General features: G+C 35.0%; 51 protein-coding genes. 24 read left to right on the top strand and 27 right to left on the bottom strand.

Annotation, left to right across the window (positions count from 1 at the left end; all coding sequences use genetic code 11):
• Nucleotides 1-22: 22 nt before the first annotated feature.
• The 17 genes from paaZ to CW752_RS15930 form a co-directional block, all read right to left on the bottom strand.
• A complete protein-coding gene (gene paaZ, locus CW752_RS16010) occupies nt 23-2518 on the bottom strand; it encodes a phenylacetic acid degradation bifunctional protein PaaZ (RefSeq protein WP_101240703.1) in 2496 nt (831 codons plus the stop codon).
• 116 nt (nt 2519-2634) lie between these two features.
• Nucleotides 2635-3462, bottom strand: a complete 828-nt coding sequence (locus CW752_RS16005; protein ID WP_101240702.1) for an alpha/beta hydrolase — start codon at nt 3460-3462, stop codon at nt 2635-2637.
• Nucleotides 3463-3747: 285 nt separating this feature from the next.
• Entirely contained in the window at nt 3748-4341 is a 594-nt protein-coding gene (locus CW752_RS16000) for a transferase hexapeptide repeat family protein (RefSeq protein WP_101240701.1), read from the bottom strand.
• Between the two features lie 97 nt (nt 4342-4438).
• Nucleotides 4439-5644, bottom strand: coding sequence for a 3-oxoadipyl-CoA thiolase (gene pcaF / locus CW752_RS15995; RefSeq protein ID WP_101240700.1), 1206 nt, complete (start codon nt 5642-5644; stop codon nt 4439-4441).
• Nucleotides 5645-5695: 51 nt separating this feature from the next.
• Nucleotides 5696-6391, bottom strand: a complete 696-nt coding sequence (locus CW752_RS15990; RefSeq protein WP_101240699.1) for a DUF6624 domain-containing protein — start codon at nt 6389-6391, stop codon at nt 5696-5698.
• A gap of 32 nt (nt 6392-6423) precedes the next feature.
• A complete protein-coding gene (locus CW752_RS15985) occupies nt 6424-6837 on the bottom strand; it encodes a PaaI family thioesterase (RefSeq protein WP_101240698.1) in 414 nt (137 codons plus the stop codon).
• Between the two features lie 5 nt (nt 6838-6842).
• Nucleotides 6843-7154, bottom strand: a complete 312-nt coding sequence (locus CW752_RS15980; protein WP_101240697.1) for a hypothetical protein — start codon at nt 7152-7154, stop codon at nt 6843-6845.
• Between the two features lie 6 nt (nt 7155-7160).
• The gene (locus CW752_RS15975; RefSeq protein ID WP_101240696.1) at nt 7161-8291 is read right to left on the bottom strand and encodes a 3-hydroxyacyl-CoA dehydrogenase NAD-binding domain-containing protein; all 1131 of its coding nucleotides are present in this window, start codon (nt 8289-8291) and stop codon (nt 7161-7163) included.
• Between the two features lie 141 nt (nt 8292-8432).
• Nucleotides 8433-8684 carry a four helix bundle protein gene (locus CW752_RS15970; RefSeq protein WP_317044738.1) on the bottom strand — a complete coding sequence of 84 codons (252 nt, stop codon included), beginning with the start codon at nt 8682-8684 and terminating at the stop codon, nt 8433-8435.
• 36 nt (nt 8685-8720) lie between these two features.
• Entirely contained in the window at nt 8721-9521 is an 801-nt protein-coding gene (locus tag CW752_RS15965) for an enoyl-CoA hydratase/isomerase family protein (protein ID WP_101240695.1), read from the bottom strand.
• Nucleotides 9522-9663: 142 nt separating this feature from the next.
• A complete protein-coding gene (gene paaD / locus CW752_RS15960) occupies nt 9664-10128 on the bottom strand; it encodes a 1,2-phenylacetyl-CoA epoxidase subunit PaaD (protein WP_101240694.1) in 465 nt (154 codons plus the stop codon).
• Between the two features lie 98 nt (nt 10129-10226).
• The gene (gene paaC, locus CW752_RS15955; protein WP_101240693.1) at nt 10227-10976 is read right to left on the bottom strand and encodes a 1,2-phenylacetyl-CoA epoxidase subunit PaaC; all 750 of its coding nucleotides are present in this window, start codon (nt 10974-10976) and stop codon (nt 10227-10229) included.
• Between the two features lie 99 nt (nt 10977-11075).
• Nucleotides 11076-11357 carry a 1,2-phenylacetyl-CoA epoxidase subunit PaaB gene (gene paaB / locus CW752_RS15950; protein ID WP_101240692.1) on the bottom strand — a complete coding sequence of 94 codons (282 nt, stop codon included), beginning with the start codon at nt 11355-11357 and terminating at the stop codon, nt 11076-11078.
• A 122-nt stretch (nt 11358-11479) separates the two neighbouring features.
• Nucleotides 11480-12418, bottom strand: coding sequence for a 1,2-phenylacetyl-CoA epoxidase subunit PaaA (gene paaA / locus CW752_RS15945; RefSeq protein ID WP_101240741.1), 939 nt, complete (start codon nt 12416-12418; stop codon nt 11480-11482).
• Nucleotides 12419-12501: 83 nt separating this feature from the next.
• Nucleotides 12502-13587 carry a 2Fe-2S iron-sulfur cluster-binding protein gene (locus tag CW752_RS15940; RefSeq protein ID WP_101240691.1) on the bottom strand — a complete coding sequence of 362 codons (1086 nt, stop codon included), beginning with the start codon at nt 13585-13587 and terminating at the stop codon, nt 12502-12504.
• Entirely contained in the window at nt 13587-14903 is a 1317-nt protein-coding gene (locus tag CW752_RS15935; protein WP_101240690.1) for a phenylacetate--CoA ligase family protein, read from the bottom strand. Before CW752_RS15935 ends, CW752_RS15940 begins: the two co-directional genes overlap by 1 nt.
• Nucleotides 14904-15327: 424 nt before the next feature.
• Nucleotides 15328-15903: a TetR/AcrR family transcriptional regulator gene (locus tag CW752_RS15930; RefSeq protein ID WP_101240689.1), complete on the bottom strand. Its 576-nt coding sequence runs from the start codon at nt 15901-15903 to the stop codon at nt 15328-15330.
• 373 nt (nt 15904-16276) lie between these two features.
• On the opposite strand from CW752_RS15930, the gene clpB reads away from it, so the two are divergent.
• From clpB to CW752_RS15890, 8 genes are all read left to right on the top strand, one after another.
• The gene (gene clpB / locus CW752_RS15925) at nt 16277-18883 is read left to right on the top strand and encodes an ATP-dependent chaperone ClpB (protein ID WP_101240740.1); all 2607 of its coding nucleotides are present in this window, start codon (nt 16277-16279) and stop codon (nt 18881-18883) included.
• A gap of 196 nt (nt 18884-19079) precedes the next feature.
• A complete protein-coding gene (locus CW752_RS16965; RefSeq protein WP_185117650.1) occupies nt 19080-19229 on the top strand; it encodes a hypothetical protein in 150 nt (49 codons plus the stop codon).
• A 204-nt stretch (nt 19230-19433) separates the two neighbouring features.
• On the top strand, nt 19434-19997 hold the full coding sequence (locus tag CW752_RS15920; protein ID WP_101240688.1) for a hypothetical protein: 564 nt from the start codon (nt 19434-19436) through the stop codon (nt 19995-19997).
• A gap of 698 nt (nt 19998-20695) precedes the next feature.
• Nucleotides 20696-21427 (top strand): sensor histidine kinase, encoded by a 732-nt coding sequence (locus CW752_RS15910; protein WP_228401814.1) that lies wholly within the window; start codon nt 20696-20698, stop codon nt 21425-21427.
• Nucleotides 21424-22065: a response regulator transcription factor gene (locus CW752_RS15905; protein WP_101240685.1), complete on the top strand. Its 642-nt coding sequence runs from the start codon at nt 21424-21426 to the stop codon at nt 22063-22065. The genes CW752_RS15910 and CW752_RS15905 overlap by 4 nt, the downstream gene beginning before the upstream one ends.
• Nucleotides 22066-22355: 290 nt before the next feature.
• A complete protein-coding gene (locus CW752_RS15900) occupies nt 22356-23378 on the top strand; it encodes a zinc metalloprotease (RefSeq protein WP_101240684.1) in 1023 nt (340 codons plus the stop codon).
• Between the two features lie 251 nt (nt 23379-23629).
• On the top strand, nt 23630-24616 hold the full coding sequence (locus tag CW752_RS15895; protein WP_101240683.1) for a zinc metalloprotease: 987 nt from the start codon (nt 23630-23632) through the stop codon (nt 24614-24616).
• Nucleotides 24617-24749: 133 nt separating this feature from the next.
• Complete coding sequence (locus CW752_RS15890; protein ID WP_101240682.1) at nt 24750-26135, top strand: phosphatase PAP2 family protein; 1386 nt, start codon at nt 24750-24752, stop codon at nt 26133-26135.
• A gap of 37 nt (nt 26136-26172) precedes the next feature.
• Here CW752_RS15890 and CW752_RS15885 read toward each other — a convergent pair whose 3' ends face one another.
• The 3 genes from CW752_RS15885 to CW752_RS15875 form a co-directional block, all read right to left on the bottom strand.
• A complete protein-coding gene (locus tag CW752_RS15885; protein ID WP_101240681.1) occupies nt 26173-28038 on the bottom strand; it encodes a M1 family metallopeptidase in 1866 nt (621 codons plus the stop codon).
• 106 nt (nt 28039-28144) lie between these two features.
• Nucleotides 28145-30514 (bottom strand): outer membrane beta-barrel family protein, encoded by a 2370-nt coding sequence (locus CW752_RS15880; RefSeq protein ID WP_101240680.1) that lies wholly within the window; start codon nt 30512-30514, stop codon nt 28145-28147.
• Nucleotides 30515-30687: 173 nt separating this feature from the next.
• Entirely contained in the window at nt 30688-31521 is an 834-nt protein-coding gene (locus tag CW752_RS15875) for a GLPGLI family protein (RefSeq protein ID WP_101240679.1), read from the bottom strand.
• A 113-nt stretch (nt 31522-31634) separates the two neighbouring features.
• Here CW752_RS15875 and CW752_RS15870 point away from each other — a divergent pair, with 113 nt between their 5' ends.
• Both CW752_RS15870 and CW752_RS15865 read left to right on the top strand, forming a co-directional pair.
• Nucleotides 31635-32987 (top strand): sensor histidine kinase, encoded by a 1353-nt coding sequence (locus CW752_RS15870; RefSeq protein WP_101240678.1) that lies wholly within the window; start codon nt 31635-31637, stop codon nt 32985-32987.
• Nucleotides 32988-33010: 23 nt separating this feature from the next.
• Nucleotides 33011-33700: a response regulator transcription factor gene (locus CW752_RS15865; protein ID WP_101240677.1), complete on the top strand. Its 690-nt coding sequence runs from the start codon at nt 33011-33013 to the stop codon at nt 33698-33700.
• Here CW752_RS15865 and CW752_RS15860 read toward each other — a convergent pair.
• The 3 genes from CW752_RS15860 to CW752_RS15850 form a co-directional block, all read right to left on the bottom strand.
• Entirely contained in the window at nt 33692-34519 is an 828-nt protein-coding gene (locus CW752_RS15860; RefSeq protein ID WP_101240676.1) for an endonuclease/exonuclease/phosphatase family protein, read from the bottom strand. The two genes, CW752_RS15865 and CW752_RS15860, sit on opposite strands and share 9 nt — an antisense overlap.
• A gap of 86 nt (nt 34520-34605) precedes the next feature.
• Nucleotides 34606-36804, bottom strand: coding sequence for a M1 family metallopeptidase (locus tag CW752_RS15855; protein ID WP_101240675.1), 2199 nt, complete (start codon nt 36802-36804; stop codon nt 34606-34608).
• 79 nt (nt 36805-36883) lie between these two features.
• Nucleotides 36884-37765 (bottom strand): SDR family oxidoreductase, encoded by an 882-nt coding sequence (locus tag CW752_RS15850; protein ID WP_101240674.1) that lies wholly within the window; start codon nt 37763-37765, stop codon nt 36884-36886.
• 128 nt (nt 37766-37893) lie between these two features.
• Between CW752_RS15850 and CW752_RS15845 the strand changes: the two genes are divergently transcribed.
• Nucleotides 37894-40191, top strand: a complete 2298-nt coding sequence (locus CW752_RS15845) for a GH92 family glycosyl hydrolase (RefSeq protein WP_101240673.1) — start codon at nt 37894-37896, stop codon at nt 40189-40191.
• 197 nt (nt 40192-40388) lie between these two features.
• On the opposite strand, the gene CW752_RS15840 is transcribed toward CW752_RS15845, so the two are convergent.
• Nucleotides 40389-41534, bottom strand: a complete 1146-nt coding sequence (locus CW752_RS15840) for a tetratricopeptide repeat protein (RefSeq protein ID WP_133121704.1) — start codon at nt 41532-41534, stop codon at nt 40389-40391.
• A gap of 54 nt (nt 41535-41588) precedes the next feature.
• Nucleotides 41589-42923, bottom strand: a complete 1335-nt coding sequence (locus CW752_RS15835; protein ID WP_101240671.1) for a dihydroorotase — start codon at nt 42921-42923, stop codon at nt 41589-41591.
• Nucleotides 42924-43116: 193 nt separating this feature from the next.
• On the opposite strand from CW752_RS15835, the gene CW752_RS15830 reads away from it, so the two are divergent.
• From CW752_RS15830 to ribA, 8 genes are all read left to right on the top strand, one after another.
• Nucleotides 43117-44544 carry a lipopolysaccharide biosynthesis protein gene (locus tag CW752_RS15830; protein WP_101240670.1) on the top strand — a complete coding sequence of 476 codons (1428 nt, stop codon included), beginning with the start codon at nt 43117-43119 and terminating at the stop codon, nt 44542-44544.
• Between the two features lie 148 nt (nt 44545-44692).
• Nucleotides 44693-45709 (top strand): sugar phosphate nucleotidyltransferase, encoded by a 1017-nt coding sequence (locus CW752_RS15825; RefSeq protein ID WP_101240669.1) that lies wholly within the window; start codon nt 44693-44695, stop codon nt 45707-45709.
• Nucleotides 45710-45820: 111 nt separating this feature from the next.
• Nucleotides 45821-46666 carry a DUF4292 domain-containing protein gene (locus CW752_RS15820; RefSeq protein ID WP_101240668.1) on the top strand — a complete coding sequence of 282 codons (846 nt, stop codon included), beginning with the start codon at nt 45821-45823 and terminating at the stop codon, nt 46664-46666.
• Nucleotides 46663-48222, top strand: a complete 1560-nt coding sequence (locus CW752_RS15815; protein WP_101240667.1) for a peptidoglycan DD-metalloendopeptidase family protein — start codon at nt 46663-46665, stop codon at nt 48220-48222. Before CW752_RS15820 ends, CW752_RS15815 begins: the two co-directional genes overlap by 4 nt.
• A gap of 31 nt (nt 48223-48253) precedes the next feature.
• Nucleotides 48254-48469, top strand: a complete 216-nt coding sequence (locus tag CW752_RS15810; protein WP_101240666.1) for a twin-arginine translocase TatA/TatE family subunit — start codon at nt 48254-48256, stop codon at nt 48467-48469.
• Between the two features lie 15 nt (nt 48470-48484).
• Nucleotides 48485-49099, top strand: coding sequence for a DUF4254 domain-containing protein (locus CW752_RS15805; RefSeq protein ID WP_101240665.1), 615 nt, complete (start codon nt 48485-48487; stop codon nt 49097-49099).
• A complete protein-coding gene (locus CW752_RS15800) occupies nt 49096-49554 on the top strand; it encodes a hypothetical protein (protein ID WP_101240664.1) in 459 nt (152 codons plus the stop codon). Before CW752_RS15805 ends, CW752_RS15800 begins: the two co-directional genes overlap by 4 nt.
• Nucleotides 49555-49572: 18 nt before the next feature.
• A complete protein-coding gene (gene ribA, locus CW752_RS15795; RefSeq protein ID WP_101240663.1) occupies nt 49573-50169 on the top strand; it encodes a GTP cyclohydrolase II in 597 nt (198 codons plus the stop codon).
• A 941-nt stretch (nt 50170-51110) separates the two neighbouring features.
• Here ribA and CW752_RS15790 read toward each other — a convergent pair.
• Complete coding sequence (locus CW752_RS15790; protein ID WP_101240662.1) at nt 51111-51650, bottom strand: hypothetical protein; 540 nt, start codon at nt 51648-51650, stop codon at nt 51111-51113.
• 115 nt (nt 51651-51765) lie between these two features.
• Here CW752_RS15790 and CW752_RS15785 point away from each other — a divergent pair, with 115 nt between their 5' ends.
• The 5 genes from CW752_RS15785 to CW752_RS15765 are packed head-to-tail and all read left to right on the top strand — an operon-like array spanning nt 51766 to nt 56674.
• Nucleotides 51766-53469, top strand: a complete 1704-nt coding sequence (locus tag CW752_RS15785) for a glycoside hydrolase family 3 protein (RefSeq protein ID WP_101240661.1) — start codon at nt 51766-51768, stop codon at nt 53467-53469.
• Nucleotides 53470-53496: 27 nt separating this feature from the next.
• Nucleotides 53497-54645, top strand: a complete 1149-nt coding sequence (bshA, locus tag CW752_RS15780; protein ID WP_101240660.1) for an N-acetyl-alpha-D-glucosaminyl L-malate synthase BshA — start codon at nt 53497-53499, stop codon at nt 54643-54645.
• 28 nt (nt 54646-54673) lie between these two features.
• Nucleotides 54674-55936, top strand: a complete 1263-nt coding sequence (locus CW752_RS15775) for a DUF2851 family protein (protein ID WP_101240659.1) — start codon at nt 54674-54676, stop codon at nt 55934-55936.
• Between the two features lies 1 nt (nt 55937).
• Complete coding sequence (locus CW752_RS15770; protein ID WP_101240658.1) at nt 55938-56159, top strand: PspC family transcriptional regulator; 222 nt, start codon at nt 55938-55940, stop codon at nt 56157-56159.
• A gap of 2 nt (nt 56160-56161) precedes the next feature.
• Nucleotides 56162-56674 (top strand): GNAT family N-acetyltransferase, encoded by a 513-nt coding sequence (locus tag CW752_RS15765; protein ID WP_101240657.1) that lies wholly within the window; start codon nt 56162-56164, stop codon nt 56672-56674.
• 109 nt (nt 56675-56783) lie between these two features.
• Here CW752_RS15765 and CW752_RS15760 read toward each other — a convergent pair whose 3' ends face one another.
• Nucleotides 56784-57524 (bottom strand): SIMPL domain-containing protein, encoded by a 741-nt coding sequence (locus CW752_RS15760; protein WP_101240656.1) that lies wholly within the window; start codon nt 57522-57524, stop codon nt 56784-56786.
• Nucleotides 57525-57671: the final 147 nt, after the last annotated feature.

The raw sequence follows: 57671 nt of genomic DNA, 5'->3' as shown, positions 1-57671 counted from the left end.
TAAATTTATATCTTATTTTGAATTAAATCAATCCAAACTGTTCGAAATGATGGGTAAAATGTTTTTTATGCATTAATTCCCACATCTCTTTATTTAGTTTTCCGAATACAAAATTCATATGCTCCGCCTGCGGATTTTCTTTATAGTAAATCACAAATCTCTTCAAGTTCTCAATGAATGATTGTTTTGCAGCTTCCAAATTTTTATGAGTCAATTCCGGAAGTGAACCATCCTGAGGCAGGAACGGCGCAGTAAACTCTTTTGGCATGGCTCTGTGACTGTAAAGGGAATCTTGCCATTTTTCAAGATGCTCTTCTGGTGTATAACATTTCTCTGCTTCAGGCTCTCCCAAACTTACCAGTACTCCTTGCTCTAAATGTTCAATCATTTGTTGTGGAGACATTTTCCCCCAAAGTGCAGGTGTACTTTCTGTTATTCCACTCAGAATCTTTTGAATGTTTTTCACGTTCAGATCAATAAAAGGAGATTGTTTAGCTACCAATGTTAAAATCGTTGCTACACAAACTACCTCATCTCTTTGATTCACAACTTCAACTAACCATTTCACCACTCCTGAAGGAATATTTCTTCCTTTTACCCCTCTATTGATTTTTTCTTTTGCCGTTAAATATACGGTAATGGTATCACCGGCATATACAGGTTTAAAGAAACTACATTCTTCTAATCCGTAATTGGCAATAACAGGTCCTTTTTTACCGGAAACAAATAATCCTGCAGCAGCTGAAAGAATAAAATACCCATGAGCTACGGTTTTATCGAAGATGGTTCCGGTTAAACTTGTAGCATCAGTATGTGCATAGAAATGATCCCATGAAACATTAGAGAAGTTTACAATATCTGCTTCTGTAACGGTTCTTCCTGCTGTTTCTAAAGAATCTCCTACCTCAACTTCTTCAAAGTATTTCTGGAAAGGGTGTTTATCTGAGAATTTTTTCTCTGCCCCTTGTTGATAAATTTTAGTAATAGCCTTCAAAACATCCGGAGATCCCTGAATGGCTGTTTTTTGTAAGAAGAAATGAAGGCCGTTCAGTCCGCCCATTTCTTCTCCACCACCTGCTCTACCAGGACCTCCGTGCATCAATGTCGGAAGCGGTGAACCATGACCTGTACTTTCTTTAGCATTATCTCTGTTCAAAACAAAAATTCTTCCGTGTTGGGAAGCCATTTTCCATGAAGTTTCTGCAATAAAGTTTTCGTCATGAGAAATAATGGATCCCACCAAACTTCCTTTTCCTCTTTTTGCCAAAGCAGCTGCTTCTTCTGCATCTTTGTACGGCATTAATGTGGATACCGGTCCAAAGGCTTCTACATCATGGGAGATATTTTTTTCGAAAGGTTTATCGTTCAGGAATAACTTTGGACTCATAAATGCTCCATTTTCATAGCTTGCATCTACCAGTTCATGCTTTCCGTCATAAACAAGTTCCGTTTCTGATTTTAAAATATTGACTTTCCTAAGAACCTCCTCATACTGCTGTCTTCCTACCAAAGATCCCATTCTGGTTTCTCTGCTTAATGGGTTTCCAATTTTTGTTTGGTCTAAAGCCTTTGATAAAGCATTCTGAACGTCACCAATTAAATGCTCAGGAACAATGATTCTTCTGATGGCTGTACATTTCTGACCTGCTTTTGTGGTCATTTCGTTACGAACTTCTTTGATGAATAAATCAAATTCCGGTGTTCCGGGTTTTGCTTCCAGCCCAAGGATTGAACAGTTTAAAGAATCGGCTTCCATATTGAAACGAACTGCATTTCCGGCAATTGATGGAAGTGATTTAAGCTTTCTTCCTGTCGTGGCAGATCCTGTAAATAATACGGAATCGCCATCCTGAACGTAATCCAGAATATTTCCAGGTTCTCCACAGACTAATTGCACAGCTCCTTCAGGTAATACTCCGCTTTCGATCATATCCTGAAAAACTGCATTGGTAAGATACGATCCAAAAGGAGATGGTTTCACGATAGATGGTACCCCTGCCAACAATGATGTAGATAACTTTTCCAACATTCCCCAAACTGGAAAGTTGTAGGCATTGATCTGTATAGAAACGCCTTCACTTGGTGTCAAAATATGAGTTCCCAAATGGGTTCCATTCGCTGAAATCTTCTGAGTATCCCCATCCACCCAGAAGGGAGTATTAGGAAGCATCCTTTTCGCCAATCCGGAATAGGTAAAGAAGGTTCCGAAACCTCCTTCAATATCTACCCATGAATCAACATGTGTAGCTCCTGTTTTATATGATAATTCGTAATATTTTTTCTTTCTTTCCAGTAGGTACAGTGCTACTTTTTTCAACATTTCTCCGCGATCATAGAACGTCATTGAAGAAAGGTTTTTATATCCTACTGTTCTGCCGTAATCAAGAGCTTGTTCAAAGTTAAGCCCTTCTGTATCGGAAACAGCAACCTGCTCTCCCGTAACGGCATTGTATAAAGGAGTTCCGTTTCCGGTACCTTCTACCCATTGTCCGTAGATATAGTTTTTTAATTTTTCCATATAATATTTAATTTAACAATGCATCAATCTAACAGTTTACCAATAGATGCTTTGAGCTCGCTCAGCATGACAGTGCTTGTTACATTTTTACATTGGTATATTGTTACATTTATAATTTATTTTGGTTCCTGATATGGAAACTTTTTTACCAATCCTTCATATAAACTTCTGTGAAGAATCGTAGCATGATTGTCCGTTTCCATCATTTTATATTCCACTGTCCAATTTTTCTTATTAGCCTTTTTCAGAACATCGTACCAATCTTCTGCATCTTTTACCATTACCGGGTGTTCACCTTTTCCCACTGAAACGTAAACAAACTTTTTAGTATCCTGGGATTTGGCAAGTAACTGTCCGGCTTGCTTTAATAAGCTTTCATCATCCCACCATAAACTCGGGCTAATGATGAAATAATTATCAAACATCTCCGGCTTTTTCAAAAGAATTTCTGTTGCTAAAAGCCCTCCTAAAGATTGTCCAAACAAATATTTGTCTGTCGTTTTAAATTGACTTTCTATATATGGTTTTAATTCTTTTTCCAAAAACGCAATAAACTTATCGGAATGTCCGGTTGTAGGATAGTCTTTCTGAAGATCCTTTATATCTGTATGGAAAGTAAAGTCTCTTTTTCTATCCACGTTGGCAATTCCCACTACAATGGTTTCCGGCATAGAATACATTTCATTAAAGAATTGTACTAGTCCTGAAACGTGGATAAAGTCTTCATTTATACTTCCATCCAAAAGATAGATCACCGGATATGATTTTGCTTTATCAAATCCTTGAGGCAGATAAATATTCAGCGTTCTGTCTTCATTTAATGTTTTAGACTTAATGGTCCTCACTTCTCCTATTGTAAGCGGTTTTGTAGTAACGGTCTGTGCTGATAACGTACAACCCACCGCAAACATTATGCTGCATGCAAGCACAATTTTTTTAATCATATTTAATTTTATTAAACCTAACGGGTTTTAAAAACCCGTTAGGTTTGATTATTAGCAATTATTCAAAATTTAAAAAGTCATACTCAATAGTAGATTGATGATAATTTCTAAAAACTTCTACCGAATCAAAATACTGCATGATTTCCTTTCTATTCAATTTACTTTCTTTTTCAGGATTTACCTTCAAATTCAAAATTTTCTGTGTTAATCATCTTTTAAATATAGTGTTCACATTTAAACCTAACAGATTTCGAAAACCTGTTAGGTTTGGTTTGTGTATTATCCTTATTTCACATCATCCCAAATACTGTAATCTACAATCTTTGTAGGAGTCTGCTGAACATACTCTGTAAATGGTTCACAAGGAAGAATAGCTTCTTTACCTTCTCTTGCCAATTCCTGGTATAATTTGGTTCCTTCTGTTTTCCAATGGATCATCTCATCAGAAACATCGCGGATAATTTTTGCGGGACTTCCTACAATCAATTTTCTGGGTTCACATCTAAAATTGGCAGGTACAAAAGCTAAGGCTCCGACAATACTTTCGGCACCTATATAAGCTTTATCCATTACCACAGAATTCATTCCGATCAAACAGTTTTTTCCGATATGTCCGGAATGAATAATTGCTCCATGTCCGATATGAGCAGATTCTTCTAAAATTGTTTCTATATTGGGGAAAACATGAAGAGTACAATTTTCCTGTACATTGGCTCCATCTTTAATGATAATTTTCCCCCAGTCTCCACGGATCACCGCGTTGGGACCAATATATACTTCTTCACCAATTTCCACATTCCCAATAATCACTGCCTGTGGATGGATATAAGCAGAAGGTTTGATAATAGGACGAATACCATGATATGAGTAGATGTTCATGTATTTTTAATTTGAAAATTTGAGAATGAACCAATTTGAAAATCAATAATCTTATTAAATATTTTCAAATTATCAAATTGACTCATTTTAAAATTGATTATACTTTTTCAATAACCATTGCATAGCCTTGTCCGACACCGATACAAAGGGTACACAATGCATATTTTTTATCTTGTTTCTGAAGTTCCATTGCTGCGGAACCAATAATTCTCGCACCTGAAACTCCCAGTGGATGACCAATAGCAATAGCTCCTCCGTTCGGATTTATTCTTGTGTCATCATCTTTTAATCCTAAGCTTCTCGTTACAGCTAAAGCTTGTGCTGCAAATGCTTCGTTTAATTCGATAATATCCATATCATCCAAAGAAAGATTTAATCTTTTCAATACTTTTTGAGTTGCTTCTACAGGTCCGATTCCCATAATTCTCGGCTCTACACCTGCTACGGATGAGCCTAAAATTTTGGCTTTTGGTTTTAATCCGTATTTTTTCACAGCTTCTTCACTGGCTAAGATTAAAGCTGCTGCTCCATCATTCATTCCAGATGCATTTCCGGCAGTTACTGTTCCTTCTTTTCTGAATGCCGGACGAAGTTTTCCTAAACCTTCCATAGAGGATGTTGGCTTAATGAATTCATCTTTTTCAAAAACAATTGGGTCTCCTTTTCTTTGTGGGATTTCAACTTTTACAATTTCTTCTGCCAGCCTTCCGCTTTCTTGTGCTTTTGTAGCTTTTTGTTGGGACCAAAGGGCAAATTTATCCTGATCTTCTCTGCTGATCTGGTGGATGTCTGCCAAATTCTCTGCAGTCTCACCCATTCCATCAACCCCATACATTTCCTTCATTTTCGGATTAATAAAACGCCATCCGAAAGTAGTATCATACATTTGACTGTCTCTTCCAAAAGCTGCACTTGGTTTTGACATTACATATGGAGAACGTGTCATATGCTCTACTCCACCTGCAATATAAATTTCTCCTTCTCCTGCGGCTATCGAACGAAACGCATTAGCTACTGCAGACATTCCCGATGCACAAAGCCTGTTTACTGTTTCTCCTCCGATTTTGTAAGGGAGCCCTGCCAATAAAAGCCCCATTCTTGCAACATTTCTATTATCTTCACCTGCCTGATTAGCACATCCGAAAATAACATCTTCAATTTCCTCCACAGGAACTTCAGGGTTTCTTGCTACGACTTCTTTGATAACAATAGCAGCCAGATCATCGGCTCTTACTTCTGATAATCCTCCCTGCAGTTTTGAGATGGGAGTTCTGACATAGTCTATAATGTATACGTTGTTCATAATTATTTTAATATACCAATCTGGTAATGTAACAGTGTATCAATACCGGATTTATTTGTTTTTATTTCTTAATTCTAAAACCTGTTTTAGAGTGTAGGGTTCATATTTGAAGTCCTTTCCGAACATTCTTTTGGCATTTTCTTCAACGGTGGAATCGAAGCCTGCTTCTTTTCTTATTTTATCCACATTTTTAAGGTCTTTTACAGGCCATACAAAACTCACAAAAACTTGTTTTCCGTCTTTATCTTTTGTCATTTCGCCTCTTCCCTGTGTTCCATAGATCTGTTCTTTGTTTTCATCCATCAGATACCGATCTTCCATCATAGCCACCAATGTAAACGGAATTTCTTTGTTTTTTCCGGCTTCCTTAATGAGAGGCAGATATTTTCCAATCTTGGTTGAATGTTGAATCACATACCAGGCTGCCTTATTGGTAGGTTCACCCACAAGCGTTTTTCCCGGATAACCATATTTTGAAATAATATTTTCAATCTTATGCAGATTTATACTATCATGCTCAGCTACCATTTGCCATCCCTTCTTTTTAAACTCTTCCTGATTGATATTTAAATCCTTTAAGGTTTTTTCTTTTTGTTCAGGAGTTGTTTCGGAGGTAAACAGCATTCTATAGCCCTGGTCCACACTCATGATCTCATCAAGTTCCTTTTTCAGCTCTTCGTTCAGTTTATTCTGAGCATTTATTAAAAGTGCTAAAGTCCCAAATAACAGTAAAAGTATTTTTTTCATTTTTGTTTAACTTGGTTATGATTGGTTAGTTTTTATAGTTCTGTTACTTTTTTGCCGATCTTATAAACTGTTCCAACAAATTTGGCAATCAATTCATTATTTTGATTGGTTATTTTAATATCATAAACAGCCGTTTTCCGGGTATCGGTTACCAAAATACTTTCTGCTCTGAATAGGTCTCCTTCTTTTCCGGCTTTGGTAAAATTAATTACACAGTTCAAAGCAACAGCAGCATCTCCACTATTGTTTGAAGAAAATGCCAGTGCTGAATCGGCAAAAGCAAATGTGACCCCTCCGTGAACTGTTTTTAACCCATTCAACATATCCTTCTTGATGGGCATTTCTATTAAACAATAATTTTCTTTGATCTCAATCATTTTGATATTCATCCATTGGGAAAAATAATCCTGATTGAACATATAATCTACTACTTGTCTTGGATTCATTTCTACTATATGTTTGTTATTTCCTCATACAATTCATCAGATAATCTATCGTAAACACTCATTGTTTTACCCAGAATAATCTGCTCGTATGTAAGGTTCTCAGAGTCTGATGAATTTACAACTTGATAAGAGGCAGTTAAATCAATCCCATTTTCATTGGATAATCTTTTGATCAACTCCTTATATTTTTCATTGAATTTCCCCAACAATTCAAGCCGTTCCATATCATTCTCAATGGAAGAAGCTTCCTGTATCAAATACTGTTTTTCAATGAAGAGCCTTGTTTCCAACTCAGCTCTAAATTCATCTATATTCATTAATTTTTATAATTTTCTCAGCAAAGGGCTCTGTCTATATCTTTCTTCTTGATATTCCTCGTAAAGACTCTGCAACGTTTCTGATATTCTTGAGTATCCAATTTCTTTTCCCCAACTTAATAAACCTTTTGGATAGTTGACTCCTTTTTGCATAGCCAATTCGATATCTTCATCATTGGCAACACCTAACCTTTTTGCTTCCACGGCTTCATTAATGAGCATAGAGATAATTCTTAAAAAGATTTGTTGATAAAGAGCCTCATCTTTCTGAGCTTCCGGCTTTAAAACACCCTCGGTATAATCATAAAATCCTTTTCCGGTTTTCCTTCCATGAAGTTTTGCTTCAGACATTCTCTGTTGCAATAATGACGGCTTATATTTTGGATCATAGAAGTAATCTTTATAAACCGTTGTCGTTACGGCAAAATTGACATCCACCCCAATTAAATCCATTAATTCAAAAGGTCCCATTTTGAAGTTCCCTAATGTTTTCATGGCATCATCCACCTGTTCCGGTGTTGCGATATTTTCTTCAACGATTCTTAATGCTTCTCCATAGTATGGGCGGGCAATTCTGTTGACAATGAATCCCGGAATGTCTTTTGCAATAACAGGAGTCTTCCCCCAGGTTTTCATGAGGTTGTATATTTTTTCTGCTAATGTTTTTTCTGTTAATAAGGATGGAATAACTTCCACTAAAGGCATCAATGGAGCCGGATTAAAAAAGTGAATTCCGATGAAACGCTCCGGTTTCTTTAACTCTGCTCCAAGAGAGGTGATGGAAATAGATGATGTATTGGAACCGATAACACAGGTTTCTGAAACATAATTTTCAAGTTCTGTGAAAACTTTGGTTTTGATATCTTTATTTTCAATGATTGCTTCGATAACTAAATCAGAATCTTTTAAATCCTGTAAGGTCTCACCTTTTGCAATATTGCTTCTGATTTCTGTAGCTTTTTCCTGGGAAATTTTTCCTTTTTCAGCAAGCTTTTGAAGCGTTTTTTCTAAGCCTGAAAGTGCTTTATCTATTTGTGGAGCATTAGCATCGAATAATACGACTTTGCATCCTGCAGTGGCAGCCACCTGGGCAATTCCTACTCCCATAGTTCCTGCACCGATAATTCCAATATTCATAGTTTTAATTTGAAAATTTGAGAATGAGTTAATTTGAAAATCATTTAATTTTTGACGTTGAAATAACTTTAGACAGAATTAATACTATTTCTTTTAAGTCTAAAAGCAATTTTTCTTCGGGTGAATTCAAATGTGGAGCTTTTAACACAATAAAAGCCAGCGCTCAGTTTCATCTGCTTCTTTAGCAGCAATTTTTATTTTATGAATAAAATCTGCCTTACTTTCAGCATTTTGAGCTTCTCGTACATTGGCACCAATAGATGTTCTCGATTTAAAAATCTGATTTGCTAATGAAAATCTATTAATCTTATATAGCTCTTCTGAAAACTCTATAATGTTTAATGCAAAGTCAAATGTCTTATTTACAATACTATTTTCTTTATCATTTCTCATTCTCAAATTTTCAAATTAGCTCATTCTCAAATTGATTTATTTTCCTTTATAATTAGGTTTTCTTTTTTGTAAAAAGGCATTCACACCTTCAATGAAATCTTCTGTTTCCGCTGCTTCCTGTTGTAAATCGCCCTCTAATTCAAGTTGGTCTTTTAATGAACTGGTGTAAGAATGAGCAAAAGCTTTTTTCGTCAATTTAATAGCGGCTGTTGGCATATTCGACATTCTTTCAAGAATCTCCATTGATTTCGGAACAAATTCTTCTTCGTTGAAAACTTCTGCAACAAGACCATAAGACTTAGATTCTTCTGCCGATAATTTTTTTCCTGTAAAAGCTAAATAATTGGCCAGCTGTCTTCCTAAAAGTTTTGGTAAGAAATAGGTTCCTCCTGTATCCGGAATTAAACCGATATTTGAAAAGGCCTGTGAAAAATACGCTTTATTATTGGCCAATACGAAATCACAGATCAATGCCAACATAGCACCAGCTCCCACTGCAGGACCATTTACCAATGCAATAACGGGCTTTTTGCAACGGGTAACTTCTGTTACCAACGGGTTGTAATAATCTACCACAATCTTTCTGATAATATCCTGATCATGGTGTTCTTTTCCTACTGCAAAAGCTTCTTCCAGATTCTGACCGGAACAAAAAGCTCTTCCTCTCCCGGAAATGGCAACACATCTTACTGTATCGTCTTCGCTACATTCTTTAACAAAGTCTTTCAGGTCTGATAAAGCCGGTTTTGTAAGGGCATTCATCGTTTCAGGCTGATTAAGATAAGCGATTTTGAGCTTCCCGTCAAAATGTGTTTCAATATCGAGTTGTGTATACATAGTTTTTTAAATTTATATTTTAACAATGCACTAATTTAATAATATAAATTTATGTAGCAGCCTAACTATTTAACAATCTAGCAATACCATCGTTATGTTTTGCATAGTCCATAAATTTATTGGTAAACTGTTACATTAAATATCAATGGCATTTAAAATAATCAAATGGTTCTAAACAGTCTAAGCATTGATAAGAGGCTTTACACAAAGTTGACCCGAATCTGCTAATCTGTTTGGTATGCTCAGAGCCACAACGTGGACATTTTTTCGGTTTTCCGATATGATGCTCATCTGCTCCTTTTTCAGGAGGTGTGATTCCGTACGCACGAAGTTTTTCTCTGGCTTCATCTGTCAACCAATCTGTAGTCCATATTGGAAACATTTTGGTAACTACTTTTGCTTCCCATCCGTTTTCCTTCATGATTTTCATGATGTCTTCTTCAATGGTAAACATAGCAGGACAAGCAGAGTAAGTAGGTGTAATGGTTACTTCACAAGAATTCTCGCTGGTAACTTTAGCATCTCTTACAATACCCAGCTCCACAATGTTGATTACCGGAATTTCCGGATCGGGAACTAATTCTAATATTTCTAAAGGGGTTTTCATTTATTAATTTGAGAATTAAAAAAAATTGAAAATTTGAAAATAAAATACGTTGCAAGCCATTTTCAAATTAACTCATTTTCAAATTAACTCATTATGTTCTACCAGGTACATCCAGGATATGCTCTCTGCATATACTGAAGTTCACAAAGGATATATCCGAAATATTCTGTATGATATCCTGTTCTTGATTTTGGCTGCATGAAAGGGTTTGTTGGATATTCTAATCCGAAACTCTGGAAATCTTTCTCTGTAATGGTAATAAACTCTTTGTATAGTTCATCAACATTCGGAACAATATTCAATACAGCAAGGTCATCTTCTCCTTCTGACTTTGCAAACAAACCTTTTGTATATTCCCAGATATTTTCGATGGCATTCACCAAACGTTCACGGCTTTCTTCTGTTCCCTGAGCAAAAATTTTCATCCAGGAAGAAGTGTGTGTATAGTGATATTTTACTTCCTTCAAGGATTTTTGGGCAATAGCAGAAAGTTCTTCATCTACAGAATTTGATAATGCTTCATACATTAATTTCTGATATACAGAGAGAACATACACCTTAAGAATAGTCTGCGCATAGTCTCCATTGGGAAGCTCTGTCCAGTGTGCATTTACATACTCATGTTCATATCTTAGGAATGCGATATCATCTTCACTTTTACCATTGTCAGCCACTCTTGAAGCATATTGGTAAAAATTATTAGCCTGACCAAGTTCATCCAAAGCAATGTTTGTTAATGCAATATCTTCCTCTAAATAAGGACCTTCACCGCACCATGCAGACAGACGCTGCCCCATGATGAAACTGTCATCTGCTAATTTTAATAAATAATTATATAATGGGTTCATTGTTTAATAGATTTGAAGACCAATAGATAATAGACGAATAGATAATAGATATGTAGGCCATAAAGTCTTTTATCTATTCGTCTATTATCTCCAGTCTTATTACATATTTTTTACATCATTTGGAATATCATAGAAAGTAGGATGACGATATAGTTTGTCATCGGCAGGATCGAAAAATGAATCCTGATCAACTCCCTCTGAGCTCACAATATATTTGCTTGGAACAACCCATACACAAGTTCCTTCCTTTCTTCTGGTATATACATCTCTGGCATTTTGTAATGCCATTTCTGCTGTTGGTGCCTGAACTGTTCCGGCGTGCTTGTGGGATAATCCCGGTTTAGTTTGAATAAACACTTCCCACATATCTAAATTTGCCATAATTAATCTGAAAATTTGAAAATTGGTTAATTTGAAAATTGATTGGTCACCTTAATTGAAAATTTGAGAATTGTTAATATGTTAATTTCATGTTCAAATTTTCAAATTGCCACATTTTCAAATTATATTACTTCTTTTTGTTGTTTTTCCGCAAAAGCTGCTGCTGCCTCTTTTACCCAAAGGTTTTCCTGCTGAGCTTTTACTTTTGTATTTAATCTTTTCTTGTTACAAGGACCATTACCTTTTAAGATTTCCATAAATTCATCCCAAGGAAGTTCTCCGAAATCATAATGTTGTCTTCCCTCATTCCATTTCAGATCTTTATCCGGAATCGTCAGTCCTAAATATTCGGCTTGAGCCACCGTCACATCAATAAATCTCTGACGAAGACTATCGTTACTCTCTCTTTTTACTCTGTAATTCATAGAAATCTTAGAGTTGGGTGAGCTGTCGTCATTAGGTCCGAACATCATTAAAGCCGGCCACCAGAAACGATTTAATGAAGCCTGAGCCATTTCTTTCTGTTGTTTTGTACCACGACAAAGAGCCATTAAAATTTCATAGCCTTGTCTTTGGTGGAAAGATTCCTCTTTACAGATTCTTACCATCGCTCTTGAGTAAGGACCATAAGAATTCCCCATCAACATTACCTGGTTCATAATGGCAGCACCATCTACCAACCAGCCGATAGCCCCTATATCTGCCCAGCTTAAAGTCGGATAATTGAAGATACTTGAGTATTTTGCCTTTCCGGAAAGCATATCATCATAAGTCGCATCTCTGTCTGCTCTGATCGTTCCATTTCCTAAGGTTTCTGTAGCAGCGTAAAGGTATAGACCATGCCCTGCTTCATCCTGAACTTTAGCTAAAAGAGCCATTTTTCTTCTCAATGAAGGTGCTCTGGAAATCCAGTTGGCTTCCGGTAGCATTCCTACAATCTCAGAATGAGCATGCTGTGAAATTTGACGAACCAAAAGCTTCCTGTAATCATCAGGCATAATATCTTTCGGTTCTACTTTATTTTCTTCGTGAACGTATTGAACAAATTTTTCTAAATCCATAATCTTTGAATTTGAAAATTTGAAAATTTGGGAATGCATCAATTCATTTTTAAATTAACACATTAGCACATTTTCAAATTCTATTAAACATCATAATTAAGCATCACCACATTGGTTGTCGGGTGACATTGACATGTCAGTACATAGCCTTTGGCTACTTCATCCTCGGTAAGCGCAAAGTTTTTTTCCATGAAAACCTCACCTTCTAAAACCTGTGCTTTACACGTACAGCAAACTCCTCCTTTACACGCGAAAGGAACCGGAAGCTGATCTTTCAATGCTTTATCTAAGATACTCTCTTTTTTAGAATTAAGATGGAACGAATATTCGTCATCATCAATAATCACTGTCACCATACTTTCGATATTGGCAATCGCTTTGAATTCCTCACTCATTTCCTCCGTATTTTCTTCATCAGGAGCGGTGAAATATTCAAACAAAACCTGAATCGCAGGAACTTTTTTATCTTTTTTCAGATAATCAGCAATCCCCTTGATCATTTCTGCCGGCCCGCAGATAAAATAAGTGGAGTCTTTGATATCGATATCGGTATATCTTTCAAATAATTGTTCCAATTTTTCAGCAGAAATCCTTCCTTCAAAAACCGGATCTTCATGTTTTTCGCGGCTTACCAAGTAAACAACTTTTAATCTTCCTTTAAACTGTTCTACCAATTTATCAATTTCTGCTTTTCTTAAAACATGGTTCATGCTTCTGTTACTATAAAACAGATAAGCATTACTGTTAGGTTCCTGATAAAGACTTTCCTTAATATTGGATAAAACAGGAGTAATGCCGCTTCCCGCTGCCAGACCAATATATGTTTTCACATTTGTCGGGTGATACGAAGTATTAAATCCTCCCATCGGCGGCATTACTTCCAAAATTTCATCCATGTGCAAATGTTCGTTGAAATATCCTGAGACTCTTCCACCCTCCAGCAATTTCACCAAAACTTCCAGTGTATTGCTTTTCTCGCTTGGGGCATTACAGATAGAGTAAGAACGTCTTTCCTCATTTCCGTTGATCATCATACGGAAATTAAGATATTGCCCTTGTTTGAATCTGAACTTATCTTTCAGTTCCTCAGGAATTTCCACCGCCACATTTACTGCTTCCGGAGTGTCTTTCTGAACCTTAACCGTTTTAAGTTTATAAAATGAATTCATTATTTTTTAAGTATTCTATTAATTTTTCCACCTTCGCACTTTGGCAAGCTGTCCTGAGCATGGACTTTTACCTTTGTAGTAATTCCTACTCGTTTTTTTATTTCGCTTTCTATATTTTTTCCAAAGTTTCCGACAAAATTAAAATAATCATCGGTATTGGGTTCTATCTTTTGAGTCTTCACAAAATCATCATCAATTTCTACATCAATATCCAATGCTACACACATATGCTCTTTTTCAACCGGTGTTAAATAATAATTGGGAACCACACCTTTTACATAAGAAAATGCATCTTCGATCTGACTTGGATAAACATTTACCCCTCTTACAATCAGCATATCATCTGCTCTTCCAACAATCGGCTTCATTTTCACCATGGTTCTTTTAGCATTTTTGTCATAATAAAGACTTGTAATGTCATTTGTCCAATATCGTAAAAGTGGCATTGCTTTCTTGGTTAAAGTAGTAATTACCAGTACTCCTTCTTCTCCAAAAGGGACAGGCTGTTTGGTAATCGGATCTAAAATTTCAGGATAAAAATGATCCTCCCAAATATAAGCCCCTCCTTTTTCTTCAAAATCCTCCATGGAAACTCCCGGTCCAATGATTTCACTCAACCCATAAATATTAGTTGCATGAACCCCCAACCTTTCTTCTATGTGACTTCTTATAATTTCCGTCCAAGGCTCTGATCCTAATACAGCATATTTAAGACTGATCTCATCCGCAGAAATCCCTCTGTTGGCAAATTCATCAGCAATTGTCAAAGCATATGATGGAGAGCAACAAATAACTTCCGGTTTAAAATCTACAATAAGATCCACCTGTCGCGCCGTCATTCCTCCCGAAATAGGAAGAACACTCATTCCCAGCTTTTCGGCTCCATAATGAAGACCTAGTCCACCTGTGAAAATCCCATAGCCATATGCATTGTGCAATTGCATTCCTGCTCTTGCTCCGGATGCATGTAAAGATCTTGCGACCACTTCACTAAATAAGTCGACATCCTCTTTAGTATATCCTACCACCGTCGGTTTTCCCGTTGTTCCACTTGAACAGTGAATTCTTTGAAGTTCACTTTTAGGAACCGTAAATAACCCGAATGGATAGTTATCCCTTAAATCCTGTTTGTAAGTAATCGGAAGTTTCGTGATATCCTCAATCGACCTTATATCCTGTGGAGATACCCCCAATTCATCAAATTTTCTTTTATAAAACTCCGACTTCTCTCCTAGATAACCGATCAAATCCACCAATCGGTTGGATTGAAGCTGTCTCAACCGATCCAGCTCCAGATATTCAACTGAAAAATCCATAAAACTAACTAACATTTGTTAGGTGTAAATTTAAAAAGATTTTGGAAGCTGGCAAAATTTTTATGATTTTCGTCATATTTTAAATGATTCTAAATAACAAACCACTCCTTAGTTAGTCTTTAATTCCTACGATATACAATACTTGTCATTCAGAGCGAAACGAAATGGGGAATAGAATCTATATAAATGAGTAGACAAAATGAAATGATGAGATTCTTCCTTCGTCAGAATGACAAAAACCCTGCTTATTGGTTCTCCTCATTGATTGAACAGCTATATCAGATAACAGGTCTATAAAATCTGCGTGATCCGTGTGATCTGCGAGAAATTATATTGAGATTCTTCCTTCATCAGAAATCAAAGATTATCTCCTTCCAGTCGATGAATGTTATTTCGACGTAGTCAATGACAAAGAACATGTTATCTACTTTTGATTTCCTAATAAACCATAAAGGATTTTCTCCCTTATTTCATCGGTAATTTCGTCTGTAGAATCACTATTTCTTTTGAACCAGAAATACGAGTTATTCAAGGTATGGAGGATAAATCTTGTGGTAAACGAGGGTGATTTCAGCTCCCAGTTTTCGGCTTGATAAATTTCAGAAATTAATGTTTCAACTTCCTGTTGGTAGTTTTTCCTTAATTCTACAAATTCCGGAAGTTTCTCTTCAAGATGACGCCACTCATTAGAATAAATATGGGTCACATCACGATTTTTAAGAACAACTGATAAATGTTTATCCAAAAACAAATTCAGTTTTTCTTTGGGGGGAATATGAGTATTTTTTACTTCCTGAAGCTCATCGAAAAACTCTTGTGCAATACCAAAGCAAATCCATTCCAAAATTTCTTCTTTTGAACGAATATGTGCATATAGGGATGCTGCCTTGATATTAAGTTTTGTAGCGAGATCTCTTACTGAACTTCCCAAGTACCCTTTTTCTTTGAAAAGTTCTACTGCTACATCTAGTATTTTCTTTTGTTTTTCTTTAAGTTCCATCTGTAAAAATGCAAAAGTAGTTATTCTTAAAATAAAAAGTTGAAATTTAACATACTCATTAAAAAAATTCGATGATGTACGGATTTACTTTCATCGGTTTGTATTACCACGCTGACGATTTGTTCCTCTATTCTCAAGAAAATTATTAATAATCGGAAATTTTGTCAAGTTAATTTTACGTTAAAAATAGTGAATTCGGAAATTTTGTCCCATTTTTTTGTAAATTTAATAATTGAACAGTTTTTGCGGTACAGTCATCGATTAAATGATTAAATAATTGATGGCATTAAGAAGCTGGGCCTTAAAATTCAGTTTCTTGATGTTCTTTTTAAAACTAAACTTTGAACGAATCATTACCAAAAATATAGAAAATATGAACTTAAACCAATATACTGTAAAATCACAAGAAGCCATTCAGGCAGCTCAACAAGTTGCTATGGAATTAGGCAACCAAAGTATCGAACCTCAACATCTTTTGGAAGGGATCTTCCAGGTAGATGAAAACATATCTCCTTTTTTATTAAAAAAATCTGAAGCTGATGCGACTCTGGTAAGAGAGCGTAACCGTGAAAATTTAGAAAAGCTTCCCAAAGTACAGGGAGGAAACATTTATCTTTCTCAATCGGCAAACAAAGTATTGCTGGATGCACCCAATATCGCTAAAAAAATGGGTGATGAATATGTAACGATCGAGCATTTATGGTTATCACTTTTAGAAACAAGTTCTGAAGTATCCAAAATGTTAAAAGACATGGGTGTTACGAAAAAACTGTTGGAGGGTGCTATTAAAGAATTAAGAAAAGGAAGTAAAGCAACTTCTGCAAGCTCAGAAGAGACTTATCAATCCTTAAATAAATATGCTAAGAACTTTAATGAATTAGCAGCTGAAGGTAAGCTGGATCCGGTGATCGGACGTGATGAAGAAATCAGAAGGGTTTTACAAATTCTTTCCAGAAGAACAAAAAATAACCCTATCCTTATTGGAGAACCGGGAGTAGGTAAAACTGCAATCGCAGAAGGAATCGCTCACAGAATCATCAGTGGTGACGTTCCGGAAAACCTAATGGATAAGACTTTATATTCATTGGATATGGGAGCATTGATCGCCGGGGCAAAGTACAAAGGTGAGTTTGAAGAACGTTTGAAGTCTGTAGTCAACGAGGTAATTAAGTCTGATGGACAAATTATTCTATTCATCGATGAGATCCACACATTAGTGGGAGCCGGAGGTGGTGAAGGTGCTATGGACGCTGCCAATATTTTGAAGCCGGCTTTGGCAAGAGGAGAATTAAGAGCTATCGGTGCTACAACTTTGAATGAATATCAAAAGTATTTTGAAAAAGACAAAGCATTGGAAAGACGTTTCCAGAAAGTTATGGTGGAAGAACCGGATACAGAATCGGCAATCTCAATCCTTCGTGGTATTAAAGATAAATATGAAGCTCACCATAAAGTAAGAATCAAAGACGAAGCGATTATTGCTGCAGTGGAAATGTCACAACGATATATTTCCGACAGATTTTTACCGGACAAGGCTATTGACCTTATTGATGAAGCTTCTGCAAAATTGAGAATGGAAATCAATTCTAAACCGGAAGAACTGGACGTTTTAGACAGAAAATTGATGCAGTTGGAAATTGAACTGGCTGCGATTTCAAGAGAAGGCAACCAAACCAAAATTGATCATTTAAAAGAAGACATTGCCAAAATTTCTGAACAAAGAAATGAAATCAATGCAAAATGGTTGAAAGAAAAACAAAAAAGTGAAGATCTTACCCAGATCAAAAAAGATATTGAATCTCTGAAATTGGAGGCGGAAAGAGCATCCAGAGCAGGAGACTATGCAAAAGTAGCGGAAATCCAATACGGAAAACTTCGTGAAAAAGAGGATGAGCTTAATAAAGTGGAGCTTGAAATGCAAAACCACCAAAATGAGTTGATCAAAGAAGAAGTGACAGCAGAAAACATCTCTGAAGTTATTGCTAAATGGACAGGAATTCCTGTTACCAAATTATTGCAGTCGGAAAGAGATAAATTACTAAATCTCGAATCTGAACTTCACCACAGAGTTGTAGGACAGGATGAAGCCATCCAGGCTGTTGCAGATGCTATCAGAAGAAACAGAGCCGGGTTAAGTGATGATAAAAAACCAATCGGATCATTCTTATTTTTAGGAACAACCGGTGTTGGTAAAACTGAGCTAGCTAAGGCATTGGCAGAATTCTTATTCGACGATGAAAATAATATGACCAGAATTGATATGAGTGAATATCAGGAACGTCATAGCGTTTCAAGATTAGTGGGTGCGCCTCCGGGATATGTAGGATATGATGAAGGTGGTCAATTGACAGAAGCTGTAAGAAGGAGACCATATTCCGTAGTTCTTTTGGATGAAATTGAAAAAGCACATCCGGATGTTTTCAACACTTTATTACAAGTTTTGGATGATGGTCGATTAACAGATAACAAAGGACGTGTAGTGAATTTCAAAAATTCGATTATCATTATGACTTCGAATTTAGGTTCACACTTAATTCAGGAGAATTTTGAAGGCTTCGACTCCGCTCAGCCTGACAGTGTGTTGGATGAAATTGTAGAGAAAACAAAAGAAGATGTTTTCGATCTTTTAAAACAAACATTACGTCCGGAATTTCTGAACAGAATTGATGAGATTGTATTGTTCCAGCCTTTGAGAAAAAAAGAAATTGGAAAAATTGTTCAATATCAGCTGAGAGGCTTCAATGATATGTTGGCAAAACGTAATATCATCATGACATTCACTCAGGATGCTGTAGATTATCTGATGGATAAAGGCTATGATCCTGCATTCGGAGCAAGGCCTTTAAAAAGAGTTATCCAACAGGAAGTATTGAATAAGCTGTCTAAGGAAATTCTTGCTGGAAATGTAAACGATGGAGACAGAATCACCTTAGATTATTTCGTAGAAACCGGTCTGGTTTTCAGACCAACTGAACAATAAAGTAGTTTTTTTCATATACATTATTTTTGTAAGTGAGTGCTATAGATTTCTCTATAGCACTTATTTTTTAAAACAACTAAGACTTTATCTTTTCCAGAATCCTGCATCTGAAAATATCATCCATTATTTTATCCCAAACAAATGAAATATTATTACCTTTATCATGCAACAAATTAATAACTAAAATAAAATCAGTATGAAAAAACTAAAAAGAAATGATTTAAAGAAAATCGAAGGCGGGGCTAATAATGATATAAGCTGCAGAATAAATATGTCATGCCCTGATGGTTTATGCTGTGCAGATGGCTATGTCTGCAGGGATCCAAGAAGATATATCTGCATTTAAACATAAGACGGGGATTTGTTCTCCGTTTTTTTATTCTCATTATGAAAATTATATAAATTTTGGAAATATTATTTAAACAAACACTATACAATCCGTAAAATCACTGAAAATAATCCGTAAAATCCCGTAAAGTTTATTATTTTTTGTACCACAATTTTTGCGAAATTTGCAGATCAAGTAAATACTCCTTATAAAAGCTAAGTTATGAAAACAGAATCTACAAATGAGCGTGATCCTAAACCTGGAATAATGTCTAATTCATTAATTCAGACTTTGGTAAACAATTATCGACAAAATCACATGAGTGCAATTAATGAAACCTTAGGAATACAAGATGCCCATTCTATTTGGTTTGACCTTCCTAAACTCAAAAAATTTATCTCTATAATAGAAGAAGAAGCCGGTAAATTAAATCAGGAGACATCTGAAGGAGATTTAGGAATTAGATTTTATTATGCTGCCTATCCAAAAATTGAAAATTGGGAGATCATGAAATCTCATCCTGTAGCAGAAGAATATGCCGGAAAACATACATTAGTACTGATCCCTACTTTGAAAAAAGCAGATGGAACAGGAGAAATTGTTGATTTTGATTTTAATCCTTTCCAGGCTAATGGAGAAAATTCAAAATTAGCATTAAATGCACTTAATTTTACTCCAATCGGTAATGGTGATGGTGACGGAGGACCTCTAGGTGACGATACAGGTCTTGGAGAAAATAATGGTCAACTCACACCTCCTAAAAACTCATTAGGTGAATCATACTAACGATCAACACATAATAAATACATGAACGATTTCCAAGAACTTGCAAGCAAAAGTATGCTTTGGGCTGAGGGACTTGCTGCGTTTGTCGGCCTTTTATATTATGCCCGTATAAGAAAAGAGTATTGGAAATTTTTTGTGTTTTTCTTAATTTTTATCTTCCTTAGTGAGGCATATGGCAGATGGGGAAAATTCGCTTATTTTTCTAAAGCTTATTTTTACAATTACTTTTTAATGCCTGTCCAGTTTATATTTTTTTACTGGCTATATGCTGTCAAGTCATTTAGAAAGCGAAAGCTTTTTTATGGCTTATCCCTTTTATATCTTTTTTCTTTTATTCCCAATGAATTGTATTTCTCGGGAAATAAAATTGTATTTGCTTTTAACTACACTTTTGGGTGCCTTATCTTAATGTTTTTGGTAGTTATGGAATATTACAAACAAATTAATTCCCAAGATATTCTTCACTTTAATAAAAATAGGATGTTTTATATTAATTTGGGAATAACACTTTCTTATATTGGAACATTACCCTTCATGGCATTTTATTCAATCTTGTTAGATTACACGGAAATCTGGAATATTTATTTTAGTTATTTTCTAGTATCTGGTATAATTATGTATATTTTATTTGCATGCTCATTCATATGGGGAAGACAGAACTCTTAATAGTTATTATATTATTCAATATCTTTTTTGTAATGTTTATCGTTGCAATGATGATCTATATCAGAAACTACCGACAACGAAAAAAAGAGTATTTGAATGAAATTGAGCTGAAAAACGAACTCCATAAAAGAGAGCTTCTGGCTACTCAATTGGAAATCCAGCAAGCGACCATGCAGCAGATCGGAAGGGAACTCCATGATAATATCGGACAAAAGTTAACATTGGTTAGCCTATACACTCAGCAGCTTCTTTATGAAAATAAAGTTCCTGAAGTAAGTGAAAGGATTGATCAGGTTTCCCAAATCATCAACCAATCTTTACAGGATCTGCGGAGCCTTTCCAAAACTTTAACGGATGATAATATCAATCAAAAAGAAATCGTAACTTTAATTCAGGAGGAAGTAGATAATACCAATTCATTTAAAAAGTGTCATGTCAGTTTTGAACATAATTTTAAACGACTCGATCTGGATTTTGTTCACAAAAATGTGCTATTAAGAATTACACAGGAATTTATTCAGAACAGTATAAAACATTCCAAATGCAGAAATATTTCCATTAGTCTGAATACTTTTGAAGATACCCTTTGGGAGCTCAACATTAAGGATGATGGAATCGGCTTTGATCCTACAAAGATAAAATCTAACGGAATTGGTCTTACAAACATGAAAAACAGAGCCAAAATCATCGGAGCAGATTTTACCTTCGACAGCAAAGAAAATATTGGGACCGTACTTAATATCATTTTAAAAAAACAACCATGAAAAAAACAATTGTAATTGTTGATGATCATATCCTTATTGCCAAAGCACTGGAAGGAATTATTGGTAACTTTAAAGATTTTGAGGTTATCTATGTATGTGAGAACGGAAAGGACCTTATCCAAAAACTAGAAGATGATAATAAAGTTCCGGACATTATTCTTCTAGACATCAGTATGCCTATTATGGACGGTTTTGAAACTGCATCCTGGCTTACCACCAACCATCCTGGCACCAAGGTAATGGCTCTTAGCATGCAAGGCGATGATAATAGTGTCATTAAAATGATTAAAAACGGAGCAAAAGGATATTTATTGAAAAATACCCATCCTAAAGATTTGGAAACAGCACTCACAAGGCTGGATTCAGAAGGCTTCTTCTATCCGGAATGGGCATCCAGGATTATTTTCTCCACGTTCAATAAGGATAAAGAAACTGAAAACTCAGTAAAAATTTCCGAACGTGAAAGAGAGTTTTTAAAATACACAGTCACTGAACTCAGCTATAAAGAAATTGCGGATAAAATGTGTTGCAGTCCCAGAACTGTAGAAAGTTATCGCGATCAACTTTGTGAAAAACTGGATTTAAAAACCCGTGTAGGATTAGCTGTCTTTGCTATTAAAAATGGCTTTGCCAATTAAATTTATTCAACAAACAAAGAATCCACCTCATCAATGAGGTGGATTCTTTGTTATTACTCTTTTAAGCTCAATTTAAACCAATACAAGTCTTTCATCATAATACACAATTTGGTGAAAAATAAACATATTACAATATTTATCAATCATAAATTATAAAAAAGCAATAATTAATTAACAAATATTTAACCAAAAACCACCTTCACTGATAAATAATTCAACTTATGTAGAAATAATTTGCATTTTATTTTATTACCTAATAATTTCACAACTTTATACCAAAATAACAACATATGAAAAAATTATTATTTGGAGCTCTGATTCTAGGTTTGGTAACAGCCTGTAATAGAGACAATATGCCTAATCAAAATGAAGACACAACAAATCTTGAAAATTCGTCTCCATCGGTTGTTTCAAAAAGAAATTGTCCATCAGAAGAGATGAGAAAAGATGCATGGCAAAAAGACCCATCATTAATGCAAAAAGCAGCAGAACTTGAAACTGCAGCTCAAAAATTTGCCAATGACGTAAAATTCGGAAAAGTTCTAGCAGATGGAACTGTCGAAATTCCTGTAGTTGTAAATGTACTATACAGAACAGCTAGTGAAAATGTTTCTGATGCCAGGATCGCAGAACAGATTGATGTATTAAATTCAGATTTTGGTGGAACAAACTCTGATGTTTCAAAAATACCTACAGAGTTTCAGCCTGTAAAAGCTGGCGATGTAAAAGTAAGATTCAAATTGGTAAATACCGTAAGAAAATCTACTACCAAAAGATCATGGGATACTAATACTTATTTATCAAATAAGGATATGAAAAGAGCCTCTACAGGAGGAATAGATGCTACTAATTCTAAAAATTATTTTAACATTTGGGTTGTAAGTGGAATGAAAAACCTCTCTGGAACAATTCTTGGATATGCCACTTTTCCTGAAAGCAACGGCACATGGGAAGACGGTGTCGTTATTGGTCTTCCGTTTTTTGGTAAAACAGGAACTGCAGCTGCATTTAACTTGGGACGAACAACCACACATGAAGTAGGCCATTACTTGGGGCTTAGACATATTTGGGGAGATACAAATTGTGGAGACGATCTGATTGCCGATACTCCAACCCAAACAACATATAATACAGGAGTACCAACTTATCCACTTTATAATACATGCTATGGTGTAAAAAGATCTGTTATGTTTATGAATTATATGGATTACTCAGATGACATTACATTATATATGTTTACAGCGGGACAAAAAACAAAAATGCAATCCACCGTTGCCCCTACCGGGCCAAGAGCAGGACTAAGAGTTCTTTAATAATGATATAATATAAACAGAACACATTATTAAAATTTTCCATAAACCTTCCTATCATTAGGAAGGTTTTTCTGTCTATGCACAGTTGATTAAATGTAGCCAAAACACTTTAACCATTCATTTCATTAAAAACACTCTACAAACACAATTATTTACGTAAAACAATAAAGATAATTAACCTAAATGAAAAATAATTTGTATATCACGTAAATTTGAATTAAGTTTACATCCACTAACCAAACTAAAATAATATGAAAAAATTTCTTTTGGGAGCTGGAATTATATTTTTAGCTTCTTGTAACAACGATGTCAATTCAGCGGCAGAACAACCCGGAGAGCAACCACAACAATTATCAAGTAAAAGGGTTTGTCCTTCGGATTTAATGAGGGATGAGATTCTGAGAAAAGATCCCGCTGCAAGGGCAAGGGTTGAAGCAATTGAGGCACTTACCGAAAAACGTATCAATGATATTAAAGTAGGAAAAGTCTTGCCGGATGGTACTGTGGAAATCCCTGTCGTATTTAATGTTGTTTATAACACAAGTAGCGAAAATGTACCTGACGCCAGATTGCAATCTCAAATTGACGTTTTGAATAAAGATTATGGAGCAACAAATTCAAATATTGGTAATACTCCTGCGGAATTTGTCCCGGTAAAAGCCGGAGATACCAAAATCCGATTCACATTAGCAAAAGTAGTCAGAAAGCAGAGCAGCACTACCAGCTGGAACCCTGATGAAAATAAAATGAAATCTGCCAGTACAGGTATTGCAGCCACTTCTCCTGATAATTATTTAAATATCTGGATTGTAAATAATATGTCCGGTGGCACTCTTGGCTACGCTTATTATCCGGGAACAATTACAGCTGCTCTGGATGGTGTCGTTATTGCTGCCCCTTATATAGGAACCGGTTCCGGAACTGCTGCTCCCTACAATTTAGGAAGAACAGCAACACATGAGGTTGGACATTATTTAAACCTTCCACACCTTTGGGGTAATACCGGTTGCCAGACAGATTATTCTGATGACACTCCTCTATCTCCCGGCCCAAATTACGGAGTACCTACTTATCCGCTTAACCGTGTGTGTGGTGGAGTAAGCCGTTCTCAGATTTTCATGAACTATATGGACTATGTGGATGACAAAGTAATGTGTATGTTCACAGCCAATCAAAAACAAAGAATGCAGGCCGTAGTTTCAGCCTCAGGTCCTAGAGCCGGACTAAGGCTTTATTAAAACAATATATTTACGATAAGTTTGTTGATATTTTTAAAAAAATTCCAACATTTATATAATAAAAAATCTATCTCAGACAATGAGATAGATTTTTTTTATATTTTTACGCCGTTTAAATTTAGGGATCATTTCGATGAAAAAAATAGTAATAGCAACCGGCATATTATTAAACCTTTGTTGCTATAAAGCACAAGATTCCGTGCAATCACGAAATCTTCAAAGAGATATTGCACTTATATCTTCCAATTCTTCTGTTCAGGAAAAGACACCTTTCTTCAAAAAATCATGGGTAAAAAAATCTGTGGCTCCTGCTCTACTTTTTACTGCAGCAGCTGCAACATGGGGAGAAAAGGAAAACATCCGCGAAGTAAGAAACAGATATCTTCCTAATTTCAAAATGAAATATGATGACTATCTTCAATATGCTCCTGCAGTAACTGTTTATGGTTTAAAACTGGCCGGTGTAAAAGGAAGAAACAATCTTGGAAGAGCAACTCTATCTTATGCTACTAGTTTAGCAATCATGGGAATTTTAGTTAATTCAATTAAATATACCTCGAAAGTTGAACGTCCAGATGGTTCAAAAAACAATTCATTCCCATCCGGACATGCCGCCATGGCTTTTACCAATGCCAGTTTTTTACACAAAGAATATGGAATGGTAAATCCGGCGTATAGTATTGGCGGATATAGCGCAGCAACCCTTACCGGACTTGGAAGAAACTTAAATAACAGGCATTGGATCCCGGATATCCTTGCCGGTGCGGGTATCGGAATTATTTCAACAGAGCTGGGTTATTTTTTTATTGATAAAATCTACAAAAACAAAGGAGATAATTTAAGTATGTTATCCAGAATCCAAGGAAATGATTATCCTTCATTCCTTGCTATAAAATTTGGTTCAGCGTTTGGTACAACGAACTTTCTGAAAGAGTCGGAGCTTGATGAAACTAAACAAATCGGCTTTGAAGGAGGATTGGAAGGGGCTTATTTCTTTTCTAAAAAATGGGGAGTAGGTGGAGATATTTCTTTCAGTAGCTTCCCTATCAAACCTCAAAGGATAACAATAGATGACGGTCTGGAGTTTGGTGATCACAGTATTGTAACACAATCTATGGGTTTTTTGGCTGCAGGTATAGGTCCTTATTATTCTCATGAGTTTTCAGACAAATGGCAACTTACTTTAAAAGCGACTGCCGGATATTCTGCTACCGCAAGTGGAAAAGTATTTGTAAAAGGAGACAATATAGATACCCCGGACCATCAGCTTCAGATTGCAAGATATAAACCTAAACCGGCTTTCCGTTGGAACACCGGAGCCTCTATTACTTATAAATTTAATCCAGGATTAGGACTTACCTTGTATTCGGATTACAACCAGATCAATTCCACCATCCGTTATCATTTTAGTGATGATATCAAAGAAAGTGCTGAGTTAGATCAAGAGCTTAATAACTTAATTGCCAAAGAAAAAATAAATTATATCACATTAGGTTTAAGACTTACTGCTTATTTTTAAAATAAAAAGCCTTCAAAAATTTGAAGGCTTTCGTTTATTATAACGTTTTGCTGTTATCTTCCGGTGTATAATCCATAAAGAGATCACCGTCCAATTGTACAGATTTCACTTTTTTCTTAATCGGAATAACAAGGTCGGTTAACTTCTGGTCTTTTTCCCAAACAGAAGGTGAAAAATGAAGCTTTTCCGTGGTTCCATCTTCATAAGATAGTATCGCATCAAACGGAATGGCAAAGCCACCTACATTCATCACATTTACCGTAAGCAGATCATTCATCTGAGAGGCTCCACCTACTTTTAAATCTATATAATTGTTGGTATAAAACCAATTTTGAAAGAACCAATTCAGATTTTTACCGGAACCTGTGTTCATAGAATTGAAATAATCCCAAGGCACGGGATGCTTTCCATTCCAGTTATTCATATAATGGTGTAATGCTTTTTTGAATAGCTCATCGCCCAGATAATCTTTTAATGCCAAATAAGAGAGCGATGCTTTCACATATGAATTGTTCCCATATCCTGCTCCACTTACTTGGGTACTCATGGTAATCACCGGTTGGTCCTGTTCCGCAGACGGACTTGTAATCCATTTTTTAACACGAAAGTTTTTATAAAATTCTTTAGCTGCAGCCTCACCATTTTCATCAATTCCGATGAGATATTCCAATGTAGTAGCCCAGCCTTCATCCATAAATGCATATCGGGTTTCATTGATTCCCATATAAAAAGGGAAATAAGTATGTGCAATCTCATGATCAGCAGTTAATCTTGCATCCTGAAGATCATCCGGAATGCTGGTATCATTAATCATCATTGGGTATTCCATATCTGCATATCCCTGAATGGCAGTCATTGCATTGTAAGGATATTCTACCCCCGGCCATTTTTTGGAAAACCAATCAAGATTATAACGCATCCAGTCTACGTAATTTTCAAAATCTTTTGCTCCGGCCTTATATCCTGCCTGAACACTGGCTCTTTTCGTTTTAAGCTGAACACTGGCAGCATCCCATACATAATGATTACTCAATGCAAAACAGAAATCTGTAATATGGTTGGCTTTAAATTTCCAAACATTCCATTTATTTTGTTGAGTCACTTTACCGGATTTCATTTCCTGCTCATTGGCAATATGCATAAGTTTATCACTTTTCAATGAGGCTTTGTATCTTTTCAAATATTCCGGTTGAAGTACAGATTCCGGATTTAGAAATTCTCCGGTGGCCCAAACTACATAGTTTTTGGGTGCAGTAATTGCAAAGCTATAATCGTTAAAATCATTATAAAATTCCTGTCTGTCGGAATGCGGAAGCATATCCCATCCGTTATAGTCATCATATACGGAAATTCTTGGAAACGAATAGGCTACATAAAAAGTCTCAGAATCAATCTGCCCTTCTCTACCACTCTGTACCGAAAGCGGATATTCCCATTCTATTTTAATCTCAGCCTTTGTCTTTGATTGTAAAGGTGATTTTAATTTTACTTTTTCAACGGTACCCCAATCATCACTGTCAATGTCATATTTTTCACCATTTACAATAAATGATTTGATCTTAAGTCCTGAAGACAGAAAATCTTTAGACACAAATCCGGATCTTGGAGATTGAGGTTTATGAAGATTGTTTACAAATCTTATAGCCAGTTCGCTAAGGGCGTCGGGGCTGTTGTTGCTATAATTAATCGTTTCTTTTCCGGAAACCACTTTCGTATTGGCATCTACTTTTACATCTACATTATAAGCCCCTTTATTTTGCCAATAATTTTTGCCTGGAGCTCCGGAAATATCACGTGTCCCTTTTTCATAAGCTTTTTTAATATTTCTCGGCATATATAATTCCTGAGCAGAAAGCTGAAGCAATGAAATAACCATCATTGCACCGGAAAAAATTCTCTTCATAACTATCTTTTTTAAGATTAGTATCAAAAATAGCGAAAATGTGACACAGAGCGGCAATTTCTTTTATAACAATGTTTTATGAAAATTAGTTTTTATTTAATTTTTTTTACAATCTATCCTGTTCATCTGTTTTTTTTATTGTTTTTGCATTTTTTACAGACTGATTTCCAAAATTAAATTTCAGAGATAAGGTAACCCCTTGTGTATCTGAATAATCAAGGAAGTAATTATCCTGATTGGCATATTTCGTACTCACTTTCTGTCCTGTTGATTTAAAGATATCGTTAAAAACCAGTGCTGCTTCCAATTTTTTATTAAAAAACTTCCTGTTCATCGCAAAATACGCAGACCATGTTTCAGAAATTCTAAAAGTTCCTTGTATTCCCGGGGAATAATAGCGATGTCCTAATTCCATTTTCCAATCGTTTCTTTTATCAAGCGTAAGACTTGTAGAGATATTGGACACCCAATTCCATACTTTATTCTTATATAAAAGACCATCAACTCCTTTGAAATAATTCTCATTATGTTCCAAATTTTCGGAAAGAATGATATTCCACCATGGCTTTAGCTGGAAATTTTTATAAAGGCTCATCCCAAAAGCTTCTCCTTTTTCAATATTGGTAAAATAATACACTAAACTATTTGTACTCGGCTCCTGGAACGAAATTTCCATAGAAGGATAGATTTCTTTACGATAATATAGATCCAGATTCCATTCCTTCCAGGAATAGGTAAGATTAAGATTATGAGTAATGGTTGCCTTTAATTTTGGATCTCCCTGATAATATGAAAACAGATTATAATAAGATTTTGCAGGATTCAACCAGGAGTAAGAAGGTCTGCTGATCCGTTTTCCATAGGAGAAACCAAACTCTTGTTTATTTTCTGTAGTATATTGGGCATAAAAGGTTGGGAATAATTTCCAGTAATTATTTTTATTCAATTCATAAGGTTCAGAAACAACTCCTTCAAGGTCTGTCATTTCAGCACGAAGTCCGCCTTTAAAACTCCATTTTCCAATATTGTAGGACAATGAAGAATATAATGCAAAATTATGTTCCTTATAATCAAAATTGCTGCTTTTATCAGGTCTATAAGCTAATATTCCATTTTCATTATCGGAAAAATCCAGTTTGCTGTTTGTCTTTACAAAGCTATATTTCGCTCCGGATTCCAACTCAACTTGATCATTTTTCCATTGATAATCTGCCTGTGTAGAATACAGCTGAACATCGGCTTTGTTTTGAGTCAGAAAATTATCTTCTTTTGGAGGTTTCCCTGCAAAATTCAGATAGGTAATTACGTTTTGATATTTATCAGCATTGTTTCCTGTAAAGTAATTGATCCAGGACAAACTGCTTTTCTTATTCAGTTTTCTGTCTACCTGAAAACTTACAGAATTATTAATCGTGCGGGTACGATGGTCATTGATGGTTGTATAATTAGATTCTACAATGTTTTGATTGTTGTAGATTAATGTGGGCACATTGTACGTTCCGTAAGACTTGGGAGAAAAATACCCTGAATAGTTGAGACTTAGGTTGGTTACACTGTCCAACTCATATTCCACATTAAAATTCAAGGTATTCTGGTTAGTGTTTTTATCCTTTCTGTTCATCGTACTGACCCAACGGGTCTGATTTTCCAAATAACTGACAACATCAGTACCTTCCCGGTAATATGTTCCCATACCTTTATAATAGCTTCCCATTACGGAAAGTTTGTCTTTTTTATAATATTGAGAAAGCCCAAATACACCCTTAGCATACTGTGTCTGTATATATTTGGAGGAAACGACTCCACGATAGCCTTCCACCTTATTTTTCTTCATTACAATATTCAATACAGCACTTCCCGATGCTTCATACTTTGCGGGTGGATTGGTAATAACTTCTATGGATTTAATCTCATCTCCCTGGGTATTTTCCAATAAATTTTTAAGTTCGTCTCCGGAGAGCATTACCTTTTTATCATTAATGGTTACTAGAATCCCTGTACTCCCTTTTACCGAAAGAACATTATTATTTATTGTAACATTAGGTGTATTTTTTAAAATTTCCCATGCGTTGAGTGATGAAATATTACTGTTTTCCACATTGAATTCGAGACGATCTACTTTCCTTTTTACCAACGGCTTACGTTTAGTCATCACTACTTCTTCTATTTCCTGTGATTCCTTTTTAAGAACAATCTGTAAAGGTTCAGAGTTTTCCAAATTCAGGCTCTTTTCAAATAAAAGATAACCTTCACGTTTTACCACAAGTTTTATGTTCTGTTCCGAAAGACCTTCTAATACAAATCCGCCTTTACCATCGGTTTTCAGTTCTTTGATCAGCTCATTTCCTGAATTATACAAACCTATGTTCACTGCTGAAAGTTTTTCATTTTCTGTATTCATTACTGTTCCTGCAAGCTTTTGTTTTTGAGCAAACATCAGCATGGGGAGACACAGAAAAAGAAGAGTTTTGTTCATGATTACGTTTTTAAATAATATAAAATGGTACAATTGTTTTACAGAACAAAATTCAGGATTGAGCGGAAGAAATTCGGTTAACGAAGGGTTAATGATAGGTTAATATCTTTTTCTTTTTAAAATAAAGAAACCTGAATCAGAGACCCAGGTTTTACAATGACACAAATATATTTTTATGGATAAGGAATCGCTTTATCCAGTTCTATCGGATTATAATACTTTTTTATATTGATTTGTGTTTGCTTGGTAAGTCCGGCAAATTCTTCTTTGCTTTTTATTTGTTTCCCTTCAATTTTCACGGTCCAATCGGGTTGAAATTCCGTTCTCATTCTGGCATAAGGATCATTATAGAATTCCAGGTTTAGCTTTACCCATTTCTTAAAATCTATTTTGATGGGGTCTAAAGAATAATGTTTTTCAAGAAACCCGTTTGTATCATATGTTTTAGGAAGATTTATATTTCTGGTGAAAGAATATATAAAGTCTTTTTTATCATCTTCCACAAACAAAACAAGTCCTGGTAATCCTCTGAATTTATAAGGCCCCTCTGGAATAGTAATATCCGGCGTAAACCATGCCGTCCAGTTTCTTCCACCAAATACAGCCGTTGCTTTCTGCAGATTATAATTGTTAACCTTTTTAGTATCTGACTCTACCTTCCACTGGATGTTATCCTCGGTTTCAAAAACGTAATAATAAGGCATCATCCTGATTTGGAAGTAATTTTTATTTTTATTAGAGTTCTTTTTCCGGATGATGGTTTGCTCAGATAGACTTGTATGCAGAGAAGTCATTCCTCCATGAAGGACATTAAGAGAGTCGCTCACCAAAAATTCAGATTCGTAAAACTTGACTTCATCCGGGTTAATATCCAGTACCATTTCTTCTTTATCATAGCTTGAATCACTAGCATCCGGTCTGTATTGAAGTTCATAGATAAAACGATGGGTCTGGGCATTCGTTATAACACCAATTAACAGTATCAAAAGAATAATCTGCTTTTTCATAAAAGGTTTTTAGTTTCTAAAATTAAGAAAAACAAATACTCCCGAAGGTTAATGATAGGTTAATGTCCAAAATACTCTTTAAGTAAAATGTTAAAACTTTATCTTTGTTTTAAATGATAACCAGAAGTAAATATCTACTCTCTCTTTTTGCAGCTTTGTTTCTTATTCTACTAGGAATACAAGGTTACTTTATCTATAAAACGTATCAAGTCAAAGAACGAGATATCTACAGATCTATTCATGATCAACTTACCGGCTACACAGATAAATTAGAGGAGATTGGCGTTAAAGAAATGAGGGACGATTCTCTTCAAAGAATCATCCTCAGATATTACAATAAACAAATTAATAAAAAAGATTTCCTTGCTTCTTTCATTAAAGATAAAAAAGCTACCGGAGAAAGGCTCAGCCATTACATCAACAATCATTACAGGAATATAGGCTATGATATTTCGACAAGGATTCAATATAATTCAATCATACACCTTCCCGATAGCATTAAATTGATTGATCAGCCTATTACTGTCTATGAAACAAAAAACAAAGTAAAAAATCCTAAAATTTCCAGTACAGGCACTTGGGAAACCTCATCAACTCAAAGAGACTCAAAAAACAATCATGTCGAAAGAAAAGATACCTTCCTTGTCAAAAGTAAAACTGAGTTTGAAATTGCCAATATTAAAAGCATTGTTTTCAAAGAACTTAGCTTATTAATTATTTGTTGTATCGCCCTTCTTTTCGCTGTTCTTCTCCTTTATATTTCCACCGTCAAAAACCTGATCAAACAACAAAAGCAGGTAGAGGTTCTTCATACGGTTGTAGATAACATTTCTCATGAATTTAAAACTCCGATTGCAACATTAAAAATTGCATCAAAAGCATTAAAAAAAGAATGGAACCCAGATATACTCCCTCTTATTGACCGGCAAATCATCCGTCTCGAAAACCTGATGCTTCAACTTCATCAAGATGAAATACTTACTGAAATTACAGCTGTAAAACCGGAGGATTGGGGTTTCTTTGTTCAGGATCTGGCATTTACTTATCCTGCTATAGATTTTGATTTTAAAAATATCGTGTCAAAAGTTCTTCCTTTTGACAAAAACCTTATGGAAACCATTATTAAAAACCTTTGTGAAAATAGTGTAAAATATGGTTCCTCTATCGTAAAAATCAAAATTAACAATACTCCCAACAACCTGGAGATTGAGATTTCTGACAATGGTTCAGGCATAGAAAATAAAGAGTTAAAGAATATTTTTGAAAAATTTTACAGAATACAATCCAACAATATTCATAACACTAAAGGACTCGGGCTAGGACTTTACATTGTAAAAAAAATCATTACAAAGTATAATGGTAAAATAAGTGTTTTCAGCCAACTTAAAACAGGAACGACTTTTAAAATAACCATTCCTTGCGAATCCATACATCCTAAAATAGATGATACTCAAAATTTTTCATAGTCTTAAAAAATAAATAGTAACAGATGAAAACTAAAATTCTCCTTGCAGAAGATGATCCTGATTTCGGAATGATCCTGAAACAATATCTTGAGTTAGAAGATTTTGAAGTTTCCTGGTTTCAAAATCCCGAAGACATTGTTCAACTTTTATCTTCCGATTTTCCTTTTCATATTGGTATTTTAGATATTATGATGCCTAATATCGACGGTTTTTCTTTAGCCAAAATGATTGTAAAAGAAAGAAACAATTTTCCATTACTTTTTTTAACTGCAAAGAATCAGAAAATTGATCGTTTAACAGGACTTAAAATAGGAGCTGATGATTATATTGCCAAGCCGTGTGATCCTGAAGAGCTGGTGTTAAGAATTAAAAATATTCTGAAAAGGACGTCTCTCTTTACATCAGAAATACAAGTAAAGATCGGGCAATATTCGTTGGATACCAAAAAACTATTACTTTCACATCCTAATGGAAATACGCGTCTTACAATTCGTGAACAGGAATTGCTTTTGTATCTTTTGGAGCACAATCAGACAACAATAACAAGAAACAATATACTGGACAATCTTTGGGAAACAAATGATTATTTTACAGGAAGAAGCCTTGATGTATTCATCAGCAGACTTCGGAAATACTTCAGCTACGACCCTAAAATAAAAATCCAATCCCTGAGAGGAATTGGATTTGAAATTGATTTTCCGATTCTAAAGTGACAGACTCACAATAACCGGGAAATGATCCGATGGATAAAGTAAATTTTCTCTTCTATCATTGATATGTCTATGAGACTTTATTCTAAAATCTTTAGTAAAAATATAATCTATTCTCTCTTTAGGAACTTCATTGACATTGAATCCGGTGAAAGTTCCTACCGGCCCGTAATGTTTCGTTTCCGAATGATAAAAAGTATCTTTCATATGTTGAGAAAGGATTTTAACAGGTTCTGTATCATCAGTCAAATTAAAATCTCCGCTTAAAGCTACAGGCAGGTTCTTTGGGTTCATCTCTTTGATCTTTTTCAAAATCAACTCAGAAGATTTTACTCGTGCTACATTTCCTACGTGATCAAAATGAAGATTCATTGCCAAAAATTCTTTTTTAGACTTTTTATCTTTAAATATGGCGTAAGTACAAATTCTGTTTAAAGCAGCATCCCATCCCTTTGATGGCTTTTCCGGTGTTTCGGATAACCAGAAGGTCCCTGATTTTAATACTTCAAGTCTGTTGGTATCATAAAAAATAGCAGAAAACTCTCCCTTTTCTTTACCATCATCTCGTCCTACACCGATGTAATCATAGTTCTTAAGTCCACTCTTAATATCTTTCATCTGCTCAGGAAGAGCCTCCTGAACGCCAAAATAGTCTGGGTGGTAATAGGTTAATAAATCAGCAACATCTTGCTTTCTTTGTGGCCATGCATTTTCTTTATCCGAGTCTACATTAAGACGGATATTAAAACTCATTACAGTAAGATCCTGTGAAAATCCCAACACTGCAAGCATTAGGAATACAATTGAAAATCTGAAATTCATAGTATATTTTATCAATAAGAGACAAAAATAAGGCTTCTCCATCATAGAGAAGCCTTATTTATATCATGATAATGTTAAATTATTTTTTATTCTTTAGTGAATTTAAACTCTCTTCCGCTTTCTGCAAGGGTGATTGTCTTTTTATCTTTACTGAAAAGGATGGTAAGATTGGCCTGCTCAAAAGCAAATTTATTATCCCCTAAATATTCTAAAGGAAATTCTGCCTGTCCGGCTGCTTTTCCGTAAAGTATTCCTTCTTTTTCAACAAACGTTAATTTAAATTGGGTCTCTTTACTTCCGTAGGTCCCTGTAAAATCTTTGGCATTGATCTTATCCGCAGATTTTATGTCAGAAGGTACCCAGATATTATTTTTCATATTAACATCAGGAATCATAGAATCCGGATCCAGTTTTACCTGATCTATTTCCTTATCAGAATCCACTTGGAATTTCCAATCTTTATTTCTCTTCCAAACCTCAACAGGAATCTTTACATTTTTTGTCGTTCCATCTTTAAACTTCAACTGAACGGTTGTAGGCATTGGTAACTGCCCAAGGTTTTCCACAGTAATCTGAACTCCTTTTTTAAAATCTCCATTGACATATTTTACCTCTTTAACCGCCTGATCAATTTTCCATTTATTAAAAAACCATCCTCTCCAGAACCAATTCAATTCTTCTCCGGAAACATTTTCCATCGTATGGAAGAAATCCCAAGGTGTAGGATGTTTAAATGCCCAGCGATTGATATATGTTGTGAATGCTTTATCAAATTTTTCGGGACCCAGAATGGTCTCTCTTAAAATAGACAGACCTGTACCTGGTTTATAGTAAGCCAAAGCCCCAATACTAATTTCTCTCATATTATCAGGACCTACCATAATGGGTTCCAGCCCATCATGCATCAGATAACTTCCTGCCTGGGCCATATTTTCTTTTTTATAATATTCTCCTTTATTGAAAGCTGCTGTGGAAAGCCCATTGATAAAAGTATTAAAACCTTCATCCATCCAGGCAAATAATCTCTCATTAGATCCTACAATCATAGGGAACCAATTGTGTCCGAACTCATGATCTGTAACGCCCCAAAGACTTTCACCCTTCGAATCCATATGACAGAAAACAATTCCCGGATATTCCATTCCGCCTTCATTTCCTGCAACATTAGTTGCTGCCGGATAGGTATACTCATACCATTTTTTTGAGTAATGTTCTATGGCTGCCTTCGTATATTCCGTAGATCTTCCCCAGGCTTTATCACCTGCACTTTCAACAGGATACGCAGAAATAGCCAATGACTTTTTACCACTTGGCAGGCTAATCTTTGCTGCATCCAAAATAAACGCAGCAGAGGATGCCCAAGCAAAATCTCTTGCCTGTGTAATTTTAAATTTCCAAGTCTTTGTACCGGATATCTTATTTTTTCCAAGCTCAGATTCAGGGCGAATCATTACTGTTTTATCACTGTTTCTCGCTTGATTCCATCTATTAATTTCTTCTTTGTTGTATACTTCTTTTTCATTAAGCAGTTCTCCGGATGCTACCACATAGTGATTAGCGGGTACTGTAATATTAGCTGTAATATTTCCATACTCTAAATAAAATTCAGATGCTCCCAAATAAGGCAGGGTATTCCAACCCAATACATCATCATACACACACATTCTCGGATACCATTGTGCCATGGTAAATATTTTCCCATTTTTTGTATCCTGTACACCCATTCTATCCGAACCATATTCCGGAGAAAGAAATGAATACTCAATAGTAATTTTTGCAACGCCGCCTCCAGGTTTAAGTCCTTTAGGTAAATCGATCTGCATTCTTGTGTCTGTAATGGTATATTTCACATCCTTACCATCAAGCTTTACAGATTTAATCCTGTAACCTCCTTCAAATACTTCACCATGAGCTCCATTTCTACTTCCATATAAAGGAACTACAGCATTACCGCGGGAATCTTTTGCAAATAAGTTTTGATCAAGCTGTAGCCATAAAAAACTTAATTGATCAGGGCTGTTATTAGTATAGGTAATTTCAGCAGCTCCTGTAATTTCTTTTTTATCTTCATTCAGACTTACATTTAAATGATAATCTGCTGAGTTCTGCCAATAGGCATGTCCCGGTTGTCCACTTGCAGAACGTGTTTCTGTACCTGTCTGCGGATAGAAAAATGGTTTAAAAGCTTCTACGTAATCATATTTTGGAGCCTCTTGTGCATATACAGATCCTGAAAAAAGGAAAGCTGTAAAGGTCAAAGCAAGTATTGGAAGTTTACAATTCATTTGAAAAAAGTTTTATACATAGGTAAAAAAAACTCCCGGATTTGTTACAATTCCGGGAGCCTTTTTTATGAAATTTTAATTAATTTGATTTTTTTGCTTTAATCATTGCTTCCAATGCATCCCACATTTCTTTCGGGATAGCTTCAAGCATATTAAATTCCCCCGCACCTTGTAACCATTCTCCTCCATCGATAGTTACCACTTCACCGTTCATATAAGCTGAATAATCAGAAACCAGGTAAGCGGCAAGATTAGCCAATTCCTGATGCTCACCTACTCTTCTCAACGGAACTTTTTTTCTCATATCAAATTTCTCCTGAAGATCACCGGGAAGCAATCTATCCCAAGCTCCTTTTGTAGGGAATGGCCCCGGAGCTATAGCATTGAAACGAATCCCATATTTTGCCCATTCCACAGCCAGTGATCTGGTCATTGCCAAAACCCCTGCTTTTGCACAAGCTGAAGGCACTACAAAAGCAGAACCTGTCCAGGAATAAGTAGTTACAATATTCAACACAGTACCGGAAGTTTTAGAATCTATCCAATGTTTCCCTATAGAAAGCGTACAGTTTTTGGTTCCTTTTAATACAATATCTAAGATAGAGTCAAAAGCGGAATGCGTCAATTTTTCGGTTGGAGAAATAAAATTCCCCGCAGCGTTGTTCAATAAAATATCAATCTTACCGAATTCTTTCAAAGTGGCTTCTTTCATCGCTTCCACTTCATCCCAGTTTCTTACATCACAAGCTACACAAAGCACCTTCCCCCCTGTTTCATCTTCCAATTCTTTCGCGGTAGATTGCAGTTTTTCCAGATTGCGGGAAGTGATCACCACTTTAGCACCTAATTCAAGGAAATATTTGGTCATCGCTTTCCCAAGACCACTTCCTCCTCCTGTAACAATCGCCACTTTATCTTTTAGTGCGCCTTCGCGCAACATCGGTTGTGTATATAGATTCATAAAAATATTTTTTCTTAAAAATAATAAATATTGAACGGATGAAGCCTAAAATAACGGTATAAATAATGCCATAAATAATATTCTTTGTTTTTTTAATTAATTTTATCGTTTGAATAACATCATTTCATATGAAAAATCCGGGACCTTTCATTTTCTTTACCTTACTGTTTTCGAGTTTGTTGCTTAAAGCTCAAAAAATTGAAAAATTGCACCAATATGTCAATCCTTTGATTGGGACAGAAAAAATGGGGCATACTTACCCTGGGGCCACCGTTCCTTTTGGAGCAGTTCAATTGAGCCCTGAAACAGATACCATCTCTTATGAACTTAAAGGAAAATATAATGGTGAAGTGTATAAATATTGTGCAGGCTACCGTTATGAAGATAAAACCATCGTAGGTTTCAGCTCCACCCATTTTAGTGGTACCGGACATTCTGATCTGGGAGACTTTCTTATAATGCCTACAGTAGGTTCCCTTCAATTGAACCCCGGCACTGCCTCCCATCCTGAAAGTGGCTATAGAAGTAGATTTTCACATCAAAACGAAAAAGCAGAAGCCGGATATTATAAAGTAAAACTTAATGATTATAATATTCTTGCGGAATTAACGGCAACATCCAGAGTGGGTGTTCATCGTTATACGTTTCCAAAATCAGACCAATCACACGTTATTTTAGATCTGACGGCAGGGATTTACAATTATGATGGGAAAAATGTATGGACCTACGTTCGTGTAGAAAATAACAACACCATTACAGGATACCGACAAACAAACGGATGGGCAAGAACAAGAACGGTTTATTTCGCCATGAAATTTTCTAAACCATTTAAATCTTATGGTCAGAAAAACTATGACGGCATACAAGTTTATAAAGGATTTTGGAGAAAATTCGATCAGACAAAAAATTTTCCTGAAGTAGCAGGCAAAAACTTAAAGATGTATTTCGATTTTGATACCAATGAAAGTGAAGCTATTGAAATTAAACTGGCTATCTCTCCGGTAAGTCAGGTTAATGCTCTGGAAAATCTTGAAAAAGAAACCGGAAATTTATCCTTTGATCAAATTAAAACCAAGGCTCAGGAAGATTGGAATAAAGAATTAAATAAAATCGTCATCAAAGGTTCTGAAACTGATAAGATCAACTTTTATACGGCAATGTACCACACCTTTATCAATCCGACAATATACATGGATATCAACGGAGAATATAAAGGACTGGATCAAAATATTCATAAAGCAGAAGGTTTTACCAACTATACTACCTTTTCTCTATGGGATACCTATCGGGCACTCCATCCATTTTTTAATATCATTCAGCCTAAGAGAAATAATGATATGGTAAAATCAATGATGGCACATTACAATCAGTTTTCAATGAAAATGTTACCCATCTGGTCCCATTATGCAAATGACAATTGGTGTATGAGCGGCTATCATAGCGTAAGTGTAGTGGCAGATGCTATTATTAAAGGGAATTATGAAGGTGATCCCAAGGAAGCATTAAAAGCTTGTGTCGAAACAGCCAACAAAAGAAATTACGAAGGCATTGGGCAATATATTGATTTAGGCTATATCCCTTCTGAACAAAGTGGAACTTCCGTATCCAACACCTTGGAATACGCTTATGATGATTGGGCCATTGCTCAATTAGCCCAACATTTGGGAGAAACAGACATTTACAATCAATTTATCAAACGTTCGGAAAACTGGAAAAATAATTTTGATAAAACAATCGGATTTATGCGTCCTCGTTTGGCAGATGGAAGTTTCAAAAAAGATTTCGATGTCCTAAGTACTCATGGGCAAGGTTTTATAGAAGGAAATTCTTGGAACTACAGTTTCTTTGTTCCTCAAAATCCAAATGAATTGATAAAAATGATGGGGGGTAATAAAAAATTCGTATCCAAATTGGATGAGTTATTCACTATGCATTTACCTGATGAATTCTTTGCAGACACTGAAGATATTACCCGAGAAGGAATCATTGGCGGATACGTTCACGGAAATGAGCCGGCTCATCATGTCGCCTATCTTTACAACTGGGCTGGTCAACCCTGGAAAGCGCAAGCTCAAATTCGTCATATTTTAGATATGCAGTACAAAGCAACTCCTGATGGATTGGGAGGAAATGATGATACAGGACAAATGAGCGCTTGGTATATTCTGAGTTCATTAGGGTTTTATCCTGTTGCTCCCGGTTCAGAAGATTATTCCATTGGAAGTCCGGCTATTGATCATGCTATTTTGAATTTAGAGAATGGAAAAACATTTGAAATTGAGGCTATCAATCAAAGTCCACAGAATGTATATGTGCAAAAGATTCTTTTAAATGGAAAAGAGATTAAAAATTTCACATTAAAACATTCCGAGATTATGGATGGTGGAAAGTTGACATTTTATATGGGAAGTAGGACAAAAAGATAGAAATGTGAGATAAAATTGTAAAGAAAATGAACTCTCTCAGATTGAGCAGATCGATAGTTGAATTATAAAATCTACGAGAAATAAAAGTCTCATGATCATTTTTATTTCAGGCAGTATATAATTATGTTTTGGCTAAAGCCAATGGAATGTTTTAAAATTAAAAAGCGGGCTAAAGCCCGCTTCTATTGATGTTATTATTATTTTAAACATTTTTCGTTAAATAATTTAGTACCTTCTGTTTGCTGTAAATCTTTTAATCTTTTTAAAGCTAAGCATGCACTATTTATATTGTTCTGTGCAAATGAAATAGATACTACATTATATAATGCATCAGTATTAGTGTTATTATATTCGTGAGCTTTATTAAAAAACTCAATTGCTTTATCAAATTTTTTATGATCAAGCGCTTCTATACCTTTATTGAAATTTTGATCAGAGACTTTCTTATCTTTTATGTATACAGCAACATCTTCGGAATCATGAGAGTCATTATCATCAAAAAACTTAATACCTACTTTATTGATGTTATTTTCATTTTTACCAACATTGCTATAGAAATAATAGGGAATAATAATTTTCTCAAAATTTTCAAATCCTGTAAGATCCCACAAATGATAATTTTTTTCAAGTGTTGTCTTAAAGAGATTAATACTTGCTTCATTCTTTTTCGATTCCTCCTTAGTTTCAATTTCTATTTTTTGTTTTTTAGGAAAAATTAAAATATTTCCTTTTAATTTTAAATCATGAAAATAACCATTTTTAGAATAAACATCCAACACTTCAAAAATTATATTCTTTTTCAATGATGGTGTAAAATCCTTAGTAGCAACAATTGATTCGGCTTTATTTTTATTTATAAAGTCATTGACGATAACAGATCTATTAACCAACCAGATTTTTCTTATTTTGTCTGGATCTTCGATTCCATCTATTCTTTGCGTTACAATCATCGAATCACGAGTTAATTTTTCAATTTGATAACCAGCATTCTTTGACGTCAGAATTGTTTCTTTTTCTAGTTTAAAATCCAAACAACTTTTGATATCCATAAAGATTGGATCTGAATATATACATAGAGTATTTCCTGTGATTTTCCATAATGAAGTCTTTGATCCACTCTGCGATAAATCCCTACTTCCATCCAGTGTACCGAACTTTACGACTGTCCATGATGAATTTTGTAATAGCTGAGTATTTATTTGAGAAGTAAGGTGAGTGGAAATAACTATAAATAGAAGAAAAAAATATTTATACATAGGTTTTAGTTTTTTGCTGTGCAAAACTACATAAATTTTAATTGCACATAAATAAAAAGAGCGATATTCATCACTCTTTCTTATCATTATCATTGAACTTTAGTTTATCTGAAAATATATTTGAAATTTCACATTTCTCTCTTATTCAGTTTCAAAAAGCAGCCTTTCCCCAAACTTCTCCTCTGCTACTTTTCCATTATCATACACAAGATGTCCGTTGACAAAAGTATGAGTCACTTTAGAATGAAAATTCATCCCTTCCAATGGGCTCCAACCGCACTTATACAATATGTTCTCTTTGGATACTGTCCAATCTTCATTCAAATCTACCAAAACAAGATCTGCTTTATATCCTTCTCTCACAAAACCTCTTTTTTCCACTCTGAAAAGGATAGCCGGATTATGACACATTTTTTCAACAATTTTTTCAAGAGAGATTTTTCCGTTTTTATAGTTTTCCAGCATTACTACCAATGAGTGTTGTACCAATGGTGCTCCTGACGGACACTTTGTATACACGTTATTCTTTTCTTCCGCTGTATGAGGGGCATGGTCCGTAGCAATTACATCAATCCTGTCATCCAACAATGCTTCCCAAAGGGCATCTTTATCTTTTTGCGTTTTTACTGCAGGATTCCACTTGATAAGTCCTCCTTTTGTTTCATAGTCTTCGTTGGTAAAAGTCAGATGGTGAACACATACCTCTGCTGTAATTTTCTTCTCCTTTAAAGGAATATCATTTCGGAAAAGGTCCATTTCTTTTGCTGTAGAAAGATGGAATACATGAAGTCTTGCCCCTGTTTTCTGAGCCAGTTCAATTGCTTTTGAAGAAGATTTATAACAAGCTTCTTCACTCCTGATCAGATGGTGGAACTTTACCGGAATATCTTCACCATATTCATCAATATATTTTTGAGTATTGGCTCTAATGGTGGCTTCATCTTCACAATGAACAGCAATAAGCATTTTTGTATTGCTAAAAATATTCTCCAGCGTTTCAGGATTATCTACCAACATATTTCCGGTGGATGAACCTAAGAAAAGTTTAATTCCGGGAACATTTCTTGGGTTTGTTTTTAAAACTTCTTCAAGGTTATCATTGGTACCTCCCATCATAAAGCCATAATTAGCATAAGCTTTTTGAGAGGCGATTTCGTATTTATCTGCTAATAATTCTTGAGTAACTGCATTGGGAACCGTATTCGGTTGATCAATAAAACTGGTCACCCCACCCGCAATAGCAGACTTTGATTCACTCTCAATATCTCCTTTGTGGGTTAATCCCGGATCACGAAAATGCACCTGGTCATCAATAACACCGGGAACAAGATATTTTCCGGCACCATCAATAATCTGATCTGCACTTTCAGAAATATTCGTGGATATTTTAGAAATTAAATCATTTTCTATTAAAATATCGCTTTCAAAGACTTTACCTTCGTTAACGATTTTTACATTTTTGATTAGGGTTTTCATTTTTACGTAGAAATTAGATGTTATATCGTAGAAATTAGAATGGTCTGAATTATCAACTATACATACAATGCATTTATTAATTTTTCAGTCTCAAACTTCTCCGAACAACAAAATTAAGGTTTATGAATGAATTTTAATGTCACTCATTAGAAATCAATTTCTAAATATTTACATTTGCATAAAATTTTTCGAATTGTATAAGAAACTATTAGGCCAAACAATCATCTACGGAGTGGGGGCTATAGCGCCAAGAATTATTTTATTCATTCTTAATCCACTTTTGATTTACAAAATTCCCAATGAAGGTTTTGCGATTTTCACCCAGCTCTATGCATGGATTTCGTTTGTCAACATTATACTTTCTTTCGGTTTTGAAACAGCTTATTTTCGGTTTTCAGCAGAAGACAATAATGAAAAAAGGACCTTCAACACTTCGTTTTGGTTTCTATTTTTAACATCCTCTATCTTCCTTGCATTATGTTATTTATTCAATCAACCTATTGCAGATTATGCCGGATATCATGATAATCCTGAATACATCAAATGGTTTGCTTTAATTGCATTTTTTGACAATTTATTAGTAATTCCTTTTGCCTGGCTGCGTTTTCACAATAAGCCTATAAAATACTCTGCAGTAAGAGTTGTTCAGGCTATATTTCAGGCAGTTTTTACAGCAGCTCTATTCTTTTGGATCCCGGAAACTGTATCAAAAAGTTTTGGATTGGACCAAAATGTAGACTATCCTTTCTTCAGTAACTTAGCTGGAAGTGCTTTAGGCGTTTTATTACTACTCCCTGTTATACTTAAAGTACGGTTTCAGTTCGTGACCTCTTTATTTGCCCGTATGATTCGCTATTCATTCCCGTTAATGTTGGCAGGTCTTGCTTTTATGGTCAATGAAAATTTTGATAAATCAATTCAAAGAAACCATATCTCAGATGAAGAAGCAGGTGCTTACGGAGGATGTTATAAATTGGCAGTATTAATGACCTTATTTGTTACAGCTTATCGAATGGGTATTGAACCTTTCTTCTTTAAACAAATGGATAAAGGTGATGCGAAAAAAACCTATGCTAAAGTAGCAGAATATTTTGCTTTTTTTGCATGTGCTGTTGCATTAGGAATCATTGCTAATATTTCTTGGTTGAAAAATGTTTTCATTCCCAACAAATCATATTGGATTGCTATAGATATCATCCCAATTATTGTTGTTGCCAACCTTTGTTTTGGAATATATTATAACTTTTCAACCTGGTATAAAGTAACAGACAGAACCAGTGTTGGGACGATCATCTCATGGATTGGAGCAGGTATTAATATTCTTTTAAATTATCTGGCATTAAGTTATTACCATAGTATGATTGGCTCAGCCTGGGCAACTTTCGGAGCATATGTTATTATGATGATTATCTCTTACCTTCTGGGACAGAAATATTATCCTATTCCTTATAGAATGAAAAAGATGACTTTCTTCTTGATATTATTGGGCGTTTTCAGTTTTATCATTGTAAAATATCTCAACTACAGTATTCTAACAAGTAACCTCCTATTTTTAGTTTTTCTTGGAGTTTTGATTTATTCCGAAAAAGACATGATTGTGTCGAGAATCAAAAAAAATTAAACTTTGGTCTTTATTTTGATGATCTTTTAGCCTAAAATATTAAACACTACAACTAAAGATGGCAATTATTACACTCTAAAAATGTTTTAAATATTATCTTTAGCAAAAAATAAACAACAGTTAAACAAAAAAACATTTTTATATATCTATGAAAATTATTGTTCCGATGGCTGGACGCGGTTCCAGATTACGTCCACACACCCTTACAGTTCCAAAACCTCTTATCCCTATCGCAGGGAAACCTATTGTACAAAGATTGGTAGAAGATATTGCTAAAGTTGCTGGAGAAAACATTGAAGAAGTAGCCTTTATCATTGGAGATTTTGGTCCCGAGATTGAAAAATCACTTATTCAAATTGCTGAAAAATTAGGTGCAAAAGGAAGCATATACTACCAGAATGATCCTCTGGGAACGGCACACGCAATCAAATGTGCAGAACAATCTATGCAGGGAGATGTTGTGATCGCTTTTGCGGACACTCTTTTCCGTGCAGATTTCCAGCTAGATAAAAACTCTGATGGTGTAATCTGGGTGAAAAGCGTAGAAGATCCATCTGCTTTCGGAGTAGTAAAATTAGACAACTATGGTTTCATCACAGACTTTGTTGAAAAACCACAAACCTTCGTTTCAGATCTTGCAATCATTGGTATCTATTATTTCAATAGTGCTGAAAAATTGATGGACGAAATCAACTATATCATGGACAATGATATTAAAAACGGTGGAGAATATCAATTAACAACAGCTTTAGAAAACCTAAGATCAAAAGGAGCAAAATTCACTCTGGGGAAAGTAAATGACTGGATGGATTGCGGTAACAAGAATGCTACCGTAGAAACCAACAGCAAAATCCTTGCTTATGAAAAAGAAGAAATGGAAAAATACCCCGCTTCTGCAGTCATTGAAAATTCGTTGATTATTCCTCCGTGTTTCATTGGAGAGAACGTAAAAATTTCCAATTCTAAAGTAGGCCCTGGCGTTTCGTTAGGAAACAACACGATTATCGTAAACTCCAATATCGAAAATTCTTTGATTCAGGAGAACACAAGAATCAATCACGGAAACCTTTCCAACTCTATGATTGGTAATTCTGCACAATATTTTGGAGTAGCTAGAGAAATTTCTTTAGGAGATTATTCCGTTTTAGATTTTCTATCTAAATAAATAAGAGTAGAAATTATTTAACTTAAACAAGATATAATCCAACCACACAAAATGTTTTGTGTGGTTTGGCGTTAATATTGCAACGTATTTTTTAATTGAAAAGATAAATACATGAAAAATTGGATCCCCTTCTTTTTATTACTTCTTGCCCTATCATCATGTAAGACCCGTAATGCCATTCAAAATAATACAGGCAACACACGGGACAGCATTAAAACCACAGAAGATAACAGAAATCCAAAGGACGTAAATGAGCCTGTAAGAGATAAACTCTCATTTTACGAGCATGTATTGGTCCCACCAAAATTCGATCAAATCAAAATCGACAGCAAAGTACGTGTGGAAACAGGGAACTTTATTCCTACTCTGGATGCAACCATCTATATCGAAAATGACAAAAAGGTATGGATGAATCTACGAGCCCTACTCCTGAATGTTGCCAGAGGAATTGCCACACCTGAAGGAATAAAAGGACAAGACAAAGTCAATAAAGTTTATATTGATTCAGATTTTGATTATCTCAATAACTTACTCAATGTTAATTTCATTGATTACAAATCACTGGAAAAAATATTATTAGGAAGAACCTTTGTCAAAATCAGCGATTCCCAATTTACTTTAACTCAAAATGCTCAGGGATATAAAATGGTGTCCAACACCAACCAGAAAATTGTCACTGACGAAAAAACAAGAGAATATAAAATTGCATTGCAATACGATACCAATTACGATTTATTAAGTGTCAACTTAAAAGACGTTTTATCCACAGATGAGTTGGAAATCTCTTATAGCGACTGGAATGAATACAACGGAATTCGTCTTCCTAAAAATGTTAAAATAATTATAAAAGGATCAAAATCTAGTCAAATTTTACTGGAAAACACGAAATTTGACTTTTCGGGGATGGAAACACCTTATTCTGTACCATCCAGTTATAAGAAAATTGAGATTAAATGATTAAAAAATTTAGCTTTTTAATAGGGGTTCTTATGTTCGGACTGCACCAGGGGCAGAAAAAAGAACAATTGCAGAAACAGAATGCCGAACTTAAAAAACAAATTGCACAAATAAATACAGATTTAGCTAAAACAAGAAGCGAATCTAAACTTTCTATAGCCTATCTTACTAGCGTTAATCAAAAGTTAGTTTTAAGAGAAAAAGTCTACAATAATACTCAGAAAGAAAAGAGATTTATTGAAGATGATATCTATCTACGTCAACTTGAGATTAACCGTCAGAATAAAGAATTGGCTGTTCTTAGAAAAAATTATGCTGAAGTTCTCGTAAACGCCTACAAAAACAAAGGGGTACAAAACAAAGTAACTTTCATCCTTTCTTCTAAAAATATGGGTGAAGCATTACGAAGAGTTCAGTACTTAAAACAATATTCAGACTATCAAGATAAAAAAGCAGCTGAAATTTCAGATGCTGCCAATAAGATTAAAAAAACGATTGCCCAAAGACAAAACTCAGTAAAAGAAAAAGAAAATCTTTTGGTAAATCAACAAAAAGATCTTGCCACAATCAATGCTGAACGAGCACAAAAAGAACAACTGGTAGCCGACTTTAAAAAGAACGAATCCAAACTTACTGCTGAGCTTAAACAAAAACAAACCCAGTCTAAAGTTTTAGAAGGACAGATCAGAGCCATTATTGCGGAAGAGATCAGAATTGCAAAAGCGGAAGAAGAAGCGAGAAGAAAAGCAGAGGCAGAAAAAATACGTCTGGCTAAGCTTGCTGCTGAAAGAGAAAAAGCAAGAATTGAAGCTGAGGCGAAAGCTAGAGCCGAAGCATTAGAAAGAGAAAGAAGAATAGCCGAGGCTGAAGCTAAAAAAGCTGCTGAATTAGCTGCAAAAAGAGCAGAAGAAGAAAGAAAACGTAATGAAGAAGCCGCCAGAGCAGAAGCCAGTGCAAGGGACGAAGCCAGAAAACTTGCTGCTAAAAAAGCTTCCGATGAAGCCGCTGTAAAAGCTAAAGAAGCTGCCGATAAATTAGCAGCCGCTAGAGCCGCAGAAGCTGCGCTTGCCAAGAGAAAAGAAGACGATAAAAAAGCTGCAGAATCCAAGGCGATGACAAACTACGGTGTTTCTACAGCGTCAGGAAACAGTTTTGCAGAAAATAGAGGAAGACTCGGTTACCCTGCAGACAGAGCCGGACAAATTACACACCGTTTCGGTAGACAGCCACACCCTGTTTTCAAAAATATTACTGAAGAAAATAACGGGATTAAAATTTCCGTACCTGCCGGTACACGTGCAAAATGTGTATTCCCGGGAACAGTATCTTCAGTATTGGCAAACAATGACGGAACAAAAACTGTTATCATTAAGCACGGAACCTATTTTACCATTTATTCCAACCTGGGAGGGGTAAGTGTTTCCAAGGGACAGCAGGTTTCTTCCGGAACTCCGGTGGGTACTGTTGCTCAAGATTTTGACGGCGCCTATACCCTTGATTTCCAAGTATGGAGCGGAAGTACACCAGTTGATCCATTAGGTTGGATTTCATATTAAAAAAAGCTTAACTTTGCAAAAATTTTAAGAGATGAATACACTAACAATACTTGCCTTATCTTGGCAACATATCCTAATCGTAGCAATACTTTTAGTATTACTTTTCGGAGGAAAGAAAATTCCGGAACTCATGAGAGGAGTTGGTTCAGGGATCAAAGAATTTAAAGATGCGGTAAAAGAAGAAGATAAACCAGGTTCTGAAAACAACAACACTTCTTCTACAAATAATAATTCTTCCAGTAACTAAAATTCCTTAGCATTAATGAATTTCACTGAGACTGCATGGAAAGTCTTCAATCAATGCATTGAAGACTATCACGTGTCTGATGACGTTAACACTCTAATTAATAACCCGTTTGAAAAAAATAGTTTGGAACGGATTTTGTATGCAAAGAACTGGATTGATACCGTTCAATGGCATCTGGAAGATATAATTAGGGATGAAAATATTGATCCGGTTGAAGCTCTTCAACTGAAGAGAACTATAGATGCTTCCAATCAGAAAAGAACTGATTTGGTAGAATTTATAGACAGCTGGTTCCTTACTAAGTTTGAAAATATAACTCCGAAACCTGAAGCAAAGATAAATACGGAAACTCCCGCTTGGGCAGTAGACAGATTATCAATTCTTGCATTAAAGGTTTATCATATGTCGTTAGAAGCCAATAGAGAATCCGCTTCTGAAGAGCATCGAAACAATTGCCAGGCAAAACTGGATGTACTGCTTACTCAGAAAGAAGACCTATCAACTTCTATAGACCAGTTGCTTACTGATATTGAAAACGGTACCGTTAAGATGAAAGTTTACAAACAAATGAAAATGTATAACGATGAAAGTCTTAACCCAATCCTTTATCAAAAAGGGCAACAGAAATGAAAAGACTAGTTTTTTTTGGAGTACTTATAATATTAACATCTTCCTGCGCAACGGAAAAGCTTAACCTTTCCCCGTTGTCAAATAATTTTTATAGTGAAACAAAAGGCTCCGATTCTGACAGAGGCTCAAAGAAGAGTTTCAATATCAATATTAAAGAGAATGTAAACGCTTCTGAAATTTCAAATCTGATCTCTACTTTTCCTAAGTTTAAAAGCAACGGATTGAATGATGAGGTAACCAGTATGAAATACAGCCTTCAGAATTATTTATATGCAATTGACGCCAACAATTCGGCAGGCAAAGGCAGATCTCTTAAAAGCTTCGAAAAATCATATAAAAAGATTCAGAAATTAAGACAGAAACTTGATAAGGACGACAATGAAGTTCTGAACAGGTATTTGGTTCGTTTAAAAACCAATGTTTCTGTTATTGAAGATGCTTTACCAGGAAGTTAAAAACTAATTGAACTATCAATGATTAAAATTCAGGCGGAAGCCAATGTTCCCACGGAACACGGCAATTTCCGAATGATTGCTTTCTCCGAAAATGAAAACGACTGGATGCCACATATGGCAATCATCGCAGAAAATACAGATTTTTCAAAACCTGTTAATGTTCGTTTTCATTCGGAATGTATCACAGGAGAAGTCTTCCATTCAAAAAAATGTGAATGTGGCCAACAATTGGATGCCGCAATGAAATACATCCATGAAAATGGAGGAATTATTATCTATCTCCGACAGGAAGGTAGAAATATTGGTATCATCAATAAGCTTAAAGCTTATTCTTTACAGGAAAAAGGACTTGACACAGTACAAGCCAATCTTGAACTAGGACTTCCTGCTGATGACAGAAATTTTGGTGTAGCCATTGAAATCCTTAATGTATTAGATGTAAAAGACATTAATCTTCTTACCAACAATCCTGAAAAGGTAAAACATGTTGTAAACAGCAATATACATCTTAACTCAAGGATTCCACTACAGATCCCTGCTAATGAAATAAGCAAAGGATATCTGAAAACAAAAAAAGATTTCTTTGGGCATCTCTTAGATGACAATGACAATTAAATAAATAAAAAGCTTCAGAACATTCTGAAGCTTTTCTGTTTTTATATATTTCAGGTTCTGCCATAAATATATTTAGGATCAGGTGCAAAACTTGGGGACCAAGTAAAAAATTAGTTAATCTGAAGAAAAAAAGAATTATCTTTTTACTCCTCTAAGGCTTTATACTGAAATTTTATTTCAACGCAAAGACAAGATGCAATTGATTATTGACAAGGGAGCTAAGAAAGCGACAAATGTCGCTGATGAAGCGATGTAGATAAAGCGTACGCTTAGAAAGAATCAATACAATTGATTCAGTCTTTGCTTCCTAAAATACAACACCGGATAATAGAAATCCTTTGCATTAAATTTTAAAATTAAACAGATCTAAATATTCTAAGCCCTATAACTTTTGCCGCTTGATCCTATATTTAATTGTTATATAAGTGACCTTCATGAACTTTTTTCATAGGGTTTTCAAATTGTCTATATCGGATCAGTCTCAAAAGTTGGGGACAACATAGAAAAGCATGGATGTAAATTTGATTTTTTTTATTTATACTTTTGTCTTAAAACAAAAGTATACAAAAATTCAAGACTAGAATCATCCACTAAAAATTGAGATTGACTCCTAAAATTTCCAAACTCGCATGGAGTCAAATCCTTCTTCTTCGACTCAAAATTCAAGCCATGCTCAAACAGTGGAAATTTTTTAACGGATTCAATCTCAATTTTTTTAACGCTCCTGCTTCCTAGGTCAATTAAATATTACCCATTCAAATCCACCCGTTTTTTATCGTCGTTTTTCTTTGTATTTAAATATAAAATTCAAATTCTCCCCAACTTTTGCGATTGATCCTCTATATCTCTATTGACAATTATATAACATTCATAAATCAAAAGCCCCGAGAGAAGATTCTCCCGGAGCTTTTTTTAATTATAAAAAACTGAAAAGATATTTCTTAATTTGCTCTTGTTGAAGGTACGTTAGAGTCGTTTAGGTGATAATACTTAACCACTGCGTTATAATCGCTATAATCAACTGGTGCTGCAGATTTACCAACGTTTTTACCTGGATCAGCAGGAACAAGTACGATTCTAAATCTCTGGTTATTTAACCAATTTGCTTTTTCAGTTGAAGTAGTACCTGTATCAAGATTAAAGTTTTCATTTTCAACTCTAATTTGTACATTTTGAGAATCGAAAACAAAGTTATATTCAAATACTCTATTGGTTGGCATACCAGCAACGTTGTCTAAAACAACTGTTTTAGGAATTTGCTGCCAAGCCCCACCAGCATCTCTATATACAAGAACTACATCTGTATTCTTAATGCTGATTCCTTGTTTGAAAGCATAGTTACTTCCACTATTAAACGAACCTGTTACATCTTTCATTAAGGAAGGTGTAGTTTGTTGAATAACAGTATCATCTTTATTGTCGCAACTATATGATAAGAAACCAATACCAGCTAATAGTATAAATGGAAAAATTTTTTTCATTTCTATAAAAGTTTAGTTATTATTTATAATGCATATTCAAATCATATACCAAAAATTTCAAAAACGTTGTTTTCGTCATTTTTTTAATCGTATTTTTGTTCTTATTCAAAAAGTCATGAAGAAATTATTATATACTTCTCTCTTTATTGCAGCATTGATAAGTCCAAAGGCTAACGCCCAGTATCAACCGAAAAATGCTTCAAAAGAAGATTTGCAAAAAGCTCAGCAATGGGTTGATAAAACATACAAAAATCTTTCTCAGGACGAAAAACTGGGGCAACTTTTTATTGTTGCATTGTATACTAATAAAGGTGAAGACTTTATTAATCAGGTAAGAAATATTGTTGTTAACGACAAAATCGGAGGTTTGATCTTAATGCAAGATGATGCTGCCCGAGAAATCAACCTTGTAAATGAGTTTCAGCAGAAATCCAAGGTTCCTTTAATGATCGGAATGGATGCGGAATGGGGACTATACCAAAGAATAGCAACAGCACATAAATTCCCCTGGGCAATGACCCTGGGAGCAATACAGGATAAGAATTTAATTTATCAAATGTCAGCAAAAATTGCTGAAGATTGCCACAGAATGGGAATCAATTGGGACTTTGCACCGGTAGTGGATGTAAATACCAATCCCAATAATCCTATCATTGGCAACAGAAGTTTCGGGTCAGAAGTAAGTAATGTGATCAACTCTGCCCTATCTTATTCGAATGGACTTCAGGATAATAATATATTAGCAGCGATCAAACATTTCCCTGGTCATGGTGATACTAATACAGACTCTCACCTTGACCTTCCGGTAGTTTCCCATAATCTGGATAGGCTTAATACAATCGAGTTGGCACCATTCAAAGCATTGATGGATAAAGGAATTGGAGGAGTGATGGTTGCTCATTTATATGTTCCCAGTCTGGAATCGGGAAAAGGAATTCCTGCCTCTGTTTCAAAAAATATTATTACCGGCTTGCTGAAAGATAAATTAGGATATAAAGGCTTGATCATTACTGATGCATTAAATATGGGAGCTGTTGCTAATAAATATAAACCGGGTGAACTGGATGCGATGGCTTTCAAAGCCGGAAATGATATCATGCTTTTTTCGCAAGGAGTTTCTGAAGGAAAAAAATTGATTCAAAAGGCAATTGATAAAGGAGAAATTTCTCAATCCCGAGTGGAAGAAAGTGTAAAGAAAATCTTATTAACAAAATATTTCTTAGGATTAACTCAGTACACTGCTAAAAATCCTGACAATATCAATTCTGACTTGAATAATGATTCTCATAAAACACTGGTTCAAAATCTTTATACCAATGCCTTGACTTTATTGAAGGATGATAAAAAATTACTTCCGGTGGCTGGAAAGAAAGTTTACTATGTACCATTGGAGGAAGCACCATATCAGACATTCGCTAATCGATTAGGCTCCAATATCATTATTAAAAAAGGAAACGAGATCAATACAATACCGGCAGGTTCAACGGTGATTATAGGCTTTCATAAAGATAATTCAACAGCTTATAAGCCTTATAAAATTTCAGAGGAATCTAAAAGAGTACTAGCTGATCTGACTAAAAATCAAAATGTGATCCTTAATGTGTTTGGAAGTGCTTATGCTTTAAAAGATATTGATATTTCAAAGGTTTCAACGGTTCTTGTATCTTATGAAAACAATGATGATTCGATGAATGCAACAGCAGACGCTTTAAACGGAAAAACAAAGATATGGGGGAAACTTCCTGTTCTGGTTAATGATCAACTGAAACCGGGAATGGGAATAGAGCTGAATTCTATCTCTACCCTGAATATCAAATAATACAACATCAAAAACAACAATAAACTAATGAAAATAGGCATACTTTGCTATCCGACTTATGGAGGAAGCGGAATTGTAGCAACAGAACTTGGAATGTCTCTGGCCAATAAAGGGTATGAGGTACACTTTATCAGCAATGCTCTTCCAGCAAGATTAGACATTACCAATCCTAATATTTTCTTTCACAGAGTAAATGTTCAGACATATCCGCTTTTCCAATACCAGCCTTATGATATTGCGTTAAGTTCTATGATTTACCGGGTTGTGAACCTTTACAAACTGGATCTTCTTCATGCTCATTACGCTATTCCGTATGCATATGCAGCGTTTACGGCCAAACAAATGCTTCAGGAGGACAACAATGATATTCCATTGGTTACTACTTTACACGGAACTGATATTACTCTTGTAGGACAACATCCGAGTTATAAACATGCGGTAGAATTTTCTATCAATAAGTCAGATGCCATCACTTCTGTTTCTGAAAGTCTGAAGAAAGATACGCTTCAATTTTTCAATATCAAAAAAGAAATTCAGGTTATTACCAATTTTATTGATAATTCTGAGTTTGATGATTGCTCCGAGTGCCAGAGAACACAGTTTGCCAATCCTGATGAAAAGATATTAATCCATGTATCAAATTTACGCCCGGTAAAACGTGTAGAGGAGGTACTGCAGATTTTTAAAAACGTAGAGAAAAAAGTAAAATCTAAACTGATCATTATCGGAGAAGGACCTGATATGGAAAAGGTTAACCAATTTCTTGAAGAAAATCCGGACCTCATTTCAAAAATCCGTCTTTTAGGTAAAGTAAATGATCTGTATAAAATTTTACAACTTTCTGATGTTTTCTTACTTCCTTCCGAACAAGAGAGTTTTGGTTTAGCAGCTTTGGAAGCTATGGCAGCCTATACTCCTGTCATCAGTTCTAATGCAGGGGGAATTCCGGAAGTAAACATTCAGGGAGAAACAGGATATTTAGCAGAAATCGGGAACGTTGAGGCGATGAGCAATTATACGATTAAGCTATTAAGCAATGAAGATCTTTTAACCAAAATGAAGAAAAATGCGAAAGAACAAGCGGTAAGATTCGATTTAAAAAACATTCTTCCTATATATGAAAAAATGTATAGAACAACGATAGAAAATTTTAAGAAGGAGTTGACGAAAGTATAATATTTCTATTATATTTATCGTCACACTTATGACGGAAAAGCTACTTCAATATCTTTGGAACTATAAGGTTTTCAAACATTTTGACTTCAAGGATATTGAAGGAAATTCCGTTGAGATCATACACTTCGGCAAATGGAATAAAGATGCAGGTCCGGATTTTCTGGATGCTCAAATTAAAACCAACGGATTGATTCTTGCCGGCAATATAGAGCTTCACGTTCGCTCTTCCGACTGGATTTTCCATAATCATTCTCAGGATCCTAATTATCAAAATATTATTCTGCATGTTATATTTCAACATGATCTGGAAATTGATGAGCATACAGACAAAAAGGTTCCTACCATAGAACTGAAAGACTATATCAACGAAAACACATTATGGAAATACGAAAGACTCATAGAAGGAAACCAGTTTATTCCCTGTGAAAAAATTTTCAACAAAGAAAAAATTCCTGTTAATTTTCATGAGGAGAATGTTCTAAAAAAGCTTGAAGAAAAAGCGATAGAGCTTGAACAGCATTTGATCCAGCATAAAAATAATTTTGAAGCTGTTTTATTCCATAGTTTAGCTTATTCCTTTGGGTTAAAAGTTAATGCTCCTATTTTCAGACAGATTGCAGAAAGTGTTGATTACAGCATTATTAATAAAATCCGTCAGAACCCTCTTCAGCTTGAAGCATTATTCTTTGGACTATCGGGTTGGCTGAATGTTCCTGAAGATGGTCAAATGAAGCTGTGGAAAAGAGAATTCGAGTTTATCAAAGTAAAATTCAATATTCCTGATCTCCAGTTTCATCCTAAATTTTTACGATTAAGACCTCCTAATTTTCCTACGATTCGTTTGTCTCAATTAGCGGACCTTTATTATCAGTATCAGGGATTATTTTCGAAGATTATGAGTGCAAAAAATACGGATGAACTTTGTGAAATATTTCAGCCTATAAAAGCTTCTGAATATTGGGATTTTCATTTTAACTTTGGAACGATATCCAGAGTACATCCTAAAATACTGAGTAAAGATTTTATTGATCTCGTTATTTTAAATACAATATTACCTTTAAAATATGCTTATCATAGGTATCATCATGAGGAAATTGCGGAGGAAATATTGGAGTTCTACAGGAATATTCCTGCTGAAAAAAATTCAATTATTACAAGTTGGAAAAATCTCGGAATAAAAATAACCAATGCTTTGGAAAGCCAGAGCCTGATTTACCATTATAAAAATTCATGTGACGAAAAAAATTGCTTATCTTGCAGTATTGGATTTAAACTTTTAAAAGAATCTTGAAATGTTTGATAATATTCGTCATAAAATGGAAAGAGAATGGTTTGGTGTTCTGACGAGAATGGGAGCCAAATTAGGTATTCCGGTATCTAGATTAAGGATTTTCTTTATCTACTCTACTTTTGCCACAGCCGGTTTTTTCTTTTTAATTTACCTAGGTTTAGCATTTACCCTTTGGATTAAGGATATTTTCATTACAAGAAGGCCAAGTGTTTTCGATTTATAATTATGGAATTTTTACCGATTACTTCTAGAGAAGACAGCAGAGTTCAGGAAATTTACACATCTTATACCGGCACGTTTCCCATAGATGAACAAAGAGATAAAGAGCAGTTTTTGGACTTGTTTTCAAATCCGAAAGTAAAAATGATGTCTGTAGAACACGAGGCTGAAGCCATTGGTTATCTCATCTTATGGGAGCTGAGCTCGTTTGTTTTTGTAGAGCATTTTGAGGTTTTTGAGACATTCAGAAGCAAAAAATTAGGTTCACATATTGTAGGTCATTTATTAGAAAATTATCCCAGTGTTATTTTGGAAATCGAACCTGCAGATCTGAGCGAAGATGCTCAAAGGCGCTACTCTTTCTATCAAAGAAATAATTTCAGTCTGATTGACACTACTTATATACAGCCAAGCTATGGTGAAGGAAAACAGTCTTTAAATTTATGGCTGTTGGCCAACTATTCTCCAGAGAATGTGGAGGAACTCAAAAATGAAATTTGCGATATTGTATATCCTTAAAAATAAACCATGTCAAGGTTCAAAATCTTGACATGGTTTAAAAGTTTTGGCTAAAGCCAAAATGGAATGTTTTAAAATTTAAAAATGGGCTAAAGCCCATTTCTATTGATTAATTCACTTCGTATTCTAATTTTATAGTAATACTGGCTTCTTTTTCTTTAGAGGAAGTATTGAATGTCCCACCATAAGAGTAGTCTTCATTGGAGTTAGGTGCTGTAATCTGGATCACACCCATGGTTGCCTTCTTAAGACTTCCCAAACTACTTCCGGAGTTTTCTGCAATTTTTTCGGCACGTTCTTTTGCATCCTTCGTTGCACCGGCAATCATCTCTTGTTTTACGGTAGCTAATTTAGTGTAAAAGTAAGAGGGAGATGAGGAAGTAAATTCAATTCCGCGATTGATAATTTCCGTAATGTTTCTTGAAAGATTTTCAATTTTTCCGACTTCTTTACTTTCAATAGATACTTTTTGAGTCAGATTATATCCTGAGAACTCTCCTTGTACATAGTTCCCATTAGAGTCATTATAGCTCCTGAATTGTTTCTGGATATCGACCGATGAAAATACAATTTCATTTTGCTTTATCCCTTTTGAAATCAGGTAATCATTAATTACTTTTCTATCCAGTGCCAGCTCATCATAAGCCGATTTTAAATCCATATTGTTTTTAGAAAAACTTCCGGACCATGTAATCAGATCTGAAGTAAATTGTTTGGTTCCAAGCCCCGTCACGGAAATCGTATTTTCGGATTTATTTCTGTTCTTGATTGCACTTCCTAAAAACCAGAGGCCTATTATAAAGCCTAATGCACCTATTGCTACTGCTATTGCAATACTATTTTTGTTCATAAAATTTGTGAGTTTGGTATTATTTTACAATAATTATTGTATCAATTTCCATTCCAATATTTTAAGATTTTTTTAACATTATTTCTGCCTTTGCTTTAATCTTTCAATATATAGTGGTACTGTTTCTTCTAATCTTAATAAGACACC

It is taken from the genome of Chryseobacterium sp. PMSZPI, assembly GCF_002835665.1.
GTDB lineage: Bacteria > Bacteroidota > Bacteroidia > Flavobacteriales > Weeksellaceae > Chryseobacterium.
This window is presented reverse-complemented; position numbering and strand designations above follow the sequence as displayed.

Bases quoted from the DNA above. Each gene is read 5' to 3' on its own strand.
- CW752_RS15855 (WP_101240675.1), bottom strand. From the start codon at position 36,804: ATGAATTGTAAACTTCCAATACTTGCTTTGACCTTTACAGCTTTCCTT.
- CW752_RS15910 (WP_228401814.1), top strand. From the start codon at position 20,696: ATGTTTATCGTTGCAATGATGATCTATATCAGAAACTACCGACAACGA.
- CW752_RS15885 (WP_101240681.1), bottom strand. From the start codon at position 28,038: ATGAAGAGAATTTTTTCCGGTGCAATGATGGTTATTTCATTGCTTCAG.
- CW752_RS15865 (WP_101240677.1), top strand. From the start codon at position 33,011: ATGAAAACTAAAATTCTCCTTGCAGAAGATGATCCTGATTTCGGAATG.
- pcaF (WP_101240700.1), bottom strand. From the start codon at position 5,644: ATGAACAACGTATACATTATAGACTATGTCAGAACTCCCATCTCAAAA.
- CW752_RS15890 (WP_101240682.1), top strand. From the start codon at position 24,750: ATGAAAAAAATAGTAATAGCAACCGGCATATTATTAAACCTTTGTTGC.
- CW752_RS15880 (WP_101240680.1), bottom strand. From the start codon at position 30,514: ATGAACAAAACTCTTCTTTTTCTGTGTCTCCCCATGCTGATGTTTGCT.
- CW752_RS15845 (WP_101240673.1), top strand. From the start codon at position 37,894: ATGAAAAATCCGGGACCTTTCATTTTCTTTACCTTACTGTTTTCGAGT.
- CW752_RS15895 (WP_101240683.1), top strand. From the start codon at position 23,630: ATGAAAAAATTTCTTTTGGGAGCTGGAATTATATTTTTAGCTTCTTGT.
- CW752_RS15840 (WP_133121704.1), bottom strand. From the start codon at position 41,534: ATGATAAGAAAGAGTGATGAATATCGCTCTTTTTATTTATGTGCAATT.
- CW752_RS16000 (WP_101240701.1), bottom strand. From the start codon at position 4,341: ATGAACATCTACTCATATCATGGTATTCGTCCTATTATCAAACCTTCT.
- bshA (WP_101240660.1), top strand. From the start codon at position 53,497: ATGAAAATAGGCATACTTTGCTATCCGACTTATGGAGGAAGCGGAATT.
- CW752_RS15835 (WP_101240671.1), bottom strand. From the start codon at position 42,923: ATGAAAACCCTAATCAAAAATGTAAAAATCGTTAACGAAGGTAAAGTC.
- CW752_RS15805 (WP_101240665.1), top strand. From the start codon at position 48,485: ATGAATTTCACTGAGACTGCATGGAAAGTCTTCAATCAATGCATTGAA.
- CW752_RS15790 (WP_101240662.1), bottom strand. From the start codon at position 51,650: ATGAAAAAAATTTTTCCATTTATACTATTAGCTGGTATTGGTTTCTTA.
- CW752_RS15800 (WP_101240664.1), top strand. From the start codon at position 49,096: ATGAAAAGACTAGTTTTTTTTGGAGTACTTATAATATTAACATCTTCC.
- CW752_RS15975 (WP_101240696.1), bottom strand. From the start codon at position 8,291: ATGAATATTGGAATTATCGGTGCAGGAACTATGGGAGTAGGAATTGCC.
- paaC (WP_101240693.1), bottom strand. From the start codon at position 10,976: ATGAACCCATTATATAATTATTTATTAAAATTAGCAGATGACAGTTTC.
- CW752_RS15900 (WP_101240684.1), top strand. From the start codon at position 22,356: ATGAAAAAATTATTATTTGGAGCTCTGATTCTAGGTTTGGTAACAGCC.
- CW752_RS16965 (WP_185117650.1), top strand. From the start codon at position 19,080: ATGAAAAAACTAAAAAGAAATGATTTAAAGAAAATCGAAGGCGGGGCT.
- ribA (WP_101240663.1), top strand. From the start codon at position 49,573: ATGATTAAAATTCAGGCGGAAGCCAATGTTCCCACGGAACACGGCAAT.
- CW752_RS15785 (WP_101240661.1), top strand. From the start codon at position 51,766: ATGAAGAAATTATTATATACTTCTCTCTTTATTGCAGCATTGATAAGT.
- CW752_RS15970 (WP_317044738.1), bottom strand. From the start codon at position 8,684: ATGAGAAATGATAAAGAAAATAGTATTGTAAATAAGACATTTGACTTT.
- CW752_RS15965 (WP_101240695.1), bottom strand. From the start codon at position 9,521: ATGTATACACAACTCGATATTGAAACACATTTTGACGGGAAGCTCAAA.
- CW752_RS15825 (WP_101240669.1), top strand. From the start codon at position 44,693: ATGAAAATTATTGTTCCGATGGCTGGACGCGGTTCCAGATTACGTCCA.
- paaD (WP_101240694.1), bottom strand. From the start codon at position 10,128: ATGAAAACCCCTTTAGAAATATTAGAATTAGTTCCCGATCCGGAAATT.
- CW752_RS15815 (WP_101240667.1), top strand. From the start codon at position 46,663: ATGATTAAAAAATTTAGCTTTTTAATAGGGGTTCTTATGTTCGGACTG.
- CW752_RS15775 (WP_101240659.1), top strand. From the start codon at position 54,674: ATGACGGAAAAGCTACTTCAATATCTTTGGAACTATAAGGTTTTCAAA.
- CW752_RS15990 (WP_101240699.1), bottom strand. From the start codon at position 6,391: ATGAAAAAAATACTTTTACTGTTATTTGGGACTTTAGCACTTTTAATA.
- CW752_RS15905 (WP_101240685.1), top strand. From the start codon at position 21,424: ATGAAAAAAACAATTGTAATTGTTGATGATCATATCCTTATTGCCAAA.
- paaB (WP_101240692.1), bottom strand. From the start codon at position 11,357: ATGGCAAATTTAGATATGTGGGAAGTGTTTATTCAAACTAAACCGGGA.
- CW752_RS15810 (WP_101240666.1), top strand. From the start codon at position 48,254: ATGAATACACTAACAATACTTGCCTTATCTTGGCAACATATCCTAATC.
- CW752_RS15760 (WP_101240656.1), bottom strand. From the start codon at position 57,524: ATGAACAAAAATAGTATTGCAATAGCAGTAGCAATAGGTGCATTAGGC.
- CW752_RS15870 (WP_101240678.1), top strand. From the start codon at position 31,635: ATGATAACCAGAAGTAAATATCTACTCTCTCTTTTTGCAGCTTTGTTT.
- CW752_RS15930 (WP_101240689.1), bottom strand. From the start codon at position 15,903: ATGGAACTTAAAGAAAAACAAAAGAAAATACTAGATGTAGCAGTAGAA.
- paaA (WP_101240741.1), bottom strand. From the start codon at position 12,418: ATGGATTTAGAAAAATTTGTTCAATACGTTCACGAAGAAAATAAAGTA.
- clpB (WP_101240740.1), top strand. From the start codon at position 16,277: ATGAACTTAAACCAATATACTGTAAAATCACAAGAAGCCATTCAGGCA.
- CW752_RS15850 (WP_101240674.1), bottom strand. From the start codon at position 37,765: ATGAATCTATATACACAACCGATGTTGCGCGAAGGCGCACTAAAAGAT.
- CW752_RS15860 (WP_101240676.1), bottom strand. From the start codon at position 34,519: ATGAATTTCAGATTTTCAATTGTATTCCTAATGCTTGCAGTGTTGGGA.
- CW752_RS15875 (WP_101240679.1), bottom strand. From the start codon at position 31,521: ATGAAAAAGCAGATTATTCTTTTGATACTGTTAATTGGTGTTATAACG.
- CW752_RS15765 (WP_101240657.1), top strand. From the start codon at position 56,162: ATGGAATTTTTACCGATTACTTCTAGAGAAGACAGCAGAGTTCAGGAA.
- CW752_RS15940 (WP_101240691.1), bottom strand. From the start codon at position 13,587: ATGAATTCATTTTATAAACTTAAAACGGTTAAGGTTCAGAAAGACACT.
- CW752_RS15985 (WP_101240698.1), bottom strand. From the start codon at position 6,837: ATGAATCCAAGACAAGTAGTAGATTATATGTTCAATCAGGATTATTTT.
- CW752_RS15770 (WP_101240658.1), top strand. From the start codon at position 55,938: ATGTTTGATAATATTCGTCATAAAATGGAAAGAGAATGGTTTGGTGTT.
- CW752_RS15935 (WP_101240690.1), bottom strand. From the start codon at position 14,903: ATGGATTTTTCAGTTGAATATCTGGAGCTGGATCGGTTGAGACAGCTT.
- CW752_RS15820 (WP_101240668.1), top strand. From the start codon at position 45,821: ATGAAAAATTGGATCCCCTTCTTTTTATTACTTCTTGCCCTATCATCA.
- CW752_RS16005 (WP_101240702.1), bottom strand. From the start codon at position 3,462: ATGATTAAAAAAATTGTGCTTGCATGCAGCATAATGTTTGCGGTGGGT.
- paaZ (WP_101240703.1), bottom strand. From the start codon at position 2,518: ATGGAAAAATTAAAAAACTATATCTACGGACAATGGGTAGAAGGTACC.
- CW752_RS15980 (WP_101240697.1), bottom strand. From the start codon at position 7,154: ATGAATATAGATGAATTTAGAGCTGAGTTGGAAACAAGGCTCTTCATT.
- CW752_RS15920 (WP_101240688.1), top strand. From the start codon at position 19,434: ATGAAAACAGAATCTACAAATGAGCGTGATCCTAAACCTGGAATAATG.